Raw genomic sequence first — 57,671 nt, 5'->3', positions numbered from 1 at the left:
ACAACCACGGCCACGCTATACAGGACGTCGACAGCGATGGTATAGTTTCCTCGCTGCTCGAAGCGGCGCATCTCTTTTCAGACTGAAACAATTCCATGTCTTCTCCTGACAAAAAACGTTTCGCAACACCCGGCACGCATGAGGCCTGGCTGTGGCGACGCTGGCAATTCTGGTGCTGACCACCATTTGCCGCTGACTGCGCACGCCTTGCGCGATCAGCAACGTTTTTTGCAGACTCCCTAATAGGAACAGACCGCTCGTCTACAATAGCGGTCGGAGAAAATCATGACTGAAACCGAATTTCATTCGCTGGCCGCGCAAGGCTACAACCGTATCCCGCTGATCGCCGAGGCATTTGCCGATCTCGAAACGCCGCTTTCCCTCTATCTGAAACTGGCGCAAACCCAAAACGGTGGCAAGAACTCCTTCCTGCTGGAATCCGTGGTCGGTGGCGAGCGCTTTGGTCGCTACTCCTTCATCGGCCTGCCCGCCAATACTTTATTGCGCAGCATCGGCACCCGCGTCGAAGTTGTACACGATGACAAGGTCGTAGAAACGTTCGACGGCAATCCGCTGGATTTTATCGCCGCTTACCAGCAGCGCTACAAAGTTGCGCTATTGCCCAACATGCCGCGTTTCTGCGGCGGGCTGGCCGGCTATTTCGGCTACGATGCCGTTCGCCATGTCGAGAAACGGCTGGCGCACAGCGCCCCGAAAGATGATCTGAACCTGCCGGAAATTCAGTTGCTGCTGACGGAAGAACTGGCGGTCATCGACAACCTTTCCGGCAAGCTGTATCTGATCGTCTATGTCGATCCGGCACAAGCCAACGCCTACGAAAAGGGTCGCACGCGCCTGAAAACCTTGCGCGCGGCCTTGCGTGCCGCTGTCGAAGCGCCACTGACAATGGCCTCGCAGCGCACGGAAACCATTCGCGAATTCGACAAGACAGACTATCTGGCTGCCGTCGCCCGTGCCAAGGAATACATCATGGCCGGCGATCTGATGCAGGTACAGATCGGCCAGCGCATCAAGAAGCCTTACGCCGATGCGCCGCTGACGCTCTACCGCGCGCTGCGCTCGCTGAATCCATCGCCGTACATGTATTTCTACAATTTCGGTGACATGCAGATTGTCGGTGCCTCGCCGGAAATCCTGGTACGCAACGAAACCGTGGCCGATGGCAAGAAGAAAGTCACCATTCGCCCGCTCGCCGGAACACGTCCACGCGGTGAAACACCAGAGAAAGATGCGGCACTGGCCAAGGAATTGCTGGCTGATCCGAAAGAGATCGCCGAGCACGTGATGCTGATCGACCTCGCCCGCAATGACATTGGCCGCATCGCCGAAACCGGCAGCGTGCGCGTAACCGACAAGCTGGTCATCGAAAAGTATTCGCACGTGCAGCACATCGTCTCCAACGTCGAAGGCACGCTGAAAGACGGCATGTCGAATCTCGACGTGCTGAAAGCGACCTTCCCGGCCGGCACGCTCTCGGGCGCGCCCAAGGTACGTGCGATGGAACTCATCGACGAACTCGAGCCGACCAAACGCGGCATCTATGGCGGTGCCTGCGGCTATCTGTCCTTCGGCGGCGAGATGGATTTGGCAATCGCGATTCGTACCGGCGTCATCAAGGATGGCATGTTGTACGTGCAGGCTGCGGCCGGCATCGTAGCCGACTCGGTACCTGAAATGGAATGGCAGGAAACGGAAAACAAGGCCCGCGCTGTGCTCAGGGCAGCCGAACAAGTACAAGACGGCCTCGACGGGGAGATCTGACATGCTGCTCATGCTCGACAACTATGATTCCTTCACCTACAACCTCGTCCAGTATTTCGGTGAACTAGGTGAAGACGTGCATACCGTGCGCAACGACGAGATCACGCTCGAAGAAATCGAAGCGCTGAAACCGGAACGCATCTGCATTTCGCCCGGCCCTTGCACGCCGCACGAGGCAGGCGTATCGATCCCGACCCTGCAACACTTTGCCGGCAAGCTGCCAATTCTCGGCGTCTGCCTTGGTCATCAGGCGATTGGCGCAGCATTCGGCGGCAGGGTCGTGCGCGCACAGCAAGTCATGCACGGCAAGACCTCGCCGATCGAACATACGGGCGTCGGTGTATTCAAGGGCTTGCCGAGTCCTTACACGGTCATCCGCTATCACTCGCTGGCGATCGAACGCGCCTCGCTGCCGGATTGCCTGGAAGTGACGGCATGGACGGCAGATGGCGAAATCATGGGCGTACGCCACAAGGAATTCGATATCGAAGGTGTGCAATTCCATCCGGAATCGATCCTGTCCGAACACGGCCACGATTTGCTGAAGAACTTTCTTGTGCGCTGAGTAGAAGGATCGCCATGCCCATTACCGAGCAAGAAGCCCTGCTGCGCTGCATCGAACACCGCGAGATTTTCCACGACGAGATGCTGCATCTGTTCCGCAAGATCATGAGCGGCGAGATGTCGCCCGTGATGATCGCGGCACTCACGGTGGGATTGCGCGTCAAGAAGGAATCCATCGGCGAAATCACGGCAGCCGCGCAAGTCATGCGCGAGTTTTCGACCAAGGTGCCGCTGGACGATACCACCGGCCTGCTGGATATCGTCGGCACCGGCGGTGATGGCGCGCATACCTTCAACATCTCGACTGCATCCATGTTTGTTGCTGCTGCCGCAGGCGCACGCGTCGCCAAGCATGGCGGGCGCAGCGTGTCGTCGTCATCAGGCAGCGCCGACGTGCTGGAATCGCTGGGTGCCAACATCAATCTGCAACCGGCACAAGTAGCGGAATCGATTCGCCAAACCGGCATCGGCTTCATGTTCGCGCCCAATCATCACGCCGCGATGAAGCATGCCGCGCCCGTGCGCCGCGAACTCGGCGTACGTACCATCTTCAATATTCTCGGCCCGCTGACTAATCCGGCCGGTGCGCCAAATATCCTGATGGGCGTGTTTCATCCGGATCTGGTTGGCATTCAGGTGCGTGTATTGCAGCGCTTGGGTGCGCAGCATGCGGTGGTGGTGTGGGGCCGCGACAATATGGATGAAGTATCGCTGGGAGCCGCCACCCTGGTGGGCGAACTCGTCAATGGCGAAGTGCGCGAATATGAAATTCATCCCGAGGATTTCGGCTTGCAAATGACGGCCAGTCGCAACCTCAAGGTGGCAGATGCCGCCGAATCAAAAGCCAAAGTGCTTGAAGCGCTCGACAATGTCGATGGCCCTGCGCGCGATATCGTCGTGCTCAATGCCGGCACGGCGCTGTATGCTGCCGGCACGGCCAGTTCGATTGCCGACGGCATGAGCAAGGCACGCGCCGCCATGGCATCCGGCGCAGCACGTGCCAAGCTCGAACAGTTCGTACGCGTGACGCAGGAACTGGGCACGCACTGAGGCGCAACGGAAAACGAATATGTCAGACATCCTCAACAAGATTCTCGCCGTCAAGGCGGACGAAATTGCCGCCGCAAAAAAATACCGCAGCCTTGCGAGCCTGCGCGATGAAGTCGAAAACGACAAAGATGCGCGCGCCGCACTACGCGGTTTTGAAACTAGCCTGCGCGGCAAGATCGCTGCAGGCCAGGCTGGCGTGATTGCGGAAATCAAGAAAGCGTCGCCATCGAAAGGTTTGCTGCGCCCGGATTTCCGCCCGGCCGACATCGCCGAAAACTATGCCAGCCACGGTGCGGCCTGCTTGTCGGTACTGACCGATGTACAGTTTTTCCAGGGCTCGCCGGATTACCTGAAGCAGGCCCGTGCTGCATGCGACCTGCCAGTGCTGCGCAAGGACTTCATCGTCGATCCTTATCAACTGTACGAAGCACGCTCATGGGGCGCCGACTGTATTCTGCTGATCGTGGCAGCACTCGATCATGGTTTGATGGCCGAGCTTGAAGCCTGTGCACATGAGCTTGGCATGGATGTGCTGGTGGAAGTGCATGATGGCGACGAACTGCAAGCCGCACTGCGCTTGAAAACCACGCTGCTGGGCATCAACAACCGCAACCTGCGCACCTTTGAAACCACGCTGGATACCACGCTGGGCCTGTTGCCTCGCATTCCTGACGACAAACTCGTGATTACCGAATCAGCCATCGTCACCCCGGATGATGTCAAGCGCATGCGCGATGCCGATGTACACGCCTTCCTCGTCGGCGAAGCCTTCATGCGTGCGCCAGAACCGGGAGTAGAGCTGCAGCGCCTGTTCGGCTAAGCAAAGCGACGCCACACAACACATGCAACGACTGCATGCAACCAAATAAAAACGCCGCTCACGATTTCGTAGCGGCGTTTTTAATTTGATGGCATCGACCGTTAAATCAGGATCGATGGCAATTCGGCGATGTAGTCGTTGCTGCGAGAACCTGCCTCGCCATCTTCATTTACGCCCCAACCAGGCCGTGCGCAATGCAGGATGCTTGGCTGGCTTGCCATCCAACGCCATCGTCACGTTAGGGAAATCGGAAACGATCATGCGCGCCGGGAACACTTTGAGTTCATCGCGACGGAAAGCATGGATATCGAAGCGATCGCCGACGCGATAACGCGCGAGTAAGGCATCGATGTTGCCGCCGTTGACGCGCAAGCCATCGATGGCAATGATGATGTCGCCTGCCGACAAACCCGCCTTTTGCGCAGCGCTGCCCTCGAAAATGGTACCGACCTTGCAATCGTTGCCTTCGCGTATGGTGCGCATTCCCAGAGCACCACGCCCGCGGCTGCGTTCGTCCTTGTAGATGACACCAAACGGTGCCAGCAAGCGCGCCAGTGGTAAATCCTCGGTACCACGCACCCAGCGATCCAATGTACGTTTGAGCTTGAGCCCCGTCACGCTGTCGAACAAGGCATCCACTTCCTCTTCCGTAATCCCGCGCCCGCCCTTGGCTGTATAAAAGTCGCGACCATATTGCTGCCATAGTGCGCGCATGACGTCGTCCAGCGATTTGGCACCATCCGTTTCAGCGCGAATCATCAAATCCAGTGCCAGCGCCACCAGCGATCCCTTGGTGTAATAGCTGACGATGGCGTTCGTTGCATTTTCGTCTTGCCGGTAATACTTGATCCAGGTATCGAAGCTGGATTCGGCCACGCTCTGCTTGGTGCGCCCCGATCCGCGCAAGACACCATTGACGGTTTTGCCAACTAGCTTGAGATAAGACGACTCATCGATCACACCACTGCGCACGAGTATCAGATCGTCGTAATAGCTGGTAAAGCCTTCAAACAACCACAGCAGTGGCGTATAGCTCTCGGCACGCAGATCATAGGGAGCAAATTCTGCCGGCTTGATGCGCTTGACGTTCCAGGTGTGGAAATATTCATGGCTGCACAGACCGAGGAAGGTGCGATAGCCTTCGCTCATCTCGTCCTTGCCCTTGACTGGCAAATCACTGCGCGAACAGATCAGCGCCGTCGATGCGCGATGTTCAAGACCACCGTAACCTTCGCTGACGACCATCGTCATGAAGACATAGCGCTCCATCGGCGCACGTCGCGTGCGCGGCTCGAACAAGGCAATTTGCGCTTCACAGATTTTCTTGAGATCGTGTGTGATGCGATCGATATCCAGATTCGGCACCTTGCCGGTAAAGACAACGTCGTGTTGCACACCGTACGCCTTGAAACTCGCTAACTGGAAGGTCCCCATCTCGACCGGATGATCGATCAACTCGTCGTAATCGGCGGCAATGTATGTACCAAAACCGTAGCGACGCGCCTTGAGTCGCGGCATGGCAGTCGCGACACGCCATTTCGCTTCTTCCACGCCTTGCGGCGGCCGGATATCAACGACATGTGGCTGCGCCTCCTGCCCATGCACGCACAAGAAGACACTAGTGCCGTTGAAGAAGCCGTGAAACTGATCCAGATGCGCGGTACGCACCGACAGATCCCATGCATAAACTTCGTATTCCAGCACCAGCGGGCCATCGCATGGCGCAGCTTGCCAGGTATGCTTGTCCAGTTTCTTCAAAGCGATTTTCTTACGCCCCGATTTTGCGGCTATCTGCACAATATTCTTGGCAAATTCGCGAATCATGTAACTGCCGGGAATCCAAGCAGGTAGCGAAACGACCTGACCATCAGGATCGGGATGCGCAATCGTCAGCGTCACGCCGAATAGATGTGCGGCCAGGTCTTTGGGCGTAATCGTGTACGAAATCGTGGATGAAGCGGAATGCATCATGGGCATGGTGAAATAGAAAGCGGATGGCGTAGTGTAGCGAGATCGCTGCTGCCACGCAGCATGGCAATGGCATAGCAAAAACGCCGGCAGGAGCGCCGGCGTTTTTTATGCATCATTTGATCGTGGCGAGCTTGGCTTCCAGCGCCTTGGCATCAATGGCGCCGGGAATGCGTGAGCCATCGGCGAAGATGATAGTTGGCGTGCCCGTAATCTTCATGCTGCGCCCCAGTTCGAGCACTTTGTCATGCGGCGTCACGCAGTTGGGCGATGCAGTCGGCGGCACCTTGCCATTGAGCATCCAGTCATCCCAGGCTTTCGTGCGATCCGCCGAACACCAGATATTGCGCGACTTCTCTACCGAGTCCGGCGAGAGGATGTTGTACATGAAGGTATAGACCGTGATGTTGTTCACACTTTCGAGCGTGCGGCGGAAACGTTTGCAGTAACCGCAATTCGGATCTTCAAACACCGCGATCACGCGCTTGCCATTGCCCTTGACTTCCTTCATCGCCAATTCGAGCGGCAGACTGCCGAAGGTGACCTTGTTGATCTCGTCAAGGCGCGCCTTGGTGTAGTCCTGATAGGTACGCGTATCGACCACACGGCCGACGAACAGGTACTCGGCTTTCGCATCGGTGTAGATGATATCGCCATTGACCTGTACTTCATACAGGCCGGAATACGGTGTTTTCGTCACCGATTCAACCTTGGCCTCTTCACCGAGACGCGGCGTGATCGCCTTGCGGACTGCGGCTTCCTGCGCCGTTTCGGCATAAGCCACCAGCGACACCATACCGGCCAGTAAGGCGGCGATCCATTTGCTTGCTTTCATCTTGTTTCCGTTATCAGTGATGGGAAAGAATCGGGGCGACATTGCCGGGCAATGCGCGCACTTACAGCGACTTGCCAAGCGCATGCCCGATCAGCGTTCGTTTTAGGACAGGCAGGCGGTTCACGAGGTTCAATCCCAGATTACGTACCAGGCGCACCGGCTCGAAATCGGTACCGAACAAGCGCGCCAGGACGTCTGTCGTGAATTGCATCAACAGGATGTCCTCCTTGCGCGAACGTGCATAACGCGCCAGCATGCGCGCGTCGCCGCAATCACGATGCTCACCGCGGTTAGCAACCAGTTGCAACAGCGATTCGACATCACCAAACCCGAGATTCATGCCGTGACCAGCCAGAGGATGCAACACATGCGCTGCATCACCAATCAGGGCCACACGCGGCGCGGTAATTGCATGCGGGCGGATCAGCGCCAGCGGGAAGGATTTGACGACTTCAGGCTGCAGTGGCCTCAGTTTTCCCAGCGCGGGTTGCGCGTAGGCAGCAAGACGCTGCGCCAACGCGTCCATGGATTCTGTCAGCAAGGTGTCGGCCAGCGCATCGGGGGCCGACCAGACCAGCGAGACACGATTGTCAGGCAATGGCAGCAGGGCAACGATGCCCTCCTGCGCGGAAAACCATTGGTGGGCGACGCCATGATGCGATTTCTCGCAATGGAAATTCGTCACGATGGCTCGCTGGCCGTAAGCGCGATAGTCGAATCCGATCTCGCACTGGGCGCGCACCCACGACTGACCGCCATCCGCACCGACCAGCAGTTCGGCGGACAGCGTATTGCCATCTTCCAGCGTGACATGCGCGGCCTTCTCATCCGTTGCAATCGCCATGGCACGACCGCTGACGATCTGCACATTCGAAGCAAACTTCAGGGCGGCATCCAGCGCCTGATTGAGATTACTGTCCTCGACAATCCAGGCCAGCGTACCGACACGTGCACCATACGCATCGAACAGCAATTTCCCTGCCGCCGCCCCATCGCCCTCAACAGCCATCGCGTCGACCGGCGCGACACGCGACATATCGAGTGCATCCCATACCTTGACCGATGACAGCAGAGCATGCGCCGTGTGATTGACGGCGTAGACACGCACATCCCATTCATCAGAGGCGGGCTTTGCACCTGCCGCACGCGTAGGCCGCAGCAAGGTAACTTTCAAGCCGGCCTGGGCAAAACCCAGCGCCGCAACCTTGCCGATCGCGCCATCGCCGACAATGCAGATATCCGTTTGTGTGTGCATGAATGCGAACCGGAACAGGAAAAATGGACAGAGTCGTCATTATAGCGGCGACGCCTTCAACATTTTGCAAACAAAAGCTTGCATATCGCGCCAGCTTTGCTATACTTGCCGACCTTGGCCTGGTAGCTCAGTTGGTAGAGCAGAGGATTGAAAATCCTTGTGTCGGTGGTTCGATTCCGCCCCGGGCCACCAAATATAAAAACCCGATGCATTGCATCGGGTTTTTTCGTTTCTTCCCCACCAAAAAAAGAAAAATCCGCCTTGGCAGGCGGATGGTTGTTACCTCGAATAACGGGGTTCGATGGTCAAGCGTTCAGAGTTTTATCGTCATGAACGCCTTTCAAGAGTTACCCGATGTGAGGCAGAAATGGCATGTCCCAGCCAAATACGGCGTTCAGGATAGCCAGCATCAGCAAGGTGGCGAAAAATACACCAAACGTGAATTTGGCAACCATTTTCAGATCTTCCTTATCGGTGAGATCCAGACGGCGGTGAGACAAATGAGGCAGATGCCAGGAATCAAAAATATGCGTATTCATGATTACCTCCTGTAGGTCTGACTTCATGGGTACTGCGATTTCAGTATAGAAAGCGTTTGTCGATAATCAACCAAAATTTCACGCTTTCTTCACATCTCGCTTGAGTGTTGAGATGGCTTCTCGGCCCATGCCCATTTTTTGAAAATAACAAAAATGCACAAATGCATGGCGAAAGTTGTCACAAATGCGCTGAAATTGCGCGGAAATGTGTCCTGCAAGCCGCGATTTTGTGAAATATTGTCACAAGGCAATCGCAGAGCCCCGACGGCAAATATGTTTTGTTAAATTAGCCTCCATCGATTCCTTTTACCTTTCAAGCGACTCATCATGCGAATTGCCGTCCTTGACGATGACCGTAGCCAAACCGACCTCGTGTGCCAAGTGCTTAGCGCCGCGGGCCACGCCTGCCATCCATTTCAGCGCGGAAAAGAGCTGCTGAATCAATTACGTCGCGAGAGCTTCGACATGCTGATCATCGACTGGCAAGTGCCTGATCTCAGCGGTGCCGACGTCTTGCATTGGGCGCGCGAAAAGCTGCCTGCCAATTTACCTGTCCTGTTCATGACCAGCCGTTCAGGCGAAGACGATATTGTGGCCGGACTGGCTGCTGGTGCCGACGATTACATGATCAAACCTATCCGCCGCGGTGAGCTCGTGGCGCGTGTACAAGCCTTGCTGCGTCGCGCCTACCCGAGTCAAAACCCGGTAGAACAGATTCAGTTCGGCCACTATGTCTTCGAAACGCGTACCGGCCGCCTCACGGTCAGCGGTGCACCGGTCGAAGTCACGCAAAAGGAATTCGATCTGGCGTTGCTGTTCTTCCGTAACCTGGGGCGCCCACTGTCACGCGCCTACATCCTCGAAGCAGTGTGGTCACGCGACATCGAAATTCCGTCTCGCACCATGGATACCCATGTTTCGCGCGTAAGGAGCAAGTTACAATTGCGACCAGAACACGGATTTCGCTTGGCTCCGGTCTATAGTTACGGCTATCGGTTGGAGCAAGTTACCGGATAGACGCGCAGGGTCGCGCGGAGAGGATGTATGCGCATCGCCCTTGATCACTTGAGAAAAATATTGACGGCACTGTTTTTCGGTGCCGTTGTGCTTTCCGCAAGCCATGCGCAAACGCCGGGCAGCATTACGGTTCTTCCATCCGGCATCATCTATCATGCACAAGCCGGCGATACGCTGATGTCCATCGCCAGCGCCTACACCACACGCATCGCCAACTGGACCACACTCGGGTCGCTCAACAATATTGCCAAGGACAAGGGCATACCGATCGGCACACCGATCACGATCCCGGCCGATCTACTGCAAGACGAACCGGTAGAGGGCAAGGTGATCGCGCGCACGGGCACGGTAACCGGCACTCTTGCTGATGGCACGAGTGGCGTGCTCAACATCGGCAGCCGCATCGTCGAAGGCATGCAAATCACCACCGCGGCAAACAGCTTCCTCACGATCGGTCTGCCCGACCAATCGCGCGTCTCACTCCCGTCCAACAGCAATGTACGCATGACGACGCTGCGCAAGACACGTTACACAGCCAGCCCGCGCGTTGAAATGATGGTGCAACGCGGGCGCGTCGTGTCGCGTGTCTCGCCACTGGAGACGAACAAGGGAAGCTACAAGGTCCGCACACCTGTTTCGGTTGCAGGTGTGCGAGGTACGGAATTTCGTGTGCGCGTCAATGACAAGCAAGTTGCAACCGAAGTACTCGACGGGCGTGTAATTGCCAGTCTGGCGCAAGGAAGCGAACAACGCAGCCTGCCGCGCGCCAAAGGCAACATTACCTCGCGCAACAAGCTCGGGCCGGCAGTGGATTTATTACCGCCACCACAACTCGCCAGCACACCTTATCGGGATGACACGCAGGCACATTTCGCCCTCGCGCCCATTACCAACGCTGTCGGTTATCACATCGAACTTGGCACCGATGCCGAGATGCTGAATGTCATTGGAGAAGGCTGCAGCGATTCAGCCGAGACCGTCACCATCGACAACATCGCTGTCGGCACCTATTTCGCACGTCTGACAGCATTCGACGCCAACGGTCTGGAGGGCATGCCGCGCGTACTGGAAGTGAATTTGCGCCAGAGAAGCAAACCTGTTGGACCGTCATCCAAGCAATCGGCCCCAACCGTTGCCACCAGTAACCCACAGGAACTCGTCCTTCAGTGGCAGGGACCCACGACCGACCGCTACAACATCCAGGTTGCGCGTGACAGCGACTTCAGTTGGCTCACCTACAATGCACAAGTAATCGGCACGCAGGCGCGCTTTCCGCGCCCGGCATTCGGCACGTATTTCGCGCGGGTGCAGAAAATCGGCATGGATGGCAGCAGCGGTGGGTTCTCTCCCGCTCAGGCATTGATCGTCACAGACCAGTGGATCATCAACGATGGTCACCCACTGCAACCGAAGCAAACCACCAGTGCGGCCCGCTAAGCGTCGCTCTTGATGCAAAACCACTGGCTTTCTCCGTTCGCGCGTCATCTCGCCCTGCGAGAATGGCTGGTGATGTTTGCCAGCCTGCTGTTGCTGACGGTATTGCTTGGCTGGCAGAATGGGCTGGGACGACTTGATCAATCGCTATACGATCTCTTCCTTTCCTCCCATACCGAACCTGTGCGCGACGACATCATCATCGTTGCCATCGATGACTACAGCATTGCCGAACTCGGCCGCTGGCCATGGCCGCGCAGCAGGCATGCAGACCTCATCGATCAGATCAGTCGCGCCAAACCGCTTGGCATCGGGCTGGATGTCATTCTCTCCGAACCAGAAATCACGGCCCAAGGTGATCGCACGGGCGATGCCCACATGGCCGCCGCACTACGTCAGAATGGACGCACCGTACTGCCTGTCGTCATGACCAGTAACGGTCGCGGGCTGACAGCCGGCACACCGATCCCGGAACTCATCGAAGCAGCCGGTGCGCTGGGACATATCGATCTCGAGCACGATAGCGATGGCGTGGTGCGCAGTGTCTATTTGCGCGAGGGACAATACGGACAATGGTGGCCGCACTTCACGGCTGCGCTCGCTGCGATTGGTAGCGGCAAGGACATGCGCGACACGCGTCGCCTGCCTGACATGCATGTCGGCGCTCCCGATGAATGGCAACGTGCGGACCGCATTCATATCCCATTCAACCACGGCATCGGCCAATTCCCCACTGTGCCTTATGTGGCCGTATTGCGCGGTGAAGTACCGGATGATTTCCTCGCCGGAAAATATATCCTGATCGGTGCAACCGCACTGGGCATGGCCGACTCTTATCCCACGCCGGTCTCGGGTTCCCAAGGCGCCATGCCAGGCGTAGAAATTCATGCCAACGTACTGTCGAGCCTGCTCGACAAGCATCACATCGGCTTGGCACTACCGGCACACACGGCACTGTTCAATCTCATGCCGGTCTTCATAGTGTTACTGGGCTATTTGCTCTTTTCGCCGCGCGCCTCGCTTGTGTGCATGGTGGGTGGCATCCTCGTCATTCTGGGGGCCAGCTATATGAGTCTGCGTGTCGGTACATGGCTGCCGCCATCGGCAAGCATAGTGGTGCTGCTGGTCTCGTATCCGCTTTGGAGCTGGCGCCGTCTGGAAGCTGCGATCACCTATCTGGGGCAGGAATTCATTCGCCTCGATCGTGAACCGCATCTGCTACCCGAACCGCCAGCCTCACCCAATCAGGAACTGGCAGACATGCTGACGCAGCGCATCTCCGCCATGAAGCGTGCAGCGCGACGCGTACGCGATTTGCGCCAGTTCGTCTCGGACAGCCTCGACAGTCTGCCCGATGCCACCCTGGTAACCAACGTCGATGGCAGTATCGTGCTGGCAAACCGCCACGCAATTGATTACTGTCGCGATCTCGACTGTCATGTGCAAGCGGGCGAAAGCATTTTCACCTTGCTCGAACAACTGAATCACGCCAAGCCGCTGGGACAACTTGCCGGCAATCCTTTCAAATGGGCCGATCTGTTCGACCTGCAGCAGACCGCTACATTTGCCGACGGCATTTCAGCACAAGATGCACGTGGGCGCGATCTGCTGATCAAAAGCGCACCGAGTCATTCTTCGACAAACGCGCTCAACGGCTGGATCGTCAACATCGTCGATATCTCGACCATCCGCGCGGCCGAACGCAGTCGCGATGAAACTCTGCGCTTCCTGTCGCACGACATGCGTGGCCCGCAAGCCTCGATCCTCGCCCTGCTCGAATTGCAAAGCGAAACCGCCTCCGCTCTGCCGCTTGACGAACTGTTCGCACGCATTGAAAAGGCCTCGCGGCGCACGCTTGGCCTGGCCGATAATTTTGTGCAATTGGCACGTGCAGAGTCCGACGAATATCGCTTCGAGGAAATGGATTTTCACGACTTGATGTTTGATGCTGCCGATGAAATCTGGTCCCTTGCCAAGAGCAAGCACATCACGGTGCAGGTGGATAACGAATATACCGACTGTCCAGTCAGCGTGGATCGCACACTAGTTACGCGCGCCATTACCAATCTGCTGTCGAATGCCATTGCCTACAGCCCCGAGCACACGACCATTTCATGCACGGTTCACTGTGCGCATGGCAAAGTGATTTGCAGCATTCGCGATCAGGGCTACGGTATCGCGCAGGAAGATCAGGCACGGCTGTTCCGCCGTTTCCAGCACATGGAATCGCCCAATCTTGCGCGTCACGATGGTGTCGGCCTCGGGCTGGTATTCGTCAAAACCGTTGTCGAACGGCATCAGGGCGACATCAGCTTCACCAGCGAATTGGGCAAAGGCACCACGTTTACGCTGTCATTGCCCGTCGTTAGGGATTGCCTGGACGACACATGCTGCGCGTAAGCAGGGCATCTGACCGGCTATAATGTCGACTGTTACAAAGAGATGCGTGCCACTCATGCAACTTGTTGCCGTCGGGCTCAACCACACCACCGCGCCGCTCTCCTTACGCGAGAAGGTTGCCTTTCCCGCCGACCAGATTGGTCAGGCGGTGGCGTCAGCGCGATCATGGTACGGTGAACGCGCACCCAAGACGTACAGCGACGAAGCCGCGATTCTCTCCACCTGCAATCGCACCGAACTCTACGCCGCCAGCCATCTGCCGGGCGGTGTCAACGAAGCAATCGACCTGACCGCGCATTTCCTCGCCAGTTATCACAAGCTGCCTTATTCCGACCTGCGCCCATACCTGTACGCGCTGCCGCAGGAAAATGCCGTGCGCCATGCGTTCCGCGTCGCTTCCGGCCTGGATTCGATGGTGCTGGGCGAGCCGCAAATTCTCGGACAGATGAAAAACGCCGTGCGCCAGGCCGATGCGGCGGGCGGACTCGGCACGTATTTGCATCAGATGTTTCAGCGTACCTTCGCTGTTGCCAAGGAAGTGCGTAGCACTACGCAGATTGGCGAACATAGCGTGTCGATGGCGGCAGCGGCAGTGCGCCTGTCGCAACGCATCTTCGATAGCCTGAGCGAACAGAACGTGCTCTTCATCGGCGCAGGCGAAATGATCGAGCTGTGCGCCACGCACTTCGCGGCACAGAATGTCAAATCGCTGACGATTGCCAACCGCACGCTCGAACGCGGCGAAACGCTGGCCCATCGCCTGCACGGCACACCGATCCGATTGGCCGACCTGCCCGATCAACTGGCACAATTCGACGTCGTCATTTCCTCGACTGCCTCGTCGCTGCCTATCATCGGCTTGGGCATGGTCGAACGTGCGATCAAGGCACGTCGCCACAAGCCAATGTTCATGGTCGATCTGGCCGTGCCACGCGACATCGAAGCCGAAGTCGGCCGCCTGAATGACGTCTTCCTCTATACCGTCGATGATCTTGGTGCCTTCGTGCAAAGCGGTGTTGAGAATCGCCAGGCTGCAGTGGCCCAGGCCGAAGCCATCATTGAACATCGTGTACAGGCGTTCATGAACTGGATCGATGCGCGCGCCATCGTGCCTGTCATCCAGGATTTGCACGAAAGCAGCGAAGCGATGCGCATGATGGAACTGGATCGTGCGCGCCGCCTGCTAGAGCGTGGCGAAGATATCGACACGGTCCTCGATGCTCTGTCACGCGGACTAACTGCCAAATTCCTGCACGGTCCGCAACAGGCACTCAACAACGCGCAAGGCGACGAACGCGCACGCCTTGCCGCCCTGCTGCCGCAACTGTTCCGCACCAAGCGCTAGCGACCCTTCTGCTGCCCGCCGGCGTCACGTCGGCATTCGCGCATGTTCGCCATCGCGGCCAACATGACGCGCCCGCGAACCACTTGATTTTCAGGATACCTTTTCATGATGAAACCTTCGATGCTTGCCAAGCTCGATCAATTGACCGAACGCCTGGCTGAACTCGATGCCCTGCTGATGCAGGAAAATGCCACCGCCGATATCAACCTGTATCGCAAGATGACACGCGAACACGCGGAACTTGGTCCGCTGGTCGCCCTGTATCGCGATTACGTGCAAGCCGGCAACGATATCGTGGCAGCGCAAGAGATGCTGAGCGATCCCGACATGAAGGAATTTGCGCAGGACGAGATTGCCGCGGCGAAGGAGCGCATGGCGCAGCTTGAACTGGATCTGCAAAAGATGCTGCTGCCCAAGGACCCGAACGACGAGCGCAACATCTTCCTGGAAATTCGCGCGGGTACCGGCGGCGATGAATCGGCGCTGTTTGCCGGCGATCTGCTGCGCATGTACACGCGCTACGCGGAGCGCAATCGCTGGCAGGTTGAGATCGTGTCGGCTTCGGAATCCGAGCTCGGCGGCTATCGCGAAGTGATCGCGCGCATCGTCGGCATCGGCGCCTATTCCAAACTCAAGTTCGAATCGGGTGGCCATCGTGTACAGCGTGTGCCGGCCACTGAAACGCAAGGGCGCATTCATACCTCAGCATGCACGGTGGCCGTGATGCCGGAAGCGGACGAAGTGGAGGATGTCGACATTAATCCGGCCGACCTGCGCATCGATACCTTCCGCGCTTCCGGTGCCGGTGGCCAGCACATCAACAAGACCGATTCCGCTGTGCGTATCACGCACATCCCGAGCGGCATCGTGGTCGAATGCCAGGATGATCGCAGTCAGCACAAGAACAAGGCGCAAGCCATGAAGGTACTGGCCGCACGTATCAAGGATGTGCAGTTGCGCGAACAGCAATCGAAGGAAGCCGCAAAGCGCAAATCGCTGATCGGTTCGGGCGACCGCAGCGAACGCATTCGCACGTACAATTTCCCGCAAGGCCGCATGACGGACCATCGCATCAACCTGACGCTCTACAAGCTCGACTTCATCATGGATGGCGACCTTGATGAACTCACCACCGCCCTGACGACCGAACATCAGGCAGAATTGCTGGCAACGCTGGCCGATGCTGCATAAATCCGGATGTCGCCCTTGCAACCATTTCGGCCCGACACCACTCCTATCGCGCATAACCTGATGCCATCATGATGAAAACCAACAAATCCCTGCTGATCCTGATCGCCCTGCTCGCCCTCGGCTTGCTCGGTGTTGCGCTCTACCTGCAACACATTCTGGGCATGCAGCCTTGTCCCTTGTGCGTGATCCAGCGATACGCCTTTGCCGCCATCGCCCTGAGCTGCCTGATTGCCGCCGCGCTACCGCCAAATGGCGAACGTATCGGTTCGGGTCTGGGCGCGCTGGTCGCACTTGCCGGTGCCGGCGTCGCGGCATGGCATCTGCATGTGAAAGCCAACCCCAGCGTATCTTGCGGGATCGACCCGCTGGAAACCTCGCTCAATCACTTCTTCACGGCCGACCTCTTGCCATTCCTGTTCAAGGCCGATGGCCTGTGCAGCGCAGACTATGCACCGATTCTCGGCCTATCGATTCCGCAATGGTCACTGCTCTGGTTTGCACTATTCGGTGTGATGCTGATGCGCATCACCTTCAAGCGCCACTGAGCTTCGCATGAATACCATTGCCGTCGGCAGCACGCTGGAAGACGTGCTGCGTCATGCCGCCCTGCCGCCACTGGAAATACGTCTTCTGCTTGGTCATGCATTGCACCTGACACGCGTGCAGATGATCACACAATCGCAACGCGTGCTTAACGAAGAAGAGGCCGGCATCATTTCGCAATTGATCGCGCGCCGCCATGCCGGCGAACCGATCGCCTATCTGATTGGTGAACGCGAATTCTATGGGCTGCCCTTCAGCGTCAACCCTGCGGTACTGATTCCGCGACCGGAAACGGAATTGCTGGTCGAATGTGCGCTCGAACGGTTGCCACCTCAAGGCAGTGTGCTGGACATGGGCACGGGTTCCGGCGCGATTGCCGTCGCCATTGCGCACACGCGCACCGATGCCCGTGTACAGGCGCTCGACGTCAGCGCCAAGGCATTGGCAACGGCGCAAGGCAATGCCGCTCGCAATGGCGTGCGCATTCAATTTCTGCAAAGCGATTGGTTTACTGCGCTCGATTCGGCTGCTGGTACGCAAGCCTTTGATCTCATCGTTTCCAACCCGCCTTACATCGTCGATGGCGATGTCCATCTACAGCAAGGCGATCTGCGGTTTGAGCCGATCGATGCGCTGACCGATCATGCTGATGGCTTGTCGGCGTTGCGCATCTTGTGCAGCCAGGCATCGCCTTATCTGCAGACGAACGGCTGGTTGCTAATGGAGCATGGCTACGATCAGGCAAAGGCTGTGCGCACACTGCTGCAAGAGAACGGCTTCACGGATGTACAAAGCTGGCGCGACCTGGCAGGCATCGAACGCGTCAGTGGCGGTCGCTGGACGGCCGCATCGCAAACCTAGATTACAAACATGGCGCGGCCAAATGGGCCGGGAAGAATTCAGCGGCAAGGTAGCTCGGCGCAAGCGGTCTGCGCGCCCTGCCAAGACGCAACGAAGATTAACGTTTGTTGTGTGCGTGGTCAGGCAGCAAGCGCTTTTTCGAGCAGACGGTGCAAGCCATCGAAATCGGGTTCGCCAACGTAACGCTTGATCACTTCTCCGTTCTTGTCGATCACCAGCGTGGTCGGCGTCAGGCGAATGTCGCCAAACGCTTTTGCCAATTCACCCTTCACATCAAGCGACACGATAAACGGCAACTGGCGTGTTTCGACAAAATTGAGTACGTAGTTCGGCGGATCGTACGCCATCGCAACCGCAATCAATTCCAGTCCATCCTTGTGATAGCGATTGTAGGTCGCCACCATGTCCGGCATTTCCTTAACACAGGTCACACAGGATGTCGCCCAGAAATTCAGGATGGTCACCTTGCCGCGCAAATCCTGCGAGGTGATGTTCTTTCCTTGCAGATCGACAAAGGTCACATCGGGAATCGTTTCCTTTTTCGTCATCGACAGATAACCGATGCCGGCGAGCAAGGCAGCGACGAGCGCAACGATCAGCGGCAAAAAACGACGGCGCGGCGGCTTGGAGGAAGCAACAGACTCTTGCATGGGCGACCTATGCGGCAATCAATGGATTTTCATTATAGCGGGCACGTCATGCGCCATCGCGCATGCCCGCAAGCTAAAATCGCTAGCGAGAAATGAAGTCGCGCATGCGACGTCGCAGTTCGCGCTCAGCGCGCTGCTCCTCTCTCCAGTCGTCGCGCACCGCCTGCCACAATGCGATCGCCATCAAGATCACCACCATGGCAAAAGGCAGTGCAAACACGATGGTCGCTGTCTGCAAGGCATCCAGCCCACCCGCCAGCAACAGGCTGATCGCAATCCCCGCCACCAGCACACCCCAGATGATCTTGATGCGATTCGGCGGATCGGCCTGACCGCCGGTACTCATCATGCCGAGCACGAGAATAGCCGAATCACCCGACGTGACGAAGAACACCAGCACCAGAATAGTGGCCACTACCGACATGATGAAACCCATCGGCAGTTGCCCCAACATGGCAAACAGCGCTGTCGACAAATCGTTCTGCACGGCCTGCGCCATTGGCACGTTTTGCCAGATTTCCATGTTGAGTGCCGTACCGCCAAAGACCGAAAACCAGACGAAGGCGGCAATCGATGGTGCGATGACGGTGCCGACCACGAATTCACGTATCGTGCGTCCCCGCGATACGCGGGCGATGAACAGACCCACAAATGGCGACCAGGAAATCCACCAAGCCCAGTAAAAGACCGTCCATTCACCGACCCATTCGCTGTCGCGGAACGGTGTCATGCGCAAACTCATGCGCACGAATTCGCTCAGATAACTACCGAGCGTGCTCGTTAACGTATCAATGATGGCCACTGTCGGGCCCAAAAGAAAAACGCATAAGGCCAGCAAGGCGGCAAAGATCATGTTGGCTGAGGACAGCCATTTCACACCGCGCTCGACACCACTGACGGCAGAAGTGATAAACAGTGCCGTCGTAATCACGATGATGATCACTTGTACATAAGCTGTCACCGGAACACCAAATACTACCGATAAACCGCCGTTGATCTGTAACGCTCCCATGCCCAGAGACGCCGCCACACCAAAAGCGGTGGCAATCACAGCCAGCCCATTGAAGACGCCACCCAGCTTTTGCACGATCTTCCAAGGCAGGCTATTCGTCGACTCACTAACCAGCGAAACGCTATCACGCCGATACAAGAAGAAGGCAATCGTCAAAGCGACGACACTATAGACAGCCCACGGATGCACGCCCCAGTGAAAGAAGCTGTAACGCATCGCCGCATTTGCAGCCTCCGGCGTCTGCGCGACGATACCCGGTGGTGGCTTCATGTAATGGGAGAGCGGTTCCGACACCCCCCAGAACACAAGTCCGATGCCCATACCGGCGGCAAACAGCATGGCGAACCAGGATGGCAAGGAGAATGCCGGCTCTTCATCTTCCTTGCCCAGCTTCAGATCGCCGTAGCGACTGACGGCCAGAAAAACGGAAAAGATAACGAGGCCGAGTACGACCCACAAGTACAGCCAGCCAAAATTCTTGGTGATGGCGGCCATGATCAGATGCGACATCTCCCCGAGGGAGGCGGGCGAAAAAATTCCCCACAACACGACGATCGATATCAGGCAGGCTGGAAAGAGCAACTGCATGGTTCTTCTCCTGAATCAAAAGTGCAAAAACGTCTTTATTGTCAGACTGCGCGATTCGGTCCGCAGACCGGTGAGCCGTGCGGCTCGATGATGAGTGAGGGCTGTATTGTACGCTCGACGATACGAGATGTTCCGTGCGAGAACGTACCGTTCACAACGCCTGCCAACCGGCTTCGGCATAGACGGCGGCAACGGCATTGGGCATCGGGACATCTAGCGCTGCACACAAGGCTCGCAACAAATCCGCCAATGGCAATGCCAATGGCGATTCAGTACCCGCCACAGCCAGCATCGCCTTGACGAGAATCGGCTTGGTCAATGGCGCAAGCTGATTACTGCGCTCAAGCACACGCTTGATCTCTTTCTGCCCCAACGCATGACGTGGAACAAGCTCTGCCGCTGTAAAAGCAACCCCTGGAATGGCGGTGGTAGCACGCAGCAATGCTTCTTCAGCCGCAACGCGTTGCCTGCTGGCTGTGGCGTGCGCCACCAGAGACAACAGGATCAGGCACTCGCTACGCAGTTCATGCAAGTCGTGGAAGCGCACCGGCACGGCGCGACTGGCATGTCCGTCCAGACGGCGCATCAGTACCAGTTGCATCGCCATCTCTTGCAAACTCACGCGCTGATCGCTGGCAACCAGTTGCGCGACATCGTCCAGCATGCGCATGTGGGCATTGACAGGCAAACGGCGCAAAGTCGGTATCGCCAGATCCAGCAGCGGAAAGCGTGTCACGGGGGAAAGCGATCGGATCGCCACAATCATCTCCATGACGCTGTCGAACTGTTTTGGCACCTGTCTTTGCAAAACCGCCTGCTGTGGTTCACGCAACATGCCGTCGGCCTCCGCAAACAGGGCCAGCACCAGCAAGATCGCCGTATAGGGTTCGTGCACGGCGCGCTCGATAAGCGGATGACGACGAATCTCGACAATCGGTTGCTCGCGCTTGCCTTGATGGGCTGCGGCGACAATCTCGGCAGCTGCCTCTTGTTGTGCATCGCGCACTGTCACATCGCGTGGAGCCAGCGCGGCATACGGCAGGTCCGGCAACGCCTCTGCGACAGGCATGGGATCGACCGGCGTCTCGATGACAGGCGCTTCCATCATTGCCACATGACGGCCATAGATACGTCGCAGACGCTCGGACAGAGAAGGATGCGTGGCAAACCAGCCATCCAGCAAACCGGGGCGCACTGCACTCAGGAAAAGATGCGAAAGATGTTCGGCATTGCCATGCATGATGCGCGATGCCTCGCCACCTTCACGCACCAGGCCACCTATCTTGCGCAAGGCTTGACCGATCCCATCCGGATTGCGCGTGAATTGCACGGCACTCGCATCGGCCAGGAATTCGCGCTGGCGCGAGACGGCCGATTTGATCAGGCGCCCGAACACGATGCCGATATACCCAATGGCAAATAGTGCCGCACCTGCGGCCATGATGAACAGCTGCACAGGCACGCCATTGTTGTCGCGTCGCCGTGGCGCAGCGATTACCGAGGTACGGGCACCGATGCGCATCATCTGCTGACCGAAACCGGCCACCATCTGAATACCGAACAAGACACCAATCAGGCGCACATTCAGACGCATGTCGCCATTGAGAATATGACTGAATTCATGTGCAACCACTCCTTGCAATTCATCACGCGACAAGCGTTGCAAGGTGCCTTGCGTGACAGCAATGACGGCCTCGTTGGCGTTGTAACCTGCAGCAAAGGCATTGATCGACGATTCGCGATCCAGCACATAGGCTTTGGGGCAGGCAATGCCCGAAGCCAGTGCCATTTCCTCGACGACGTTGAGCAACCTGCGTTCCAGCGCATCACGCGTATCGGTAGCAACCAGCCGGCCACCGGCCATACGCGCCACCGCATCGCCACCATCGCGCAGATTGAACAGTTCAATCATCGTGCCACCGACGATCAGCATGAGCGTGACCAGCGTATTCGTCAGGAAGAAGGCTGGCGGATACGTGACATGCTGCATCCCCTGCGCGGTACCATGCAACCACGCCCACAGCAAAGTCATTGCCACATTGACGGCAAGTACGATGGCGATAACGGCGAGCACGAAGAGCCAGATCAGCCGTCTCGTCTGGCGTCTTGCATCTTCCTGCTGCTCGAAGAAACTCATGCGTCAGCGAGATGCATGCAGCGTGCATGCAAGGACAAGGCATGTGACATCACGTTACGACACCGGCAAGACGAGGCGCTCAGAAACGCACCTTGACTGCCTGGCGCTCCTCGGGCGAATCCGTGACCTGCAACAGTTCCGCCGGGCGGAAGCCAAAGCTGCCGGCGATCAGTGAACCGGGGAACTGCTCAATCGCCGTGTTGTAACTCATAACGCTGTCGTTATAACCCTGGCGCGAAAAGGCAACGCGATTTTCGGTGCTGGTCAGCTCTTCGCTCAGTTGCATCATATTCTGATTGGCCTTCAGCTCCGGATACGCTTCCGACAAGGCAAACAGGCGGCCCAGCGTATGACCGAGCGCGCCTTCGGCGGTAGCCATCTGGCGCACTGCCAGCGCATCGGTCGGGTCGGCGGCTGCCTTGCCGGTTGCGGTCGCTGCCTGATTGCGTGCCGCGATCACGGCTTCCAGCGTCTCGCGCTCGTGTGCCATGTAAGCCTTGGCGGTTTCCACCAGATTGGGAATCAGATCATAACGGCGCTTGAGCTGCACATCGATCTGCGCAAAGGCATTCCTGAAATGATTGCGCAAGGCGACGATACGGTTGTACACGCCGATCGCCCAGAACAGCAACAACGCAACAATGGCCAGAATGACGAGCATCGCAGTCATAGAGTCTCCATAATGAAAAAGCCGCATGGCAACCACCATGCGGCTTTGACTATACCATCCACACCACCCGTGAATCCGTGATCCTGCGTTCAGATCAGGGGCAGGCGCGCAGCATCAATTATCAATGATCGAGTTGCGAATCGCGATCAGCCTTCTTTTGTGTATCCGGTGTATTGGACAGCGAGTTGTACTCTTCATCGCTGATGTATTCGAATACACGCACGACTTTCTGTACGCCACCAACACCACGCGCAATCTGTGTCGCCAGATCGGCTTCACGTTGTGTGACACGGCCCATCATGTAGACGACGCCACGTTCCGTCACCACTTTGATGGCGTTGATGTACAAGCCTTTTTCATCCAGCAGCGATGCCTTCACCTTGCCGGTGATCAGCGTGTCGTTGGAACGCGAACCGAAGCCTGCAGTACCGGACACGGCCAATTCATTGATGACTTCACGCACACCTTCGACCGCCCGCATTTCACGCTCTGCCGCCATGCGCGAATTCTCGTCACGCACTTCACCGGTCAGCAGTACACGACGGTTGAAGCTGGTGATTTTCACGTTGTCGCTTGGCGCGATCACGCTGTAGATACGCTGATCGCCCTTGAAGGCAATCGCCTTGTCATCAGCTTGCGTACCGATCGTACGTCTATCGGTCGCAGCCAGCGAGCCAACCACGGCCGCACCACCGATTACCACGCCAGCACAACCCTGCAACGTCAGCGCGGCAGCACCGCACAACAATGCCAAGGCAACCGGACGACGCATGGCCACCAGGCAGCGATTCAGATCAATCATTTTCATCCCCTCCAAAAAGTGCGACGTCAATGCCATCGCACAAACAATGCAACGTTAACAAATGGACTTCCTTGATGCGGGCAGTACGCTCATGCGGCACGCTGATATGCACATCGGCATCCGTCAGCAACTTGCCGATCGCGCCGCCCCCCTTGCCGGTCAACGCCACCACACGCATATCGCGCTCAAGGGCGGCATCAATCGCAGCCACGACGTTGGACGAGTTACCGGAAGTCGAGACGGCAAGCAGCACATCGCCATACTGGCCGAATGCCTGCACCTGTTTGCTGAAGATTTCCTGATAGCTGTAGTCATTACCGATCGCGGTCAGGATCGATGTATCGGTCGTCAACGCCATGACTGGCAGCGGCAAACGTTCACGTTCGAAACGGCCGACCAGTTGCGCTGCAAAGTGTTGGCAATCGGCGGCAGAACCACCATTCCCGCAAGCCAGAATCTTGTTTCCGTTAGACAGAGCGGCAAACATTAGTTCCACCGCTTGCATGATGGGATGAGCCAGCTGCGAAGCCGCTTGAATCTTGAGCTCGGCACTTTCGTGAAAGTGGCCAAGAATGCGTTGAGTATTCATGATGCGGCGATTATAGAGCAGGCATCGGGATTGCGAATGCTCTCGCCAGTTGTCTTCACACTTCCATCACATTTCGCAGCCATTCCAGCTCATCGCCATCGATGGCGATGACATCGAAACGGCAAGCCGGTGGTTGTCGATAACGTTGCAGGAATTGCTGCGCCGCGCAGATAAGCCGTCGCTGCTTGGCGGGCGTAACGCTTGCAGCCGCGCCGCCAAACTGCCGACTGCTGCGTTTGCGTACTTCGACAAATACCAGCGTAGCGCCGTCCTGCATGATCAGATCGATCTCGCCCCCGCGACACAGAAAATTGCGCTCGATCAGTTGCAAGCCATTTTTCTGCAAGTGCAGCAGCGCGACATATTCGGCCGCACTGCCGGTCACTTGTCGGCTGGTGCGCGACCGCGAGAACAAAGCCATGAGTCGATGCGCCGCGTTGCGATCAAGGGGCCTGCAACGGCTGCACCATGCCTTCGCGGTAGATGGCCGGTTGCAGGACGCGCTCGAAGCGCGAGGAACGACCATCGAAATGAATCATCAACTGTCCGGTCACACCATCGAGACGGAAGTCGCTTTGCTTGAGCGCGATATTGTGTGCGACGCGATAGGCATCAATACCCAGCGCATACAGCCGCTCGACATCAGGACTGCGACGTTGATCGGCCACCTGCGGCAACTTGGGATACGTCATCACTGCCGCATGATCGGCCTGCAATTGCCACGGCATGTCGAGCAGACGCACGCCTTCCAGATCGAGCAGACGCGTCGCCGTGGGCCAGTCGGCCAGCGAGTACGGATTCATTTGCGACGTACCATACGTCGACACTTCGCCGCCGATGCCGAGGCGCAATTGCACGGTTTGCGCCGCATCGAGCGCCACGAATAGCAAGGCAGGGCGTGCCGCCTGAATACGGTTACGCAGCTCCAGCAAACCGTTTGCATTGATGAAGCCGCTGGTCATCGGCAATTCGATGGCTTCGGCCTGCAAACCCATGCCGCGCCATGCCGAGACAAAGGCAGAAGCCGCACGACGCTGCCACGAGACGCCCGTCGAAATGGCGAAAGCTTTCATCGCCCCCTTGCCACTGCCGACCTCGTGTGCGACCTGACGTGCCTCATCCTCTACCGACAAGCCCATTGCCAGCAAATTGGCAGAAGGCGCGTCGTTGGTTTCGGGTTGCGCCAGCGCGATGGTCGGCTTGACGACGGCCCGGTTCTGCAGAATCGCGGTGACGCCACTGCGCGTGAGCGGTCCTACGACGAGATCGTTGGCAGCGGCGGCTGCCTGATAGCTGGCAAGTACATCCTGTGGTGCATCGCCGGTCTCAACGAGATTGACCACGATATTGGCGCGTTCATGCTGCCAAGCCGCCATGAAACCTGCACGCACGGCATCGGCAACTTGCGCCAGACCTTCGGACCGCGTCGGCAACAGCAAGGCGACACGGGTCGGCGGCAGAATCGGCATTACTGCCGGTGCTTCAACAGGTTCGGCGATCGCACCACCGACAAACTCATCGGCCAGACCTTCCAGCACCAGATCGGTCTGGGCAAGCTGCATGCCGTCAAACGGACGTGCCGAAGCGGATGACTCGGTTACACTGTGCGCGACAATATCGGCGGCACCAGCGCCTGCCCATGCGGGCGCGCCCAATCCGCCGATCAATCCTGCTGCCAGTACAATGCTTCGCGCCCAATGTCTCAACATCCGAGTCCTCCCATGACTGAATCCGTAACCGATGTCTCTGCGATTATGCACGAGGTCGCCCGCCAGACTTTTCTTTCCGGCACATTATATGTGGTGGCCACGCCGATCGGTAACGTCGGCGATATCACCCTGCGCAGCCTGCATGTGCTCGGTCTGGCCGATGCCATCGCCTGCGAAGACACGCGCAATACACGCAACCTGCTGGCCCGCTATGGCCTGAACAAGCCACTGATTGCTGCCCACCAGCACAACGAGCGCGAATCCGCCGACAAGCTCATCGCCCGCCTGCAAGCCGGCGAACGCATCGCACTGGTATCCGATGCCGGCACGCCTGCGGTTTCCGATCCCGGCGCGCGCATCGTCAACATGGTGCAGGCTGCCGGTTTGCCGGTAGTGCCGCTCGCCGGTCCTTCTGCGGCGATTGCCGCGCTTTCTGCCAGTGGCTTGATCAATGACCGTTTTCAGTTCGTAGGGTTCCTGCCGGCAAAAGCCGGCCAGCGCGAAACCGTATTGCAAACGCTGCTTTCTCTACCTTCCACGCTGGTGTTTTACGAGGCACCGCATCGCATTATCGATATGGTCACCGCCCTGACATCGGTGTTCGAGCCACAACGCGAAATCGTGTTGGCGCGTGAACTGTCCAAGCTGTTCGAGGAAATCCATCGCTGCCCGCTGCAGGATGCACAAGCATGGCTGGAAGCGGATAGCAATCGGCAAAAAGGGGAATTCGTGGTCCTGCTGGAAGGAGCCCCGGAAGAGCGCGACGCACGCGATGCACAAACCGATCGCATCCTCGCCATCCTGCTGGAAGAGTGTCCGGTCAAGCAGGCTGCCACACTGGCCGCGCGCCTGACAGGACAAAAGAAGAATGCACTGTACGACCGCGCACTCGAACTCAAGGCTGCCAGCGCAGGTGACAATCGCCTCGCCTGAACTATCTCCGCATCGTCAGGCAAACCCTTGAGTTATTGTTGCCGCACAACTGCAATACGTCGATTATCTTCACGAAGCGAAACCGGCAACGCATTACTCCGGGCACCTTGCGCATACGCTCAGATACTGTGCGGCCTGAGCGATCAAACGCAACTCGTCAGCGTTGCACGATGAACGGTTTGACGCCGGCTTCCTGCTCTACACGATGCGCGATCGATACCGCATCGTCGCGTGTGGCAAACGGGCCGCTGTAAATGCGATAGAGATTGTTGACCGATTCCACGCGCAACGATGCCAACAGCGTGCCTGTGCTCTGCGTCAGTCGCATGCGCGCGGCTTCGGCATTGGCGGCCTGCGAATAGGCACCGAACTGCAGGTAATAGCCACTGGCTAGTTGTGGCGGTGCCGGCTGTCCCATGACAGTCTGGGCAGCGACAACAGAATCTGTTGATGTACTAACCGGCACTGAAGAGGCAGTTGGCGACGCCGCCGCAACCGGCGCAAGCGGTGCGGTCTGCACATTCGGCATCAGCATCGTATTGTCTTCGACGCGAGCTGCTGTATTGGTGCGATTGTTTTTGCTCGCCAGAATCTGCTCGATGTCTGCCGGCAACAGGCGCTCGACTTCCAGCTCCGTACTGCCATGGCCGATGTAGCCGAGTTTCAGCGCGGCCGTATAAGATAAATCGATCACGCGTTCGGAACGGAACGGTCCGCGATCGTTGACGCGCACGATCACTTGCTTGCCGTTGCTCAGGTTGGTCACGCGTGCATAGGAGGGAATAGGCAGCGTCGGGTGTGCGGCACTCATCTTGTACATGTCGTACAGCTCGCCGGACGACGTTTTCTGGCCGTGGAATTTCTTGCCGTACCAACTACCGCGGCCGCGCACCTTGTACGGACGTTCGTCCGTCATCGGCACATAGCGCTTGCCGAATACGACATAGGGATTATTACCGCGTTTGGCATACGGTTCGATGCGCGGTTCGGCATCGGGGACATCCAGCAAACCTTCGGGAATATTGTCACCGGGGCCGTCATCCATGTAGTAACCGCCACGGCCTGAACCTGCGGGAGGCAACACCGGATAACCGGAAGGTGTCTTGCTTGCCGACTTCGGTGCCGGTTGCGAAACCGGTGTCGTAGTGCAACCGGCCAGCACCATCAGACCGACAGTGGCACCGACCAGAATGAGGCGGTGAAAAATGCGTGAAACCATTGCGACTCCTGTTGATCGATGCTGCGTGGACAACATCGCACGCGCCGGCAAATGCTTGCCGGCACGCAATCGTCAAAGGAAGGGCGGCAAGGCCGCCCGATGCATCAACTCTGTATCAGCTTGCGATGCCGCTGAATACTCATCAGCATGCCAACGCCAAGCCCCAGTGTGACAAAAGCAGTGCCGCCATAACTGAAGAACGGCAGCGGCACGCCAACGACCGGAAGAATACCACTGACCATGCCCATGTTCACGAAGGCATAGGTGAAGAACATCATCGTCAATGCGCCAGCCAGCAAGCGGCTGAACAGGGTCGCCGCGCCGGCAGCGATCATCATGCCGCGAATGATGAGCAGCAGATAGAGCGCCAGCAAGACCAGATTGCCGATGAGGCCGAATTCTTCGGAATAGACGGCAAAGATGAAATCCGTCGTGCGTTCGGGAATGAATTCCAGATGCGCCTGCGTGCCATGCAGCCAGCCCTTGCCGGTCAACCCACCGGAACCGATCGCAATCGTGGACTGGATGATATGAAAGCCCTTGCCGAGCGGATCGGTGGTCGGATCGATGAGTGTCATCACGCGCCCGCGCTGATAGTCATGCAGCATGTTCCACGCAATCGGCAAGCTCGCCAGTACGGTGATCAGTCCTGCCACCATGATTTTCCACGACAGGCCCGCAAAGAAAATCACATAGAAACCTGCCGCCAGCACCAGCAATGCCGTTCCCAGATCCGGTTGCCGCATGATCAGCGCCACCGGCACGAGCAGAAGCAGACCGGCAATCACGAATTCGCGCCAACGCGTCAAACCTTCACGCTTCTGAAAGAACCACGCCAGCATCAGCGGCATGGCGATCTTCATGATTTCGGATGGTTGAATCACGACACCGATATCGACCCAGCGCCGCGCACCATTACGAATCAGGCCGAACGCCGCTACCGCGACCAGCAGCACGATACCGAGCACATACAGCGGCACAGCAAGCCGCATGAGTTTCTGCGGTGGAACCAGTGCGGTGATCCACATCATCAACAGCGAAATCAGGATGTTGCGCAGATGATCTTCGATACGACCGGGAAAATCGATCCCGGCCGAATAGAGCGTCACGCTACTTGTCAACAGAATAAGTCCGACGATCACCATCAGCGGGCCATCGAACACGGCCACATACGGCTTGATAATTTGCAGGGGCGAACGCTTTTCCATGGATTAATCCGTCATCCCGTCTTCGACCGGCATGACAGGCGCGCTCGTCGGATTGCCGTTCTTGTCCTGCGGACGCTTGCCCAGCAAATAATAATCCAGCGCTGCCTTGGCAATGGGTGCGGCAGCAGCGGCACCCCAACCACCGTTTTCGACAATCACCGCAAGTGCGATCTTCGGTTTGTTGACAGGCGCAAAAGCCGTGTACAACGAGTGATCGCGCTGCCGCTCTTTCAGTTTTGCCGCATCATATTTTTCGTTCTGACTGATCGTAATCGCTTGTGCGGTGCCGGTCTTGCCAGCAGAGTCGTAACCCGCATTCTGGAAGACGCGCGATCCGGTACCTGTCTTGACCACACCGGCCATCGCATTTTTCACGAAGTCGATGTTTTCCTGCTTGAGCGGAATGCGATAGCTTTCCTTGTGAACGGTCAGGGTGCGCTGACCGCTCATGCCATCCTCGATCATCTTGACCAGATGCGGCTTCATTGCGACACCATTGTTGGAAAGAATGGCAATCGCATTCGCCAGTTGCAGCGGCGTAAAGGCGTTGTAGCCCTGGCCAATACCGATCGAGATCGTCTCACCGGCATACCAGCGCTTCTGTTCGGGGCGACGATAGGCTTCGCGCTTCCACGCGGTCGAAGGCAATACGCCGCTGCGTTCGAAATCGAGATCGATGCCGGTTTTCTGGCCGAAGCCGAACGGTTTCATGAAGTCGTGAATGGTATCCACGCCGAGGTCATTGGCCAGCGTGTAGTAATAGGTATTACAGGATTCCACGATGGACTTGTACATGTCGACAATGCCGTGGCCGCCTACCTTGTCGTCGCGGAAACGATGATTGCCGAACCAGAAGTAACCCGGATCAGAGATGCTGTCCGACGGCTTGCGTTTGCCCGTTTCCAGCGCAGCCAGAGCCATGAACGGCTTGTAGGTCGAGCCCGGTGGATACGCTCCTGACAGTGGTCGGTTCAACAAGGGATGATCGGGTGAATTGTTCAGCGCATCCCAGCTCTGCTGATCGATACCTTCGACAAACAGATTGGGATCAAAGGTCGGCATCGACACATAGGCGAGGATGTCGCCCGTCTCGGGTTCGATCGCAATCAATGCCCCGCGACGATTGCCGAATGCCTGCTCGACCACTTTCTGCAATTCGATATCAATCGAGAGAATCAGATTGGAACCAGCCGTCGCCGGCGTGCGCGACAAGGTACGAATCGGGCGCCCACCTGCCGACACCTCGACCTCCTGATAGCCGGTCTTGCCATGCAGATACTGCTCGTAGCTGCGCTCGACACCTTCCTTGCCGATATGCTCGCTGCCACGGTAATTGGCAGTCTCGCCGTTTTCCTCGATGCGGTCGGCATCACGCTGATTGATGCGACCGATGTAACCGATCACGTGCGAGGCCGTCGCGCCCAATGGATATTGGCGGAATAGCCGCGCCTGCACTTCCACACCGGGGAAGCGATAACGCTGCGCGCTGAAACGTGCGACCTCTTCATCGGTGAGACGCACGCGAATCGGCGAGCTGGCGAGGTTGCGCGACTCTTCGCGCAACTTGCGGAAGCGCCGCAAATCGCGCGGCTGAATTTCAATGATCTGACCCAATTCCTCGATCACGTCATCGAGCTTGCCCTGAATCTTCGATGGCGTAATTTCCAGCGTGTAGGCAGAGAAGTTGCGTGCCAGCACGACGCCGTTACGATCGGTAATCAGGCCGCGATTGGGAACGATGGGGATGACGGAAATACGGTTGTCTTCCGCCTGCGCCACATACGCGTCGTGACGCACCACCTGCAACCAGAAAAAGCGTGCCGTCAGCACGCAGAACAGGAGAAATACTAGCGTGCCTGCCACCGTCAGGCGAAGTCGAAATCGCCTTAGCTCACGCTCGGTATCTTTGAATTCAGTCATGCGACATCAACCTCGTGCACATACACGTTCCTCAGATCGGACGCGTATCGTCGCGATTGGTTGCGCGACGTTGCGGCGCCAGCAACAGCCAGGTCACGACGGGCCACAGCACGGCGGCCAACAGACTTTCCGCAAAGAGCAGGAAACCGGGAAACTTGCCGCCGACGATCAAGCGCACGATCAGACTCACCAATTGCGCCAGCAGCAACAGCACGAACACATGCATGGCCTGCACCCCCATCGGGAACCACAGCACGCGGCGATGAATCATGATCGCGAAATACGACAGCAGCGTATAGGAAAGCGCATTCTCGCCCAGCAACGCAGCGTCGTGCACATCCATCAGCAACCCCATGAAAAACGCAATACCGATACCGACCTTGCGCGGCTGATGAATACTCCAGAAGACGAGAATCAAGGCCACGAAATCCGGCACGCCGACCCATTGCCCCCATGGCAAGAGATTGAGCAGGAAGGCAACCAGCAGGCTGAATGCAATGAACAGCGGATTGGCTGGCAACAGAATGTAATGCGGATGCTGACTCATCGTGGCACCTTCAGCGTCGGTTGCGTGGCGGCAGCATCTTCAGCTGGCTGGGCCGACGGTGCGGCCGGCTTCTTGTCTTCCACCACATCGCCGCGACGCGTGGCATGTTGCAGCAAGCCTTTCTTGTTGACGTTCTGCTTGCTGTCATCCGCCGGCCGCGGCTCGTACTGGTTATCGACCAGCAAGATCAACAACTGGCGATTGCGATCGACACCGGCAAGCGGTGCGCAAACGATGCGCGCAAAAGCATCCGACTTGCGATCAACCTCGATCACCTTCGCCACCATCAGTCCGGCCGGGTAGACGCCATCGATGCCCGACGTCACGAGCGTATCGCCTTCCTGGATATCGACATTCGATGGCAGAAAGCGCAAATCCAGCACGTTCGACTGACCACGCCCGTAGGCCACGCTACGCAAACCGTTACGTACGACCTGCACCGGCACCGCCTGATCCTTGTCGGTCACCAGCGTGACTTCGGAGCTGAAAGGAAACACACGCGTCACCTGACCAACCACACCAACATGATCGATCACCGGCTGTCCACGTTCGACATCGTGCTGGCTGCCGCGATCGAGCATGATCTTGCGCGTGAAGCGATCACGCGTGTCGTAGAGGATTTCCCCCATCACGGATTTGACGGGCAAGCGTGCCTTGGCATCGAGCAGATTGCGCAGTTGTGCATTTTCGGTCAGCAGTTGCTGGCCTTGCTGCAAGGCATGCGCATCAAGTGTCTGCTGGCGTTTCAGCTTGTCGTTTTCGGCCTTGATCTCCGCCACGGTCGTGAAGTAGCCGGTCATCGAAAAGAACGCATCACGCGGCGCAAGCGCAGCCACCTGCAAGGGGTAGAGCGCAGTAGAAACTACCTGGCGCACGATGCCGAGCGAACGCATGTGCGAATCGACGAAGAGCAGAACCAGCGCGATCAGGGCGAAGCACACCATCTTGGCACGTGCCGAAGCGCCTTGTTTGAAAAGCGGTGGTGGGCTGTATTCCATGAATGCCTGAAGACCTGCAGAGACGGGCGAATGTCAGCGAGAAGAACGCCAGACCGTCCGATACGAAGCGATGATGGCAGACAAAAATGTTTCGCTGCGGACTGTCATCGGATCATGCGGCGGCTGCGCAAGAAAATCGGGCCGTTCTCGAAAGAGAAACGACCCATCGAACTTATTCGTGCGAGAAGATGGAACCGAGCTTGTCCATACGCTCGAGCGCCATGCCGGAACCGCGCACCACGCAAGTCAGCGGATCTTCTGCAACGATAACCGGCAGACCGGTTTCTTCCATCAGCAGACGATCCAGATCGCGCAGCAAAGCGCCACCGCCGGTCAGCATCATGCCTTTTTCGGCAATGTCGGCACCGAGCTCCGGCGGCGTCTGCTCCAGCGCGTTCTTGACGGCGGAAACGATGTTGTTCAGTGGATCGGTCAGCGCCTCGAGAATTTCGTTGCTCGAAATCGTGAACGAACGAGGAATACCTTCGGACAGGTTGCGCCCCTTGACTTCCATCTCACGCACTTCGGAACCCGGGAAGGCAGAACCGATTTCCTTCTTGATTGCTTCGGCAGTCTGTTCGCCGATCAGCATGCCGTAGTTGCGGCGAATGTAGTTGACGATCGCTTCATCGAACTTGTCGCCACCAACACGGATCGAGCCTTTGTAGACCATGCCGCCCAGCGAGATGATGCCGACTTCGGTCGTACCGCCACCGATATCGACGACCATCGAACCAGTTGCGTCTGCCACTGGCAAACCTGCACCGATTGCCGCAGCCATCGGCTCTTCAATCAGATAAACCTGCGCAGCACCGGCACCGAGTGCCGATTCGCGAATCGCACGGCGCTCGACTTGCGTGGAGCCGCAAGGAACGCAAATGATGATGCGTGGCGATGGTTTGAACAGCTTGGTGTCGTGCACCATGCGGATGAACTGCTTGAGCATTTGCTCGGTGACGGTGAAGTCGGCGATCACGCCATCCTTCATCGGGCGAATTGCTTCGATATTACCCGGCACCTTGCCCAGCATCTGCTTGGCCTCCTTGCCGACTGCCATGATGGTTTTTTTGCCGTTCGGGCCGCCTTGCTGGCGAATGGCGACGACCGATGGTTCGTCGAGAACGATGCCGGCGCTACGTACGTAAATCAGCGTGTTGGCGGTACCCAGATCGATCGCCAGATCGTTCGAGAAATAACTGCGTAAGAATCCAAACATGAATTGTCCTGAGGCGCGAGCGTGCGCGCATGTGTCGATAAAAAATACAAACGGGGGTATTCGTGCCGCGGCGAGCCCAGTATTTCCCGGCGCCGGCAAGGCATTAGCCGGGTATTCTACCTTATAATCCAGCCTGATTTGAGCCACAAAAATCGTAAAAACAGGTAGCGCTGGCGCGATTCTGCGCCGATCTGGCAGGAATTGGCCCGCATTTTTTACGAACCGGTTTTTCTTAACATTTTGCTAGCGGTTTCCCCGCGCCTTTCTCATGTCCCTCGAACTTTCCGATGTCAAACGCCTTTCCGTCCTCGCGCAAATCGAGCTGACCGAAGAACAGTCTTCGCAGACGCTCGACAAGCTCAATGGCATTTTTGCCCTGGTCGAGGAATTGCGCGCCGTCGATACCAGCGGCGTCGAACCGCTCAACCATCCGATTGCCGCCATGCAACCTGATTTGGCGCTACGCCTGCGTGACGATGTTGCCAGCGAGCCGAATCGTCGCGACGACTACCAGAAACCCGCTCCTGCCACGCAGGATGGCCTGTATCTGGTGCCCAAGGTCATCGAGTAAGGATCGTTCAAGCATTCCTTGCTGCCTCGTCGCAGCGTGCACTGCACCCGCTGCCTGTTGCTACCGAAACCGATTTCATCATGCATAACAAGACCATCAAAGAACTCTCCGATCTGCTGCAATCACGGCAGGTCTCGGCCACCGAACTCGCTTCACAATATCTGGCTCGTATTGGCAGCAGCGATCTCAACGCTTTCCTGCATGTCGATGAAGCATTGACGCTGGCGCAAGCGGCCGAAGCCGACAAGCGCCTCGCCGCCGGCAACGCCACGCCGCTGACCGGTGTGCCGATTGCGCACAAGGATATTTTCGTCACGCGTGGCTGGCGCTCCACTGCGGCATCGAAGATGCTGGAAAACTATGTGAGCCCGTTCGATGCGACGGTCGTGGAGCGCTTCAATCAGGCCGGCACGGTTACGCTGGGCAAGCTGAATTGCGATGAATTCGCGATGGGCTCATCCAATGAAAATTCCTTCTTCGGCGCGGTCAAGAATCCCTGGGACAAGACCGCCATTCCGGGTGGCTCGTCAGGCGGCTCCGCCGCTGCCGTTGCAGCTTGCCTGACACCAGCCGCCACCGCCACCGACACCGGTGGTTCGATCCGCCAACCGGCAGCGCTGTGCGGCGTGACGGGCATCAAGCCAACCTATGGTCGCGTCTCGCGCTTCGGCATGATCGCCTTTGCTTCGTCGCTCGATCAGGGCGGTCCGATTGCGCGCACGGCCGAAGATTGTGGCCTGCTGCTCAACGCCATGTGCGGTTTCGATGAGCGCGATTCGACCAGCATCGAACGTCCTGCAGAAGATTTCAACCGCAACCTGCAACAGCCGTTGCAAGGTTTGCGCATCGGCCTGCCGAAGGAGTATTTCGGTGAAGGCCTGGCTGCGGATGTCGAACAAGCAGTGCGCGCCGCACTCGCCGAATTCGAGAAACTCGGTGCCACGCTGGTTGATATCTCGCTGCCGAAAACCGCGCTGTCGATCCCGACCTATTACGTGATCGCACCGGCAGAAGCCTCGTCCAACCTCTCGCGTTTCGATGGCGTGCGTTACGGCTTCCGCGCCAAGGAGTACAAGGACCTGGCCGACATGTATCGCAAGACACGCGCCGAAGGCTTTGGCGATGAAGTACAACGCCGCATTCTGGTCGGCGCGTACGTGTTGTCGCACGGTTACTACGACGCCTACTACGTGCAGGCGCAAAAGATTCGCCGTCTGATCGCGCAGGATTTCCAGAATGCGCTGTCCGGACCAAACAAACAGTGCGACGTCATCATGGGTCCGGTTGCGCCGACCGTGGCGTGGGATCTGGGTGCGCGCGCCGACGATCCGGTCGCTAACTATCTGGCCGACATCTTCACGCTCTCGACCAGTCTCGCCGGCTTGCCCGGCATGTCGGTGCCATGCGGTTTCGGTCAGGGCGAAAAGAATGGCAAGCGCCCGGTCGGCCTGCAGATCATCGGCAACTATTTCGACGAAGCGCGCCTGTTGAATGTCGCACATCAGTATCAGCAAGCGACCGACTGGCATATGCGCCAACCGACCGGCATCTGAATCATCGAACAACGTACGCAGTGAACAAGCACAACGCCTGAGAGCGAGGAAATTATGCAGTGGGAAGTCGTCATCGGAATGGAAACGCATGCGCAGTTGACCACCGAATCCAAAATCTTCAGCGGTTCGCCGACACGCTTCGGCGCCGAACCGAATACACAAACATCGCCAGTCGATCTGGCATTGCCCGGCTCGTTACCGGTGATGAACCGTGGTGCGGTCGAACGCGCAATCCAGTTCGGTCTGGCAATCGATGCGCACATCGCACCGCATTCGGTTTTCGCGCGCAAAAACTACTTTTACCCTGATCTGCCCAAGGGCTATCAGATCAGCCAGATGGAGCTGCCGGTCGTACAAGGCGGAAAGGTGTCATTTGCGCTGGAAGTCGATGGCAAGACCGAGATTCGTTCGATCCAACTGACACGCGCGCACCTTGAAGAAGACGCCGGCAAATCGCTGCATGAAGACTATCAGGGCATGACGGGCATCGATCTGAATCGCGCCGGTACGCCGCTGCTGGAAATCGTGACCGAACCCGACATGCGCAGTGCCGCCGAAGCCGTGGCGTATGCCAAGGCATTGCACTCGCTCGTCACGTGGCTCGGCATTTGCGATGGCAACATGCAGGAAGGTTCGTTCCGTTGCGACGCCAACGTATCGGTCCGTCCGGTCGGACAGAAGGAATACGGCACGCGTTGCGAGATCAAGAACCTCAACTCGTTCCGCTTTCTCGAAGACGCGATCAACTACGAAGTGCGTCGCCAGATCGAACTGATCGAAGACGGCGGCCGCGTCGTGCAAGCCACCCGCCTTTACGATCCGGACAAGCGCGAGACGCGTGAAATGCGCAGCAAGGAAGATGCGCAGGATTACCGCTACTTCCCCGATCCCGACCTGCCGCCACTCGTCATCAGCGAGGCATGGATTGCACGCGTGAAGGCGGCGATGCCGGAACTGCCGGCGGCGATGCGCGATCGCTTCGTACAGGACTATGCGCTGTCCGAATACGATGCCGCCATCCTCACGCAATCCAAAGCGATGGCCGCCTACTTTGAAGCAACCGTTGCTGCGGCGGGTAAGGCACAGGCCAAACCGATTGCCAACTGGCTGATGGGCGATGTTGCCTCCACGCTGAATCGCGAAGGCACGGAAATCGATACTGCCCCCGTCAAACCTGCACAACTGGCGCAACTGTTGCAACGCATTACAGACGGCACGATTTCCAACAAGATCGCCAAGGAAGTATTTGCCGGCATGTGGGAAGCCAAATCCGACAGCGCCACGCTCGCTGATGACATCATCGAAGCCAAGGGCCTCAAGCAAATCTCCGACAGCGGCGCACTCGAAGCCATCGTTGATCAAGTACTTGCTGCCAACGAAAAGTCGGTCGCCGAATATCGCGCCGGCAAGGAGCAAGCCATCAATGCACTGATGGGCCAAGCCATGAAAGCCTCGCGCGGCAAGGCCAATCCGGCACAATTGACCGAACTGCTGAAAAAGAAACTGGCGGGCTAATGACTGGCGATGCGCTCGAAATGGACGCATCGAACACAATCCCCATTCTGCCAAAAACAAAAGCGGCGACCAAATAATTGGTCACCGCTTTTTTGTTTCAGAACCTCATCGCTCTCATCACCTGCATGTTTGCCAAGTCCGACAAATTCCGCTTGTACGCAGCCGCTGATGACATGTGCAAATCGGATCAGAAACGAACGTTGTCTGAGCGAAGCGAGTTTCGTTCGTTTCCCGATTTGGGCGTGACAGCAGCGGGAACCCGAAGGGCTGCGTACCGCGGTCGCCTTTCTTTGCCTACTTTCTTTGGCGAACGCAAAGAAAGTAGGTAGCCGCCGGGCTACCCCCGGCAAGTCTCTTCGAAGAAAGCCTATTTTCAGTACCGCAAATAGTCTCCATTCGCTAGCACCATCAGCCTTGCTCAAAGAGCAAAACCAAACCACCCGGCGAATATCCCTCAGCAACACTGCCTTTTAGAACGCCACAAACAACGAGCAACCAAACTCGTTCACTCAAGGCAGCGCACTACCCGCCAATTCACGATACCGCTTCAGCATGCCATCGAACTTGGCGTTGAGCTGCACCAGATCGCCTTCGCTATCACGCAAACTCTTGTCGATTTCCTGCACGCGCTCGCCCAGCAGTTGCTGACGGGGCTTGTTGCCGTCCGCCGCGCTCCAGTCCTTGCGAGCCACATGCAGCGCTGCCTTTTGCTGCACGATCAGATTCGAAAGCGTAGCGCTTTCGCGTTGGCGTGCGGCTTCGATTTCCTGTTCATTGTGGAAGCGTGCCAGTAAGGCACGATCACTGCGGCGACGTTCGGCCAATGCCTCTTCTTCAGCCTGACGCTGGCGGCGCTGCGCTTCCAGCTGCTGCTTCTGTTCAGGCGTCAACGGTGCGGCGATCTCGCGCTTGAGCACACCCTTGTCGCTGTATTCGCGCATGACGCGATCCGCACATTCAGGGATCGGGCGATCGGAAGTCAGTGTGCGGCCGCCACCATCCTTGCAGATGTAAATCCCCGCCTGCGCCATGACAGGACACCACAACACGACAACCACCAGCTTTCTGCCTGCACCTGCCATGCTACCCGTCATGTCGTCCCCTCAACGAATCATGCGGCGATGCCGTATCGCCTGCGATAGGCTGCCACCGCGTCCTTGTACTGCGCCTGTTCCGACGCTGCACCTGCATTCGAAATGTATTCGAACAAGTCTTCCAGATTACCGATCGACACCACCGGAATGCCGTAGGCGTTGCTGACTTCCTGCACGGCCGAGTGCGCAGACAAGGCATCGTCCTTGCCCGAACGTTCCATGCGGTCGAGCGCGATCAGCACCGCGCAGGGCGTGGCACCCGCAGCGCGAATCATGTCCACCGATTCGCGCACCGAGGTACCGGCCGAAATCACGTCGTCGATGATGACCACCCGACCTTCGAGCTTGGCCCCCACAATCGTGCCGCCTTCGCCGTGATCCTTGGCTTCCTTGCGGTTGAAGGCAAACGGCACATCGCGCCCCTTGTTCGCCAGCGCCACGGCTGTCGCCGACGCCAGCGTGATGCCTTTGTAGGCAGGGCCAAACAGCATGTCGAACTCGACGCCCGAATCCAGCAGCGTTTGCGCATAGAACTCGGACAACCGCGCCAGCGTGCCACCCTGGTTGAACAGACCCGCATTGAAGAAATACGGCGAGGTCCGGCCAGCTTTGGTTACAAACTCACCGAAACGCAAGACGCCGGTCTCTACTGAAAATTGAATGAATTCCTGCCGCAAATTGTTCAAAACGACTCCATACAGGCGAAAAGGTGACGAAATTTGTCGCTCAAGGCGACCAAGCGCCACATTTTAAAGCCTTCCCGCGCGAATCATGGCGGGAATGCAAGCGTTGTGCCCGATTTGGCAATGTTTTCAAGGCTTAAAAGCGACTAATAAATTAACGAGCGAGTGTGACCAAGCGATGCTTGCATACGGTACGTGGAGTAGACAAGTCGCGATAACGACGTCAGATGGGTTGATCAGCTGTGCAAGATAGGCCGACTCGGCATTGCACATTCGATCATGGCCGCACTGAAACACGGGCGCGGATCGGTTATCCTGACGCCTCTTTTTTGTCTTGCTCGCGTGGTCTTCATGAAAATCATCTCCGCCAATCTGAACGGTATCCGTTCCGCTGCCCGAAAAGGTTTCTTTCCCTGGATGGCAAAACAGAACGCGGACTACATCTGCGTGCAGGAACTCAAGGCCCAAGTCGGCGACATGACACCTGAATTCCTGACGCCCGAGGGCTACTACGGCTTTTTTCACTATGCCGAAAAGAAAGGCTATTCGGGTGCCGGTGTCTATTGCCGCACGCAGCCGGACAACGTACAGATCGGTTTCAACTGCCCCGAATTCGATGCCGAAGGGCGTTATGTGCAATGCGACTTTGGCAATCTGAGCGTGATCTCGGTCTATTGTCCATCCGGCTCATCGAGCGAGGAACGCCAGCAAGCCAAGTTCCGCTTCATGGACTTGTTTCTGCCACACCTGATCGAGCTGAAAGCATTGGGGCGCGAGTTCGTCATATGTGGCGACTGGAACATCGCACACAACGAAATCGATCTGAAGAACTACAAGGGAAATAAAAAGAATTCAGGCTTCCTGCCGGAAGAACGCGCCTGGCTGACGCGCATTTTCGATGAAGTCGAACTGGTCGATGTATTCCGCAAGATCGATGCACGGCCCGAACAATACACGTGGTGGAGCAATCGCGGTCAGGCATGGGCCAAGAACGTGGGCTGGCGTATCGATTACCAGATTGCCACACCCGCTTTCGCTGCCACCGCACAAGCAGTGTCGATCTACAAGGATGAACGCTTCAGCGATCATGCACCACTGACGATTGAATACGGCTGGCAGCCTTGATTCCATCGAATTCATCAGAGTCATCTACACGCATGCCGAAATGCCGCACGGCATTTCATCCCGCCGTCATAAACCGCGATCAGACTATGCATGCTGGCGCTTTTCATCGCCCAAGCACAGGCTCCCAAATGTAACGGGCTGCGCCGGCGTTTTCTGGAGAATGCCGCATGTCTGATTTGCCCCAACCATCACGTCGTCAGGTTCTGCAATTGCTGGCAGGCATGCCGCTCTTGCCGTTGGCCGGCTCTGCCGCGCTACTCGGCGGCTGTGCCCTTGCCAGACAATCCGATGCGACGCATGTCGCCACGAGCTTCAGCGGCATGGCGGCACCGTCGCTGGAAAATCCGGCGGCGATGGCGACCAACACGGTCGGCTCGCAGATGCATGTGCATTTCAGCGATGGTGCAACGCGTTCTTTCCGTCTCGCCTATCAGCCATTCTTCCTGACCGGCCAATACGTGCCGGATGGCAACGGCGGCACGATACTCGCGGGTGGTTATGTCGATATCCGGAATCGTCCCATCATCGATCGCTCCGTTCACGGCAAGGAACGGCAATGTTTTTCGGATGGGCCGGATGGTTCCTCGCTGCTGAGCGTGCCGGGTGCGAAAGTGAAAGGCGTGAACGGCAATACAGTGTTTGCCGTGGTGCAGTTTGAATACACGACGCGCGATCAGCTTGGCGCGCAAACCGACAAGAACAATGCCTACGGCACGCTGCCGTCGCCGATTGCGGTACTAACGCTGGATCAGGATCCTGCGACTGGCAAGCTCTCGCTGGTCAAATACCACAACGTCGATACATCGCAAGCACATGGCTTATGGATCACCTGCGGTGCCAGCCTGTCGCCATGGAATACGCATCTGTCGAGCGAAGAGTACGAACCCGATGCGCAGTTCATCGAGGATGCGCCTTTCTTCAAGACCTTCAGCCGCAATCTGTATGGCGATGAAGGCCGCGCCAATCCTTATCACTACGGCCACCTGCCCGAAGTGACCGTGCACGCAGACGGCACCGGCAGCGTGACGAAGCACTATTGCCTGGGCCGCATCTCGCATGAACTCGTGCAAGTGATGCCCGACCAGCGCACGGTATTGATGGGTGACGATTACACCAATGGCGGACTGTTTCTGTTCATTGCCGATCGCGCCGCCGACCTGTCGGCTGGTAAGCTGTATGTGGCGAAGCTCGACCCCGGCTTTTCACTCGACCCGGCCGCACCGGGCGCCAAGTTGCGCTGGATTCGCCTCGGCCATGCGCGCAGCGATGAGATCGAAAAGCTGGCCGATACGCTCAAGCCGAGCGACATCATGACGGTGACAAAAAGCGAGCCTGCCGAACCCGGCTTCATGAAAATCTATGCCGATGGCATTGCCAACTGGGTCAAGCTCAAACCCGGCATGGAAAAGGCAGCCGCCTTTCTCGAAACGCACCGCTATGCCAATCTCGTCGGTGCCAGCATGGGCTTTACCAAACTCGAAGGTACGACCGTCAATATCAGCGACAAGGTCGCCTACTCTGCCTTGCAGAACATACAGACCTCGATGGTGCGCAATCATCCGGCATGGCGCGCGTCAGTCAACATCACGGTAGACAAAGCCGTCAACGCCGGCGGCATCTTTGCACACGATTTGCGCGGTGGTCAGCGCGATACCGATGGCAACGCGATGGATAGCGAATGGATTCCGGTGCGCACGCGCGCCTTGCTGATCGGCGAAGACATGGCGGCCGATGCGTTGGGCAACCTCGCCAACCCGGACAAGATCGCCAACCCCGACAATCTCAAGTTTTCGGAAACCATGCGCACGCTGTTCATCGGCGAAGACAGCAGCAGTCACGTCAACAATTTCCTGTGGGCGTACAACGTCGATACGCGCCAGCTTTCGCGCCTGATGTCGGTGCCGGCAGGTGCCGAATCGACAGGGCTGCACGCTGTCGATTCGATCAATGGCTGGACCTACATCATGAGCAACTTCCAGCATCCAGGCGACTGGAGCGACAAGCTGCACGGCAAGGTGAAGGCGCAGCTCGATCCGCTGATCAAGGCCAACTATGGCGATCGCTTCAGCGCTGCGATCGGCTATCTGACGGCAGAGCCTGTGCAACCATCGCTGATGAAAAAAACATCTGCTTGAGCGACAAAATATTTGGCTGAATTTTTGTCAATTTTCAGCCAGAATCGCTGCCTCACTTACCGCTCAGATCGCTATTCAACCACCCGCTCCATCGCAACGACCAGCCTCATCGTGCCAGTTGAAAGCAAGCAGACTTTCAACCTATGGCGCACGTGGCTGACGCCCGATTCAGCGAAGCCCTACAATGACGGTTTGCCGCAGTTTGCGGCCTCTTTTCTTCCATCCCGCATGAGCACCATCGCCGTTCCCGCGCCACGTCTGGCGCGCATTGCCACCCCGTTCCTGTTCATCCTGCTGGGCGTCGTCTACGCCTCGTGGGCAGCTCGCATTCCGGCGATTCGCGACAATTTGTTGCTTAGCCCTGCCCAACTCGGCTTCGTGTTGCTGGGCGCAGGCTTTGGCGCCGTTACGTCGTTTCCACTGGCAGCGTGGCTGGTTGATCGCTTCGGCGGCCCCAAGGCTGCATGGTTTGCCGGACTCGGTCTGCTGCTCACCATGCCATGCCTTGCCATTGCGCCATCGCTTGCCTGGCTGATCGCGGCAGCTTTCGTGCTCGGCGCTGGCTCTGGCTGTTTCGATGTCGCCATCAATGCGATTGGTACCGAGCAGGAGAAACTGGCCGGACGTTCGACAATGTCGCTGCTGCATGCGTGGTTCTGCGTTGGTACGCTTTCCGGCGCCTTGCTGGGTGCGGCAATGGCCGGCATGGGTATCACGGTTGTCATGCATTTCAGTCTGGTTGCCATCGGCATGCTGCCGCTGCTCTACCTGTGCGCGCACAGTCTGCCCTCGCTACGCGCCGAGCGTGACCCGACGCGCAAGCTGTTTGCCGTCGCGCACGGCCCGCTGGTGATGCTGGGCATCATCGGTTTTTGCGGCGCCGTGGCGGAAGGATCGATTGCCGACTGGAGCGGCGTCTTCATGACGGACCGCCTGCACGTGCATGATGGCGTGGCACCCCTGGCATTCGCCGGTTTCGCCTGCCTGATGCTGTTGGCTCGGTTGGTATGCGACCGTTTCAAGGATCGTTTCGGTGCGCGCAAGGTGGTCAGTAGCGGTGCCGTGCTGGCCGCCATTGGCATTCTCGTAGCCATTCTCGCCATCAATGTGCCGCTGACGATTGCCGGCTTCGCGCTGGCGGGTGCCGGTCTGGCCGCCGTGTTTCCCTTTGTCTTCAGCGCCGCCGGCAGACATGGTTCGACGGCGCTGGCAGCAGTCGCCACCTTCAGCTATAGCGGTGGCTTGATCGGCCCGCCCGTGATCGGCTTTCTGGCACAGCATTGGGGTCTTTCGATCGGATTGACCTTCGTGGCGGTGCTGGCCATCGGCATTGCGATTGCTGCCAGCCGGGCGCGCTGGCTCGAATAAAACCGGGGCAATGCATGTCGATGCCGACCATGCGTCCTCGCTTCGGATTGCACGACGCATCTGGTGCCCATTCGCCGTGTTGCTTGACCGCTGTTGCCATTGCGTCGCACCCCTGATCCCGCTTGCTGATGCCATGCTCTTGTGTCAGCATCAGCCACTGACCGGCAAGCAGCCGGCGTCTCTTTTATCCAAGGCAGCAGAAACATGATTTTTCGCAACAGCAGCGTCCCTCGACGCTCGTGGTCGGACACCCTCAAGGTCTACTTTGAACCCGCCACGTTGCGCATGCTGTTTCTCGGCTTTTCTGCCGGCCTGCCGCTGATGTTGGTGCTGGGCACCCTGAGTTTCTGGCTGCGGGAAGCCGGCATCGACCGCAGCACCATCGGTTATCTGAGCTGGGTCGGCCTGGCCTATGCATTCAAATGGGCATGGGCACCGCTGGTCGATCGCATGCCGATTCCTTTGCTGACGCGCAAGATGGGCCGTCGCCGTAGCTGGCTGCTGCTGTCGCAACTGGCGATCATTGGTGGTTTGTGCGGCATGGCATTCAACGATCCGCAACTCGCGCTGGAACCCGTAGTCTGGTGTGCGCTGGCAGTCGCCTTCGGTTCGGCGACGCAGGATATTGCGCTCGATGCCTTCCGTATCGAATCTGCCGACACCGACCGTCAGCCAGCGCTGGCGGCCAACTATCAGACCGGCTATCGGCTGGCGATGATCTGGGCCGGTGCCGGCGTATTGTGGATTGCAGCGCGCGCCGAACTCAGCGATGTGGCCGGCTATCAGGCGCTGGCCTGGCGCACCGCGTATCTGGTGATGGCGGCATCGATGCTGGTAGGCGTAGTGACCGTACTGTTCTGCAAGGAGCCTGCACGACGTGTCATGCCGCCAGCCAAGAATCTGGCAGCATGGATCGACGACGTCGTGATTGGCCCGTTCCGCGAATTCATCCTGCGCTATCGCTGGCAGGCCGTGATCATCCTTTCGCTGATTGCCGTCTATCGCATCAGTGATGTGGTGATGGGCATCATGGCCAATCCGTTTTATGTGGACATGGGCTACAGCAAGGATGAAGTCGCCGCGGTCACCAAAGTGTTCGGCGTGATCATGACGCTGGTAGGTGCCTTCATCGGTGGCTCGCTGTCGATGCGTTTCGGCATGATGCGTATCCTGATGCTGGGCGCGATCCTGAGCGCTGCAAGCAATCTGCTGTTCGTCTGGCTGTCGCATCACGGCCATGACGTGACGGCGCTAATGCTCGTCGTGTCGGCCGACAACCTGGCTGGTGGCATCGCCAGTGCAGCTTTCATCGGTTATCTGTCGAGCCTGACCAACATCAGCTATTCGGCCACGCAATACGCGCTGTTCAGTTCGATGATGCTGCTGGTGCCGAAATTCATCGCCGGCTACTCGGGTGCGTATGTGGATGCCTTCGGCTATGCGAATTTCTTCACGGCGACGGCGCTGCTCGGCGTGCCGGTGCTGTTCCTGCTGTGGCTGGCCGCCCGCGTGGTGCCAGCCCGCAAAGCGGAGTGATCTGAAGCGATGACGACTGACGCGTCAAGCTTTGCGCAAACGGAATACGGCCAGACTGCCGCGCCAGTTGGGTAGAAAGTCGACCGGCTTGCCGTCATCGAGCGCCACGCAATCAATCACCTGCAAACCGACTTCGACTGCCAGCGCCTCGAAATCACGAATGGTCGCGCAACGTAGGTTGGGCGTGTCGTACCACTCGTAAGGCAGGCTCTTGGAAACCGGCATGCGGCCCCGCAGTAAGGCGATGCGATGCGGCCAGTAACCGAAATTGGGGAAGGAGACGATCGCCTCGTGCCCAACGCGCGCGATGTCGCGCAACACGCCTTCGACATCCTTCATCATCTGCAGCGCGGACAGGCACAACACGGTATCGAACGTGTTGTCGCGGAAGATCGATAAACCCGTTTCCAGATCGCGCTGGATCACCGACACGCCGCGTTCGACGCACTGCGGAATCATGGCGTCATCGATCTCGATGCCGTAACCGCTGCACTGCTTGTCGGTCTGCAGATACTGCAGCATGACACCATTGCCGCACGCCAGATCAAGCACGCGCGTTCGCTTGCGAACCCAGTGCGCGATGAAGGCCAGATCGGGACGCAGGATGCTCAATTCGTCGAAAGTCATGCCTGCTCTCCTGCCAGTTGTTTGGCGCCGATCTCGGCTGCCATTCCGTCGAAATACGCACGCACCACGTTCATGTAGCGGGCATCGTCGAGCAGGAAAGCATCGTGACCATGCGGCGCGTCGATTTCTGCATACGTCACGACACGCTGGTTATCGACCAGCGCCTGGACAATCTCGCGACTGCGCTCCGGCGCAAAGCGCCAGTCGGTCGTGAACGACACCACCAAGAATTTGGCGCGCGTGACTTCGAGCGCCTTCGACAAGTCGCCACCGTGATCACGTGCCGGATCGAAATAATCGAGCGCCTTGGTAATCAGCAGATACGTGTTGGCATCGAAGTATTCGGAAAACTTGTCGCCCTGATAGCGCAGATAGGACTCGATCTCGAAATCGATCCCAAAGCCGAACTGATAACTGCCCGAACGCAACTCACGCCCAAACTTGGCCGCCATCACGTCGTCAGACAGATAAGTGATATGGCCGAGCATGCGCGCCACGCGCAAACCGTTTTTCGGCACCACGCCATGCTCGTAAAAATCGCCGCCGTGATAGTCGGGATCGGTCAGAATCGCCTGCCGCGCCACATCGTCGAAGGCGATGTTTTGCGTCGACAGCTTGGGCGTCGAGGCAATCACGAGGCAATGTCGCAAGCGTTCAGGAAACTGGATGCTCCACGACAAGGCTTGCATGCCACCCAGCGAACCGCCCATGACCGCTGCAAACTGCGTAATCCCCAACGCATCGGCTAGGCGTGCCTGCGCCTTTACCCAGTCTTCCACCGTCACCACCGGAAAATGCGCGCCATAGGGCTTGCCCGTCGCCGGATTCGTATGCATCGGCCCTGTCGAACCGAAACACGAACCAAGGTTATTGACGCCGATGACGAAGAAGCGATCCGTATCCAGCGGCTTGCCCGGCCCTACCATGTTGTCCCACCAGCCACGCGTGCCCTTGTCGTCACCATAGGTGCCCGCCACATGATGCGAGGCATTCAGCGCATGGCACACCAGCACGGCATTGGAACGATCGGCATTGAGCGTGCCGTAGGTTTCATAGACAAGCGTGTAGTCGGCGATCTGCGCCCCGCTCTGCAAAAGCAGCGGTTCGGCAAAAAACATCGATTGCGGCGAGACGATTCCGAGAGAAGTCATGGCATCCGGTCAATAAGGCACAAACCCGCAGCGCGTGAAATATTCCACCACGCACCAAAAACAAAAAAGCCCGGAAGCAAGTTGCTTACGGGCTAATGTCTGAACTCTGTCGAGTACGCTTTAGCCGTATTTGTTACGCGCCCGCAAGCTGATCTCAAATCGGCGCAATGGTGCAAGGATAAACAAGTCGTGCGAGGCCGTCAAACGACGTCTAAAATTGTCTTTTTACAAAGGTCGAAAATATTGTGAATAGCCTGACATCCTGCCCAAAAAATTGTCTAGACCTATTCCTTTCGTTCACCTTGCTCTCACTGCAGGGCTTCGGTGGCGTCATGGCGGTGGTCCAGCGCGAACTGGTGGAGCGCAAGCGCTGGCTGACACGCGAAGAATTCATCGAGGATTGGGCAATCGCGCAAACCCTGCCGGGACCGAACGTGGTGAATCTGTCGGTCATCGTCGGCAATCGTTATTTTGGCGCGAGCGGCGCATTGGCTGCATTTGCCGGCATGCTCATCGCACCGTTGCTACTCATTCTCGGCATCGCCATTCTTTACGCTCCTTTTGCCGATCAACCGCAAGTGGGTGGTGCGCTCAAGGGCATGGGGGCCGTTGCGGCCGGACTGATCCTGGCAACGGGCATTCGCTTGATGGGTGCCTTGCGCAATAATCCGCTCGGCATGAAATTGTGTCTGCTGTTAACGGCAGCCTGCTTTATCGCGGTGGCACTCTTGCGCTTGCCATTGATCTATCCGCTGTTCAGCATCGGCTTACTCGGCAGCCTGCTTGCCTATGCGCGGCTCAAGTCATGAGCACCACACTTTCCCTCTCGATGCAGGCGAACGAATGGTTGCACCTGTTTTTGCATTACCTGGCTTTGTCACTGTTATCTGTCGGCGGCGCACTGGCTACTGCTCCCGAGATGCATCGCTATCTGGTCGATCAACAGCATTGGCTCACCGACGCACAATTCAATAGCTCGATCACGATTGCGCAGTCTGCGCCGGGCCCCAATATCCTGTTCGTGGCATTGATGGGCTGGAATATCGGGCTCAATGCCGGCGGCATGCTGCCCGGCTTGCTGGGCATGCTACTGACGATGACCGGCATGCTGCTGCCCAGCACACTGTTCACCTACTACGTTTCACGCTGGGTGCAACGTCATCGGGACATATGCGCCGTACGTGCATTCCGCCTCGGCTTGGGGCCGGTTGTGATCGGCCTGGTACTCGCCACTGGATGGTTGATGGCCGGCACACACGGCTTGCCATGGCAAGCGTGGCCGTTGTGGCTGATGACGACGGCAACGGTTGTCCTGATGCTCACCACGCGCATTCAAATTCTGTGGTTGCTGATTGCAGGTGCGGTAATCGGTGCCACGCTGCTAGCGTGATGCATCCATAAGAACACGACGGGAAAAATGGCGTAGAGACGATGACTAGAGGCCACACTGTGCACGGCATGCGCATTGCACAGCCAATGGCATCACCGCACGACAAGCGGCAATCGCGCGTTATAACTGCTGCAGCTTTTCGATCACCTCATTGATGGCGCGCGGCTCGTAAGTGCGCAACAGCTTGCGCGTCACGGGCTCGATCAAACCGAGATCACTGTTGATGATTTCATTCTTCACTGCCAGCAACTGGGCCGGATGCATCGAAAATTCACGCAATCCCATGCCTAGCAACAATCGCGTCATCTTGATGTCGCCTGCCATCTCGCCACACACGGAGATCGGCAATCCCGCCTTGATGGCGGTACCGATCGTGTGCGACAGCAGGAACAAAATCGCCGGATGCAGCGGATTGTAAAGATGCGCGACTTCATGATCCACACGGTCGATCGCCAGCGTGTACTGAATCAGGTCGTTGGTGCCGATCGACAGAAAGTTCAGACGCTTGATGAACAAGGGCAATGCCAAAGCCGCTGCCGGGATTTCGATCATCGCACCGATCGGCAAGGCTTCATCGAACTTGATCTTTTCCTTGCGCAACTGGGTCTTGGCCTGCTCGATCAAGGCCAGCGTCTGCTCGATCTCGGATGCATGCGCCAGCATTGGAATCAGCAACTTGATCGAACCAAATGCCGAAGCACGCAAGATGGCGCGCAACTGCGTCAGAAACATTTGCGGCTCGGACAGGCAGAAACGAATCGCACGCCGCCCCAGCGCCGGATTGAGCGAGGAATGTTCCATGAAATCGATCGGCTTGTCGGCACCGCTATCGAGCGTACGGATCGTGACCGGCCGCCCCTTCATCGCAATGACAGCCTGCTTGTAGGAAATGAACTGCTCTTCCTCGCTGGGCAGCGGCGCGCCCTCAGGGCGATTCATGAACAGGAACTCGGAACGGAACAAGCCCACGCCATGCGCACCGCCTTCGAGCGCCTGCGGGCAATCGTCGGGAAATTCGATATTGGCGAGCAGGGTGATCGGCGTGCCATCGCGCGTGACCGATGGCGTCTTGCGAATCTTGCCCAGCTTCTTGCGATCGCGCACCTGCCTGGCGTGCTTCTCGCGATACTGTTCGAGTACCAGCGGCGACGGTGCGACGACCACCACGCCGGCATCGCCATCGATGATCAGCCAGTCATTCTGCTTGACGAGTGTGGAAGCATTTGAAACGCCGACCGTGGCCGGAATATCAAGACTGCGCGCCACAATGGCCGTATGCGAGTTTTGTCCGCCCAGATCGGTGATGAAGCCGCTGAAGGCACGGTCACGGAATTGCAGCATGTCGGCAGGCGAAATGTCGCGGGCCACCACGATCATGGCGGGCGTACCTTCGCTGACTTCATCGATGCGTGGCAGCAGATTAGCTGTGCCGGTCAACACCTTCAGCACGCGCTCGCCAACCTGTTCGATATCGGCCTTACGCTCGCGCAGATAGGCATCTTCGACTTCGTCGAACTGCGCGGACAATTCCTCGATCTGCGTTGCCAATGCCCATTCGGCGTTGTAATGACGCGTGCGGATGATATCGAGTGGAATTTCCGACAGCATCGGATCCGACAGAATCAGCACGTGGACGTCGATGAACGCACCCAGCTCGGCGGGCGCATCCTTGGGCAACTCGCTCCAGAGCGTCTGCAATTCGGTGTGGACGGTGGCAATTGCCGATTGCAATCGCTGCACTTCGGTTTCCACCTGATCAGCAGCGATCAGGTAATGCTGTACATCCAGTGCAGCCGGCGAAAGAATGTGCGCACGGCCAATCGCAATACCGCGCGAAACCGGAATACCGTGGAGCGTGAAGGAAGTCATCGGAGCCGCCTGGATAAAAGCACGAAATTCAGAACACGAGAAGCAAAACTAAAAGTCACGGCATGCCTGCACGCATGGCAAACAGTGCACCTTGCACACCGCTATCGAGCTTACTCGCCTTCGCCGAACTTGTCCTGCACCAGACCGACCAGCGCATCGAAACATTCCCGCTCGTCCGGACCATTCGTTTCCAGCGTGACCTTGGATCCCTTGCCGGCAGCCAGCATCATCACGCCCATGATGGACTTGGCATTCACCCTTCGCTTGTTGCGCGTCAGCCAGACTTCACTTTTGTATTTGGTCGCCAGTTGCGTGAACTTGGCAGAAGCACGCGCATGCAGGCCGAGCTTGTTGATGATTTCGATTTCCTGTTCGATCATTTTTATTATCGTCGCGAGGATGAAGAAGAATCAGTTGGGAGAAAGTCGTACACGATTGTCGACTCGCACGGCACCGCCCTGTGCACCGGCGAGCGCCATTTCCACGGTCACGTCGAGCGTATCGTTGCGATACGTCATGGCACGCAGCAGCATGGGCAAACTGATGCCCGCGATCACCTGCACATTTTCCACGCCGCACAAACCCAGCGAGCAGTTCGATGGCGTGCCGCCCATGACATCGGTAATCACCAGCACGCCCGCGCCGTCGTCGAGCGCAACGATGGCATCGCGTGCCAGTCGCTCCACCTCGCGCGTATCCTGATCGGCCATTACATCGATCGCTTCGAGCCGCTCGGGCCGCGTACGAAAGACGTGCGTTACCGCAGAAATAAATGCCTGCCCGAGAGGGGCGTGGGTCAACAAGAGAATACCGACCATCGGTCTATGTCACATCCGCATTAAAAAGGGCTTCGACCGGCAGCACAGCCGCCATCGATGCCATCACATTATGCATTCCAGTTTGCCGCGTGCTTTTCCAGCGCGTCGATGAACATGGCGGCCACATCAAAACCTGTCTGTTGCTGAATTTCCTGGAAGCAGGTGGGGCTGGTCACGTTCAATTCGGTCATGAAATCGCCAATGGCGTCCAATCCTACCAGCAACAACCCGCGTTGCAACAATACCGGTGCCAGACTTTCACCAATTTCGCGGTCGCGTGCAGAAATCTCACGCGCTTCGCCGCGCCCACCGACTGCCAGATTACCGCGAATCTCCGTTCCCTGCGGAATGCGCGCCAGGCAATACGGCACAACCTGCCCGCCGATCAGCAGGATACGCTTGTCACCCTGCGTGATCTCGGGAATATAGCGCTGCACCATGATGGTGGCGCTGCCGTTGGCCGTCAGTGTTTCGATGATCGAGCCGAGATTCATCGCATCTTCCTTTACGCGGAAGATACCTATGCCGCCCATGCCATCGAGCGGCTTGAGGATGATGTCCTTGTGTTCCGCATGAAAAGCCTTGATGCGAGCAGCATCACTGGTCACCAGCGTCGGCGCGATGAATTGCGGGAATTGCGCGATCGCGAGTTTTTCATTGAAGCTGCGGATCGCCTCTGGCTTGTTGAATACGCGTGCACCCTGCTTCTGCGCCAGCTCCAGCAGGTAGGTGGCGTAGATGTATTCCATGTTGAACGGCGGATCGGTACGTTCCAGCACGGCATCGAATGCAGTCAGTTCCTGCGCGACCGGCGCCTCCTGCCGAAACCAGTCCTTGTCATCGCCCGTCAGCGTCACGCGCGAAACATTCGCCACCACGCGGCCGCCTTCGAATGCCATATCCTTGTGCTGGAACACGTGGATCGCATGTCCACGTCGCGCCGCCTCAAGCATCATGGCGTAGGTAGAATCCTTGTAGATCTTGAAGCCGTCCAGCGGGTCGGTGACAAAAGCCAGTTTCATTGCATTCTTTCGAGAGAGTCAGCTTACCGTCGCACTTTATGCAAACCGCAAGCACACAGCATGGTGGAGGCAAAGCGCAGTATGCCGTTCAGGGCATTGACCGCACAGTTGCATCGTAATTAATAGACCTCTGGATTCGGATCGGTCTTTTCCATTTCCAGCGACGCTGCCAGCAAGGCCAGTCGCGCCACCACGCCATAGATGTAGAAACGGTTCGGGGCCGCGGTGCCCGGTTTGGCTTGGTAGTCCGGCAAGGCATGCTGATGTGCGAACGCCAACGGTACGAAGTGTGCGCCCGGCGCATTCAGATTTTCGTGATTGCCGCGCTCGGCATGCACGCGATAGAAACCGCCGACGACATAACGGTCGATCATGTAAACCACCGGTTCGGCTACAGCTTCGTTGATGTGCTCGAAGGTCGGCACGCCTTCCTGAATGATCACGTCATGCACTTCGAGGCCGTCCTTGATGACCGACATCTTGTTGCGCTGCTTGCGATTGAGATCCTTGACCTCGCTTGCATCATGCACCGACATGATGCCCATGCCATAGGTACCGGCATCGGCCTTGATGACCACAAACGGCTTTTCCTTGATGCCGTATTCCTTGTACTTCTTGCGCATCTTCGCCAGCAAGGTATCGACGTTGGCAGCCAGACGATCTTCTCCCGTCGCTTCGTTGAAATTGACGTCGTCGCATTTCATGAAGAATGGATTGAGCATCCACGGATCGACATCGATCATCTTCGCGAACTTCTTGATCACTTCATCGTAGGCAGCAAAGTGATTGGTCTTGCGGCGCACGGCCCAACCGGCATGCAATGGCGGCAAGAGGTTTTGCTCGTTCAGGTTTTCCAGAATCGAAGGCAGGCCGGACGACAAATCGTTGTTCAGCAGGATCGTACAGGGGTCGAAATTCTTGAGGCCGATACGACGACCGTTCGCCGAGCGCTCGAGCGGCTCGACGGTCAGTACCGAACCATCCGGCAATTCGATGGTGGACGGTTCCTTCAGGTCCGGCGACAGCGAACCCAGACGCACATTCAAACCCGTCTGCCGGAAGATCTGCATTAACCGCGACACGTTCTGCAGATAGAAGGTATTGCGCGTGTGACCTTCGGGAATCAGCAACAGGTTCTTGGCATCGGGACAATATTTCTCGATGGCCGCCATCGCCGATTGCACAGCCAGCGGCAGCATTTCGGGCGAAAGATTGTTGAAACCACCTGGAAACAGATTGGTATCCACCGGCGCCAGCTTGAAACCCGCATTGCGCAAATCAACCGAACAATAGAACGGCGGCGTGTGTTCCTGCCATTCGAGACGGAACCAGCGTTCAATGGCTGGTGTGGCATCGAGAATCTTTTTCTCAAGATCGAGCAGGGGGCCATTCACGGCCGTGACGAGGTGGGGAACCATAAAAACCTTTTTAACGACGGCGAACACTGCGTGTAAAACGCAATTTTACGGGAAAGCCCGCTTCTTGCTGCGAACCAACCCATGATTGAAAGAGGCTATCTATATAAGGCCACCCATTGCAAATAAAAGTCCATAAAAAAAGCGCCCCAAAATGGGGCGCCTCTCAAAACGCCCGGAATAAACCGGGCAGGAACATCAATGAAACCGATTACGAGTGGTAAGCCGATTCGCCGTGGCTGGTGATATCCAGACCTTCGCGCTCTGCTTCATCCGATACACGCAGACCGATGACCAGATCGACCAGCTTGAAGATGATGAAGGAAACTACACCCGACCATACCAGCGTGATTGCCACACTCTTGACTTGAATCATCACTTGGTGAGCCATGTTGAAATCAGCAGCACCGGTACCACCCAGCGAAGGCGCAGCCAGCACGCCCGTCAGGATTGCGCCCAGGATACCGCCAACGCCGTGAACGCCGAACACGTCGAATGCATCGTCAGCACCCAGCATGCGCTTCAGACCGCTCACACCCCACAGGCAGACCACACCAGCCAGCAAGCCGAGAATGATGGAGCCCATCGGACCGACGAAACCGGCAGCAGGCGTGACCGCAACCAGACCAGCAACGGCACCCGAAGCAGCACCCAGCATCGAAGCCTTGCCCTTGAGCATTGCTTCAGCACCGATCCATGCGACAGCAGCAGCGCCGGTAGCCAGAATCGTGTTGATGAATGCCAGGCCGGCAACAGGACCGGCGGACAGTGCCGAACCGGCGTTGAAACCGAACCAACCGACCCACAGCAGCGAGGCACCAACCATCGTCAACGTCAGCGAGTGCGGAGGCATTGCTTCCTTGCCGAAACCGATACGCTTGCCAACCATGTAGGCACCGACCAGACCGGCGATACCAGCGTTGATGTGAACGACCGTGCCACCAGCGAAGTCAAGCGCGCCATCCTTGAACAGCAGACCTTCCGGAGCCCAGACCATGTGCGCCATCGGAATGTAGCTGAAGGTAAACCACAGCACGGCGAAAGCAATCACGGCAGCGAACTTCATGCGTTCGGCAAAGGCACCGACGATCAGCGCGCAAGTGATAGCCGCAAAGGTCGATTGGAAGCCGACGAACACATATTCAGGAATGGTGCCGGACAACGTGTCAGGCTTGATGCCGCTCAGGAACAGCTTGTCGAACGTGCCATAGAACGAACCGCCACCACCGAACACCAGGCTGTAGCCATAGATCGACCACAGAACGGTAATCAGCGAGAACAGCACAAATACTTGCATCAGCACCGACAGCATGTTTTTCGAACGACCGAGGCCACCATAGAATAGTGCCAGACCAGGGATGGTCATCAGGATGACCAGCATGGTCGAGGTCAGCATCCAGGCGGTATCGCCCGAATTCAACACCGGCTCAGGAGCAGGTGCTGCAGCTGCAGGCGCTTCCGCGCCAGGAGCAGCGGCGGCTGCCGCAGCAGCAGGTGCTTCGGTGGTGGCCGGAGCCGCCGTACCTTCCTGCGCGAACGCAGGGGTAGCGACGCCAACTGCCATCAACAAAGCGCCTGTTGCCAACACGCTCGCGAACAATTTCTTGATACTCATCATGTTCCCCTTAAAGTGCTTCTTTACCGGTTTCGCCGGTACGGATGCGAACGACTTGCTGCAGATCGTAGACGAAAATCTTGCCGTCACCGATCTTGCCGGTGCGAGCAGCGGTTTCGATGGCTTCGATAGCGCGATCAACGATCGCATCATCGACGGCTGCTTCGATCTTGGTCTTCGGCAGGAAATCGACCACGTACTCAGCGCCACGATACAGCTCGGTATGGCCCTTTTGACGACCAAAGCCTTTAACCTCGGTCACGGTGATGCCCTGCACGCCGATCGCCGACAGTGCCTCGCGCACTTCGTCAAGCTTGAACGGCTTGATGATGGCTGTAATCAGTTTCATTGGAACCTCTAACGTTAAGTTCGATTAGAACGATTTGGAGATCGACAGAACGGCAGCCGTACCGCTCAAATCTTTGGATTTGGTACCAGCAGCATTGGGGTAGGTGTATTTAGATGCATCTGCATCAGTACCGATTACTGCCAAGCCAATGGTTGCAAAGCCAAAATCACGGGAGAGCGAGACTTTATAATCGGTGTAATCCAAATCACCATTACGACGTACTTTTTGATGACCGACGTGGAAACCCAACGTCGTTTTTTCAGCCACTTCGAAGTTCGCATTCAGATCCAAATAGCCAGAGCCTTTGGTGTCATCCAGACCGAAGAAATCCGTAACGGTATGGCTATATTTGGCCGAGAACCATTTGTAGGAACCTGCAACATAAGCTTCCGTCGTATTTGCGCTCGTGTTCGTACCAGGGTAGTAGTAACGCAGCATACCGACATCCATCGCGAAATCAGGCGTTATATTGAATTTGTAACCACCGTACAGATCCATCTCGACGTTACCACCTGGGAACACCGCATCACTCACGTTCGAGTTCCAGTTACCAACATAAAAACCGCTCGAGTGTGCGTAGTCAAAACCGCCTTGTACAGCTGGTTGCTTGAAGGTCTGTGAAATACCACGGAAGCGATAGTCGGTGACAACAGAAACGTTACCCGTGAAAGAATGTTCTGGCGTAGCAGCTTCTTGTGCGTGCGCAACGCTACCAACAAATACACCTGCTACAGCTGCTGCAAGAATCAGTTTTTTCATGATGTTCCCTTTAAAGTTGAATGTAGAAACCAGATATTGGTTGTCCTCGGTCATCATTTAGCAGAACTCGTGCCAGCTTTTTTTGTCAGGATGTATTATGGTTTTTGCCAGTTAATACGTTACACGACCGGGCTTTGCTTGCTCGCACATCGGGCAAACGCACCTTTCCCGAGCAAGCCAACCCATTTTGCACACTTTTGGCGCAAAAACACGACATTTTTATAAGAGGTCATCATGGACAAGTCGAATTTCATTAACGATATGCAAAATAAAATCAATCAAGTCCTGGAAAACTCACCCGCAAAGGACATTGAGAAAAACGTCAAGGCGATGATGACGCAGGGTTTTGCCAAGCTGGATTTGGTCACACGCGAGGAATTCGACGTACAGGCGCAGGTTCTGGCCAATACCCGAGCCAAGCTGGAAGCACTGGAAGCACAAGTTGCGACATTGGAAGCGCAACTGAAAAACAAACCCTGATCAACTCTGACTTATGCGCCAGCCAAAGTGATCAAATCCATAATCCATCAATCGCTTTGGCTCGGCGGCTAATATATCCAGTGCAGTGCCGCCAGTCGAACAGGGAGGAGACATGCGGACCAGCGATGAAGCCTACTTTCGTACCTGCGTTGCACAGGAGCGCCGACTGGCCCATTTATTGGGCCATCACAATATAGAAGAATTGCACGATAGTGCGGGCGTACTTTGGGAAGGCAATCAAGCACTGCCAAAATGGACACGCTGCTGGGAGGCCTGCGGTCCGCTGATCCCCCGCTATAAGCTGAACATCACCTATGGCAGGGATGCAGAAGATCACACCATCACAGTAGGCCACGCCATTGTGCATTGCAGTGAACAGCCCTCACCTGACCACGCGCTGCGGCACGCCATCGTCAAGGCTGTAATTCATTTGCTGGAACACGCCCATCACAAGCCGAACCAATAATAGGCGGGCAGTAATAGAAAGGTGCGTTGACAGCACCACGTATTAATAAGAAGAAAAACAGGGAGTAAGTGCAATGAGTCTTGCCGTCTTGAGCAGCCGGGCATTGGCTGGCATGCAGGCGCCGGAAGTCATCGTGGAAGTACATCTCGCCAATGGCCTTCCCGCCTTTACGATCGTCGGCTTGCCCGAAACCGAAGTCAAGGAGGCCAAGGATCGCGTTCGAGCCGCCTTGCAAAATGCCGGCTTTGAATTTCCTGCGCGCCGCATCACCGTCAACCTTGCACCTGCCGATCTGCCCAAGGAGTCGGGACGTTTCGACCTGCCCATC

General features: G+C 57.4%; 54 protein-coding genes, 1 tRNA gene and 1 pseudogene (2 of these 56 cut by a window edge). 26 read left to right on the top strand and 30 right to left on the bottom strand.

All coding sequences use genetic code 11. The features are described from left to right. The 5 genes from QZ725_RS09585 to trpC all read left to right on the top strand — a co-directional run. On the top strand, positions 1–86 hold the end of the coding sequence (locus tag QZ725_RS09585) for a phosphoglycolate phosphatase (RefSeq protein ID WP_293778919.1). The gene continues 619 nt to the left of window position 1, outside the view; 86 of the gene's 705 nt are visible here — the last part of the coding sequence; its start codon lies beyond the left edge, outside the window; the stop codon is at positions 84–86. Between the two features lie 199 nt (positions 87–285). Then, positions 286–1,782: an anthranilate synthase component I gene (gene trpE, locus QZ725_RS09580; RefSeq protein ID WP_293778917.1), complete on the top strand. Its 1,497-nt coding sequence runs from the start codon at positions 286–288 to the stop codon at positions 1,780–1,782. A gap of 1 nt (position 1,783) precedes the next feature. After that, positions 1,784–2,347, top strand: a complete 564-nt coding sequence (locus QZ725_RS09575; protein ID WP_293778915.1) for an aminodeoxychorismate/anthranilate synthase component II — start codon at positions 1,784–1,786, stop codon at positions 2,345–2,347. A 14-nt stretch (positions 2,348–2,361) separates the two neighbouring features. Continuing rightward, complete coding sequence (gene trpD / locus QZ725_RS09570) at positions 2,362–3,396, top strand: anthranilate phosphoribosyltransferase (RefSeq protein WP_293778913.1); 1,035 nt, start codon at positions 2,362–2,364, stop codon at positions 3,394–3,396. Between the two features lie 19 nt (positions 3,397–3,415). Further along, on the top strand, positions 3,416–4,216 hold the full coding sequence (trpC, locus tag QZ725_RS09565; protein WP_293778911.1) for an indole-3-glycerol phosphate synthase TrpC: 801 nt from the start codon (positions 3,416–3,418) through the stop codon (positions 4,214–4,216). Between the two features lie 165 nt (positions 4,217–4,381). On the opposite strand, the gene QZ725_RS09560 is transcribed toward trpC, so the two are convergent. From QZ725_RS09560 to QZ725_RS09550, 3 genes are all read right to left on the bottom strand, one after another. After that, positions 4,382–6,187: a M61 family metallopeptidase gene (locus QZ725_RS09560; RefSeq protein WP_293778909.1), complete on the bottom strand. Its 1,806-nt coding sequence runs from the start codon at positions 6,185–6,187 to the stop codon at positions 4,382–4,384. Positions 6,188–6,299: 112 nt separating this feature from the next. Then, positions 6,300–7,019 (bottom strand): DsbC family protein, encoded by a 720-nt coding sequence (locus tag QZ725_RS09555; protein ID WP_293778907.1) that lies wholly within the window; start codon positions 7,017–7,019, stop codon positions 6,300–6,302. Positions 7,020–7,080: 61 nt separating this feature from the next. Continuing rightward, entirely contained in the window at positions 7,081–8,274 is a 1,194-nt protein-coding gene (locus QZ725_RS09550; RefSeq protein ID WP_293778905.1) for an FAD-dependent monooxygenase, read from the bottom strand. Between the two features lie 116 nt (positions 8,275–8,390). Here QZ725_RS09550 and QZ725_RS09545 point away from each other — a divergent pair. Further along, a tRNA-Phe gene (locus QZ725_RS09545) sits at positions 8,391–8,466 on the top strand. Positions 8,467–8,621: 155 nt separating this feature from the next. On the opposite strand, the gene QZ725_RS09540 is transcribed toward QZ725_RS09545, so the two are convergent. Further along, positions 8,622–8,813: a hypothetical protein gene (locus tag QZ725_RS09540; RefSeq protein WP_293778903.1), complete on the bottom strand. Its 192-nt coding sequence runs from the start codon at positions 8,811–8,813 to the stop codon at positions 8,622–8,624. 327 nt (positions 8,814–9,140) lie between these two features. Between QZ725_RS09540 and QZ725_RS09535 the strand changes: the two genes are divergently transcribed. From QZ725_RS09535 to prmC, 7 genes are all read left to right on the top strand, one after another. Continuing rightward, on the top strand, positions 9,141–9,830 hold the full coding sequence (locus tag QZ725_RS09535; protein WP_293778901.1) for a response regulator transcription factor: 690 nt from the start codon (positions 9,141–9,143) through the stop codon (positions 9,828–9,830). Positions 9,831–9,857: 27 nt separating this feature from the next. Next, positions 9,858–11,267, top strand: coding sequence for a FecR domain-containing protein (locus tag QZ725_RS09530; RefSeq protein WP_293778899.1), 1,410 nt, complete (start codon positions 9,858–9,860; stop codon positions 11,265–11,267). Positions 11,268–11,279: 12 nt separating this feature from the next. After that, positions 11,280–13,664, top strand: coding sequence for a CHASE2 and HATPase_c domain-containing protein (locus tag QZ725_RS09525; RefSeq protein ID WP_293778939.1), 2,385 nt, complete (start codon positions 11,280–11,282; stop codon positions 13,662–13,664). Between the two features lie 55 nt (positions 13,665–13,719). Beyond that, complete coding sequence (hemA, locus tag QZ725_RS09520) at positions 13,720–15,009, top strand: glutamyl-tRNA reductase (protein ID WP_293778897.1); 1,290 nt, start codon at positions 13,720–13,722, stop codon at positions 15,007–15,009. Positions 15,010–15,117: 108 nt separating this feature from the next. Further along, positions 15,118–16,200, top strand: a complete 1,083-nt coding sequence (gene prfA, locus QZ725_RS09515) for a peptide chain release factor 1 (RefSeq protein WP_293778937.1) — start codon at positions 15,118–15,120, stop codon at positions 16,198–16,200. Positions 16,201–16,271: 71 nt separating this feature from the next. Continuing rightward, on the top strand, positions 16,272–16,745 hold the full coding sequence (locus tag QZ725_RS09510; protein ID WP_293778935.1) for a disulfide bond formation protein B: 474 nt from the start codon (positions 16,272–16,274) through the stop codon (positions 16,743–16,745). Between the two features lie 7 nt (positions 16,746–16,752). Continuing rightward, entirely contained in the window at positions 16,753–17,604 is an 852-nt protein-coding gene (prmC, locus tag QZ725_RS09505; RefSeq protein ID WP_293778895.1) for a peptide chain release factor N(5)-glutamine methyltransferase, read from the top strand. A gap of 119 nt (positions 17,605–17,723) precedes the next feature. On the opposite strand, the gene QZ725_RS09500 is transcribed toward prmC, so the two are convergent. The 8 genes from QZ725_RS09500 to QZ725_RS09465 all read right to left on the bottom strand — a co-directional run bounded on the left by QZ725_RS09500 (position 17,724) and on the right by QZ725_RS09465 (position 25,761). Beyond that, on the bottom strand, positions 17,724–18,254 hold the full coding sequence (locus QZ725_RS09500) for a TlpA disulfide reductase family protein (RefSeq protein ID WP_293778893.1): 531 nt from the start codon (positions 18,252–18,254) through the stop codon (positions 17,724–17,726). 82 nt (positions 18,255–18,336) lie between these two features. Then, the gene (locus tag QZ725_RS09495; RefSeq protein WP_293778891.1) at positions 18,337–19,854 is read right to left on the bottom strand and encodes a BCCT family transporter; all 1,518 of its coding nucleotides are present in this window, start codon (positions 19,852–19,854) and stop codon (positions 18,337–18,339) included. A 151-nt stretch (positions 19,855–20,005) separates the two neighbouring features. Beyond that, positions 20,006–21,991: a M48 family metallopeptidase gene (locus tag QZ725_RS09490; RefSeq protein WP_293778889.1), complete on the bottom strand. Its 1,986-nt coding sequence runs from the start codon at positions 21,989–21,991 to the stop codon at positions 20,006–20,008. Between the two features lie 79 nt (positions 21,992–22,070). After that, positions 22,071–22,661, bottom strand: a complete 591-nt coding sequence (locus tag QZ725_RS09485; protein ID WP_293778887.1) for a LemA family protein — start codon at positions 22,659–22,661, stop codon at positions 22,071–22,073. Between the two features lie 121 nt (positions 22,662–22,782). Next, a complete protein-coding gene (locus QZ725_RS09480; RefSeq protein WP_293778885.1) occupies positions 22,783–23,463 on the bottom strand; it encodes a BON domain-containing protein in 681 nt (226 codons plus the stop codon). Continuing rightward, positions 23,456–24,052, bottom strand: coding sequence for a phosphoheptose isomerase (locus QZ725_RS09475; protein WP_293778883.1), 597 nt, complete (start codon positions 24,050–24,052; stop codon positions 23,456–23,458). Before QZ725_RS09475 ends, QZ725_RS09480 begins: the two co-directional genes overlap by 8 nt. Before the next feature lie 55 nt (positions 24,053–24,107). Beyond that, positions 24,108–24,473 (bottom strand): YraN family protein, encoded by a 366-nt coding sequence (locus QZ725_RS09470; RefSeq protein WP_293778881.1) that lies wholly within the window; start codon positions 24,471–24,473, stop codon positions 24,108–24,110. Positions 24,474–24,495: 22 nt separating this feature from the next. After that, positions 24,496–25,761: a penicillin-binding protein activator gene (locus tag QZ725_RS09465; RefSeq protein ID WP_293778879.1), complete on the bottom strand. Its 1,266-nt coding sequence runs from the start codon at positions 25,759–25,761 to the stop codon at positions 24,496–24,498. A gap of 12 nt (positions 25,762–25,773) precedes the next feature. Here QZ725_RS09465 and rsmI point away from each other — a divergent pair, with 12 nt between their 5' ends. Further along, a complete protein-coding gene (rsmI, locus tag QZ725_RS09460; RefSeq protein ID WP_293778877.1) occupies positions 25,774–26,694 on the top strand; it encodes a 16S rRNA (cytidine(1402)-2'-O)-methyltransferase in 921 nt (306 codons plus the stop codon). A 157-nt stretch (positions 26,695–26,851) separates the two neighbouring features. Here rsmI and QZ725_RS09455 read toward each other — a convergent pair whose 3' ends face one another. The 6 genes from QZ725_RS09455 to QZ725_RS09430 form a co-directional block, all read right to left on the bottom strand. Beyond that, positions 26,852–27,913: a septal ring lytic transglycosylase RlpA family protein gene (locus QZ725_RS09455; protein ID WP_293778875.1), complete on the bottom strand. Its 1,062-nt coding sequence runs from the start codon at positions 27,911–27,913 to the stop codon at positions 26,852–26,854. A 104-nt stretch (positions 27,914–28,017) separates the two neighbouring features. Further along, a complete protein-coding gene (gene rodA / locus QZ725_RS09450) occupies positions 28,018–29,121 on the bottom strand; it encodes a rod shape-determining protein RodA (protein ID WP_293778873.1) in 1,104 nt (367 codons plus the stop codon). 3 nt (positions 29,122–29,124) lie between these two features. Further along, positions 29,125–31,041 (bottom strand): penicillin-binding protein 2, encoded by a 1,917-nt coding sequence (gene mrdA / locus QZ725_RS09445; RefSeq protein WP_293778871.1) that lies wholly within the window; start codon positions 31,039–31,041, stop codon positions 29,125–29,127. A 31-nt stretch (positions 31,042–31,072) separates the two neighbouring features. Then, the gene (gene mreD, locus QZ725_RS09440) at positions 31,073–31,588 is read right to left on the bottom strand and encodes a rod shape-determining protein MreD (protein WP_293778869.1); all 516 of its coding nucleotides are present in this window, start codon (positions 31,586–31,588) and stop codon (positions 31,073–31,075) included. Then, positions 31,585–32,586, bottom strand: coding sequence for a rod shape-determining protein MreC (gene mreC / locus QZ725_RS09435; protein WP_293778868.1), 1,002 nt, complete (start codon positions 32,584–32,586; stop codon positions 31,585–31,587). The genes mreD and mreC overlap by 4 nt, the downstream gene beginning before the upstream one ends. A 172-nt stretch (positions 32,587–32,758) precedes the next feature. Next, entirely contained in the window at positions 32,759–33,802 is a 1,044-nt protein-coding gene (locus QZ725_RS09430) for a rod shape-determining protein (RefSeq protein ID WP_188380725.1), read from the bottom strand. Between the two features lie 268 nt (positions 33,803–34,070). Here QZ725_RS09430 and gatC point away from each other — a divergent pair, with 268 nt between their 5' ends. From gatC to gatB, 3 genes are all read left to right on the top strand, one after another. Next, complete coding sequence (gatC, locus tag QZ725_RS09425; RefSeq protein ID WP_293778865.1) at positions 34,071–34,373, top strand: Asp-tRNA(Asn)/Glu-tRNA(Gln) amidotransferase subunit GatC; 303 nt, start codon at positions 34,071–34,073, stop codon at positions 34,371–34,373. Positions 34,374–34,453: 80 nt separating this feature from the next. Next, positions 34,454–35,926, top strand: coding sequence for an Asp-tRNA(Asn)/Glu-tRNA(Gln) amidotransferase subunit GatA (gatA, locus tag QZ725_RS09420; protein ID WP_293778864.1), 1,473 nt, complete (start codon positions 34,454–34,456; stop codon positions 35,924–35,926). 54 nt (positions 35,927–35,980) lie between these two features. Next, entirely contained in the window at positions 35,981–37,441 is a 1,461-nt protein-coding gene (gene gatB / locus QZ725_RS09415; protein WP_293778863.1) for an Asp-tRNA(Asn)/Glu-tRNA(Gln) amidotransferase subunit GatB, read from the top strand. Between the two features lie 509 nt (positions 37,442–37,950). On the opposite strand, the gene QZ725_RS09410 is transcribed toward gatB, so the two are convergent. Both QZ725_RS09410 and pyrE read right to left on the bottom strand, forming a co-directional pair. Then, positions 37,951–38,535 carry a DUF4124 domain-containing protein gene (locus QZ725_RS09410; RefSeq protein ID WP_293778861.1) on the bottom strand — a complete coding sequence of 195 codons (585 nt, stop codon included), beginning with the start codon at positions 38,533–38,535 and terminating at the stop codon, positions 37,951–37,953. Between the two features lie 17 nt (positions 38,536–38,552). Then, positions 38,553–39,221, bottom strand: coding sequence for an orotate phosphoribosyltransferase (gene pyrE / locus QZ725_RS09405; RefSeq protein WP_293778859.1), 669 nt, complete (start codon positions 39,219–39,221; stop codon positions 38,553–38,555). Between the two features lie 348 nt (positions 39,222–39,569). On the opposite strand from pyrE, the gene QZ725_RS09400 reads away from it, so the two are divergent. From QZ725_RS09400 to QZ725_RS09385, 4 genes are all read left to right on the top strand, one after another. Next, positions 39,570–40,343: an exodeoxyribonuclease III gene (locus tag QZ725_RS09400; protein ID WP_293778857.1), complete on the top strand. Its 774-nt coding sequence runs from the start codon at positions 39,570–39,572 to the stop codon at positions 40,341–40,343. A gap of 167 nt (positions 40,344–40,510) precedes the next feature. Continuing rightward, positions 40,511–42,478 (top strand): alkaline phosphatase PhoX, encoded by a 1,968-nt coding sequence (locus QZ725_RS09395; protein ID WP_293778855.1) that lies wholly within the window; start codon positions 40,511–40,513, stop codon positions 42,476–42,478. A 228-nt stretch (positions 42,479–42,706) separates the two neighbouring features. Next, positions 42,707–43,846, top strand: a complete 1,140-nt coding sequence (locus QZ725_RS09390; RefSeq protein WP_293778853.1) for an MFS transporter — start codon at positions 42,707–42,709, stop codon at positions 43,844–43,846. A 204-nt stretch (positions 43,847–44,050) separates the two neighbouring features. Continuing rightward, entirely contained in the window at positions 44,051–45,382 is a 1,332-nt protein-coding gene (locus tag QZ725_RS09385; protein ID WP_293778851.1) for an MFS transporter, read from the top strand. 24 nt (positions 45,383–45,406) lie between these two features. On the opposite strand, the gene metW is transcribed toward QZ725_RS09385, so the two are convergent. Together metW and QZ725_RS09375 are read right to left on the bottom strand one after the other, a co-directional pair. After that, entirely contained in the window at positions 45,407–46,009 is a 603-nt protein-coding gene (gene metW / locus QZ725_RS09380) for a methionine biosynthesis protein MetW (protein WP_293778849.1), read from the bottom strand. Continuing rightward, positions 46,006–47,160, bottom strand: a complete 1,155-nt coding sequence (locus QZ725_RS09375) for a homoserine O-acetyltransferase (RefSeq protein ID WP_293778846.1) — start codon at positions 47,158–47,160, stop codon at positions 46,006–46,008. Before QZ725_RS09375 ends, metW begins: the two co-directional genes overlap by 4 nt. 242 nt (positions 47,161–47,402) lie before the next feature. Here QZ725_RS09375 and QZ725_RS09370 point away from each other — a divergent pair, with 242 nt between their 5' ends. Further along, the gene (locus QZ725_RS09370; RefSeq protein ID WP_293778933.1) at positions 47,403–47,969 is read left to right on the top strand and encodes a chromate transporter; all 567 of its coding nucleotides are present in this window, start codon (positions 47,403–47,405) and stop codon (positions 47,967–47,969) included. After that, entirely contained in the window at positions 47,966–48,550 is a 585-nt protein-coding gene (locus tag QZ725_RS09365; protein ID WP_293778844.1) for a chromate transporter, read from the top strand. Before QZ725_RS09370 ends, QZ725_RS09365 begins: the two co-directional genes overlap by 4 nt. A 120-nt stretch (positions 48,551–48,670) precedes the next feature. On the opposite strand, the gene ptsP is transcribed toward QZ725_RS09365, so the two are convergent. The 8 genes from ptsP to QZ725_RS09325 form a co-directional block, all read right to left on the bottom strand. After that, positions 48,671–50,419: a phosphoenolpyruvate--protein phosphotransferase gene (gene ptsP, locus QZ725_RS09360; protein ID WP_293778842.1), complete on the bottom strand. Its 1,749-nt coding sequence runs from the start codon at positions 50,417–50,419 to the stop codon at positions 48,671–48,673. A gap of 110 nt (positions 50,420–50,529) precedes the next feature. Further along, entirely contained in the window at positions 50,530–50,799 is a 270-nt protein-coding gene (locus QZ725_RS09355; RefSeq protein WP_293778839.1) for an HPr family phosphocarrier protein, read from the bottom strand. 30 nt (positions 50,800–50,829) lie between these two features. Beyond that, positions 50,830–51,237: a PTS fructose transporter subunit IIA gene (locus QZ725_RS09350; RefSeq protein ID WP_293778836.1), complete on the bottom strand. Its 408-nt coding sequence runs from the start codon at positions 51,235–51,237 to the stop codon at positions 50,830–50,832. Between the two features lie 68 nt (positions 51,238–51,305). After that, positions 51,306–52,259 (bottom strand): glutathione synthase, encoded by a 954-nt coding sequence (gene gshB / locus QZ725_RS09345; protein WP_293778833.1) that lies wholly within the window; start codon positions 52,257–52,259, stop codon positions 51,306–51,308. Positions 52,260–52,378: 119 nt separating this feature from the next. Then, positions 52,379–53,677 (bottom strand): glutamate--cysteine ligase, encoded by a 1,299-nt coding sequence (gene gshA / locus QZ725_RS09340; protein ID WP_293778830.1) that lies wholly within the window; start codon positions 53,675–53,677, stop codon positions 52,379–52,381. Positions 53,678–53,885: 208 nt separating this feature from the next. Next, entirely contained in the window at positions 53,886–55,289 is a 1,404-nt protein-coding gene (gene amt, locus QZ725_RS09335) for an ammonium transporter (RefSeq protein WP_293778827.1), read from the bottom strand. 10 nt (positions 55,290–55,299) lie between these two features. Next, positions 55,300–55,638, bottom strand: coding sequence for a P-II family nitrogen regulator (locus QZ725_RS09330; RefSeq protein ID WP_011869727.1), 339 nt, complete (start codon positions 55,636–55,638; stop codon positions 55,300–55,302). A 24-nt stretch (positions 55,639–55,662) separates the two neighbouring features. Further along, positions 55,663–56,397 carry a TorF family putative porin gene (locus QZ725_RS09325; protein ID WP_293778818.1) on the bottom strand — a complete coding sequence of 245 codons (735 nt, stop codon included), beginning with the start codon at positions 56,395–56,397 and terminating at the stop codon, positions 55,663–55,665. 234 nt (positions 56,398–56,631) lie between these two features. Here QZ725_RS09325 and QZ725_RS09320 point away from each other — a divergent pair, with 234 nt between their 5' ends. From QZ725_RS09320 to QZ725_RS09310, 3 genes and pseudogenes are all read left to right on the top strand, one after another. After that, the gene (locus QZ725_RS09320) at positions 56,632–56,877 is read left to right on the top strand and encodes an accessory factor UbiK family protein (protein ID WP_293778815.1); all 246 of its coding nucleotides are present in this window, start codon (positions 56,632–56,634) and stop codon (positions 56,875–56,877) included. A 112-nt stretch (positions 56,878–56,989) separates the two neighbouring features. Next, positions 56,990–57,343 (top strand): aminoacyl-tRNA synthetase, encoded by a 354-nt coding sequence (locus QZ725_RS09315; protein WP_293778812.1) that lies wholly within the window; start codon positions 56,990–56,992, stop codon positions 57,341–57,343. Positions 57,344–57,416: 73 nt separating this feature from the next. After that, a pseudogene (locus QZ725_RS09310) lies at positions 57,417–57,671 on the top strand (YifB family Mg chelatase-like AAA ATPase); its annotated part runs 681 nt beyond the window's last position; the annotation flags it as partial.

Origin of the sequence: uncultured Oxalicibacterium sp., from assembly GCF_913776015.1 — a bacterium.
In the GTDB taxonomy this organism is placed as follows: domain Bacteria; phylum Pseudomonadota; class Gammaproteobacteria; order Burkholderiales; family Burkholderiaceae_D; genus Oxalicibacterium.
Note: the sequence above shows the minus strand (reverse complement) of the source record. Positions and strands in the feature narration are given on the sequence as shown.

Coding starts and splice junctions, on each gene's coding strand:
- trpE (WP_293778917.1), top strand. CDS start 286: ATGACTGAAACCGAATTTCATTCGCTGGCCGCGCAAGGCTACAACCGT.
- QZ725_RS09575 (WP_293778915.1), top strand. CDS start 1,784: ATGCTGCTCATGCTCGACAACTATGATTCCTTCACCTACAACCTCGTC.
- trpD (WP_293778913.1), top strand. CDS start 2,362: ATGCCCATTACCGAGCAAGAAGCCCTGCTGCGCTGCATCGAACACCGC.
- trpC (WP_293778911.1), top strand. CDS start 3,416: ATGTCAGACATCCTCAACAAGATTCTCGCCGTCAAGGCGGACGAAATT.
- QZ725_RS09560 (WP_293778909.1), bottom strand. CDS start 6,187: ATGATGCATTCCGCTTCATCCACGATTTCGTACACGATTACGCCCAAA.
- QZ725_RS09555 (WP_293778907.1), bottom strand. CDS start 7,019: ATGAAAGCAAGCAAATGGATCGCCGCCTTACTGGCCGGTATGGTGTCG.
- QZ725_RS09550 (WP_293778905.1), bottom strand. CDS start 8,274: ATGCACACACAAACGGATATCTGCATTGTCGGCGATGGCGCGATCGGC.
- QZ725_RS09540 (WP_293778903.1), bottom strand. CDS start 8,813: ATGAATACGCATATTTTTGATTCCTGGCATCTGCCTCATTTGTCTCAC.
- QZ725_RS09535 (WP_293778901.1), top strand. CDS start 9,141: ATGCGAATTGCCGTCCTTGACGATGACCGTAGCCAAACCGACCTCGTG.
- QZ725_RS09530 (WP_293778899.1), top strand. CDS start 9,858: ATGCGCATCGCCCTTGATCACTTGAGAAAAATATTGACGGCACTGTTT.
- QZ725_RS09525 (WP_293778939.1), top strand. CDS start 11,280: ATGCAAAACCACTGGCTTTCTCCGTTCGCGCGTCATCTCGCCCTGCGA.
- hemA (WP_293778897.1), top strand. CDS start 13,720: ATGCAACTTGTTGCCGTCGGGCTCAACCACACCACCGCGCCGCTCTCC.
- prfA (WP_293778937.1), top strand. CDS start 15,118: ATGAAACCTTCGATGCTTGCCAAGCTCGATCAATTGACCGAACGCCTG.
- QZ725_RS09510 (WP_293778935.1), top strand. CDS start 16,272: ATGAAAACCAACAAATCCCTGCTGATCCTGATCGCCCTGCTCGCCCTC.
- prmC (WP_293778895.1), top strand. CDS start 16,753: ATGAATACCATTGCCGTCGGCAGCACGCTGGAAGACGTGCTGCGTCAT.
- QZ725_RS09500 (WP_293778893.1), bottom strand. CDS start 18,254: ATGCAAGAGTCTGTTGCTTCCTCCAAGCCGCCGCGCCGTCGTTTTTTG.
- QZ725_RS09495 (WP_293778891.1), bottom strand. CDS start 19,854: ATGCAGTTGCTCTTTCCAGCCTGCCTGATATCGATCGTCGTGTTGTGG.
- QZ725_RS09490 (WP_293778889.1), bottom strand. CDS start 21,991: ATGAGTTTCTTCGAGCAGCAGGAAGATGCAAGACGCCAGACGAGACGG.
- QZ725_RS09485 (WP_293778887.1), bottom strand. CDS start 22,661: ATGACTGCGATGCTCGTCATTCTGGCCATTGTTGCGTTGTTGCTGTTC.
- QZ725_RS09480 (WP_293778885.1), bottom strand. CDS start 23,463: ATGATTGATCTGAATCGCTGCCTGGTGGCCATGCGTCGTCCGGTTGCC.
- QZ725_RS09475 (WP_293778883.1), bottom strand. CDS start 24,052: ATGAATACTCAACGCATTCTTGGCCACTTTCACGAAAGTGCCGAGCTC.
- QZ725_RS09470 (WP_293778881.1), bottom strand. CDS start 24,473: ATGGCTTTGTTCTCGCGGTCGCGCACCAGCCGACAAGTGACCGGCAGT.
- QZ725_RS09465 (WP_293778879.1), bottom strand. CDS start 25,761: ATGTTGAGACATTGGGCGCGAAGCATTGTACTGGCAGCAGGATTGATC.
- rsmI (WP_293778877.1), top strand. CDS start 25,774: ATGACTGAATCCGTAACCGATGTCTCTGCGATTATGCACGAGGTCGCC.
- QZ725_RS09455 (WP_293778875.1), bottom strand. CDS start 27,913: ATGGTTTCACGCATTTTTCACCGCCTCATTCTGGTCGGTGCCACTGTC.
- rodA (WP_293778873.1), bottom strand. CDS start 29,121: ATGGAAAAGCGTTCGCCCCTGCAAATTATCAAGCCGTATGTGGCCGTG.
- mrdA (WP_293778871.1), bottom strand. CDS start 31,041: ATGACTGAATTCAAAGATACCGAGCGTGAGCTAAGGCGATTTCGACTT.
- mreD (WP_293778869.1), bottom strand. CDS start 31,588: ATGAGTCAGCATCCGCATTACATTCTGTTGCCAGCCAATCCGCTGTTC.
- mreC (WP_293778868.1), bottom strand. CDS start 32,586: ATGGAATACAGCCCACCACCGCTTTTCAAACAAGGCGCTTCGGCACGT.
- QZ725_RS09430 (WP_188380725.1), bottom strand. CDS start 33,802: ATGTTTGGATTCTTACGCAGTTATTTCTCGAACGATCTGGCGATCGAT.
- gatC (WP_293778865.1), top strand. CDS start 34,071: ATGTCCCTCGAACTTTCCGATGTCAAACGCCTTTCCGTCCTCGCGCAA.
- gatA (WP_293778864.1), top strand. CDS start 34,454: ATGCATAACAAGACCATCAAAGAACTCTCCGATCTGCTGCAATCACGG.
- gatB (WP_293778863.1), top strand. CDS start 35,981: ATGCAGTGGGAAGTCGTCATCGGAATGGAAACGCATGCGCAGTTGACC.
- QZ725_RS09410 (WP_293778861.1), bottom strand. CDS start 38,535: ATGACGGGTAGCATGGCAGGTGCAGGCAGAAAGCTGGTGGTTGTCGTG.
- QZ725_RS09400 (WP_293778857.1), top strand. CDS start 39,570: ATGAAAATCATCTCCGCCAATCTGAACGGTATCCGTTCCGCTGCCCGA.
- QZ725_RS09395 (WP_293778855.1), top strand. CDS start 40,511: ATGTCTGATTTGCCCCAACCATCACGTCGTCAGGTTCTGCAATTGCTG.
- QZ725_RS09390 (WP_293778853.1), top strand. CDS start 42,707: ATGAGCACCATCGCCGTTCCCGCGCCACGTCTGGCGCGCATTGCCACC.
- QZ725_RS09385 (WP_293778851.1), top strand. CDS start 44,051: ATGATTTTTCGCAACAGCAGCGTCCCTCGACGCTCGTGGTCGGACACC.
- metW (WP_293778849.1), bottom strand. CDS start 46,009: ATGACTTTCGACGAATTGAGCATCCTGCGTCCCGATCTGGCCTTCATC.
- QZ725_RS09375 (WP_293778846.1), bottom strand. CDS start 47,160: ATGACTTCTCTCGGAATCGTCTCGCCGCAATCGATGTTTTTTGCCGAA.
- QZ725_RS09365 (WP_293778844.1), top strand. CDS start 47,966: ATGAGCACCACACTTTCCCTCTCGATGCAGGCGAACGAATGGTTGCAC.
- ptsP (WP_293778842.1), bottom strand. CDS start 50,419: ATGACTTCCTTCACGCTCCACGGTATTCCGGTTTCGCGCGGTATTGCG.
- QZ725_RS09355 (WP_293778839.1), bottom strand. CDS start 50,799: ATGATCGAACAGGAAATCGAAATCATCAACAAGCTCGGCCTGCATGCG.
- QZ725_RS09350 (WP_293778836.1), bottom strand. CDS start 51,237: ATGGTCGGTATTCTCTTGTTGACCCACGCCCCTCTCGGGCAGGCATTT.
- gshB (WP_293778833.1), bottom strand. CDS start 52,259: ATGAAACTGGCTTTTGTCACCGACCCGCTGGACGGCTTCAAGATCTAC.
- gshA (WP_293778830.1), bottom strand. CDS start 53,677: ATGGTTCCCCACCTCGTCACGGCCGTGAATGGCCCCCTGCTCGATCTT.
- amt (WP_293778827.1), bottom strand. CDS start 55,289: ATGAGTATCAAGAAATTGTTCGCGAGCGTGTTGGCAACAGGCGCTTTG.
- QZ725_RS09330 (WP_011869727.1), bottom strand. CDS start 55,638: ATGAAACTGATTACAGCCATCATCAAGCCGTTCAAGCTTGACGAAGTG.
- QZ725_RS09325 (WP_293778818.1), bottom strand. CDS start 56,397: ATGAAAAAACTGATTCTTGCAGCAGCTGTAGCAGGTGTATTTGTTGGT.
- QZ725_RS09320 (WP_293778815.1), top strand. CDS start 56,632: ATGGACAAGTCGAATTTCATTAACGATATGCAAAATAAAATCAATCAA.
- QZ725_RS09315 (WP_293778812.1), top strand. CDS start 56,990: ATGCGGACCAGCGATGAAGCCTACTTTCGTACCTGCGTTGCACAGGAG.